The organism is Deinococcus deserti VCD115, from assembly GCF_000020685.1.
Lineage (GTDB): Bacteria > Deinococcota > Deinococci > Deinococcales > Deinococcaceae > Deinococcus > Deinococcus deserti.
Map to the genome: position 1 here is coordinate 1,613,869 of NC_012526.1, position 56,683 is coordinate 1,670,551.

54 protein-coding genes (1 of these 54 cut by a window edge) are annotated in these 56,683 nt (G+C 63.1%); 30 read left to right on the plus strand and 24 right to left on the minus strand.

The features are described from left to right. The first annotated feature begins 25 nt into the window (after window positions 1-25). From DEIDE_RS07680 to DEIDE_RS07690, 3 genes are all read left to right on the plus strand, one after another. On the plus strand, window positions 26-856 hold the full coding sequence (locus tag DEIDE_RS07680) for a phosphatidate cytidylyltransferase (protein ID WP_012693382.1): 831 nt from the start codon (window positions 26-28) through the stop codon (window positions 854-856). Between the two features lie 97 nt (window positions 857-953). Then, the gene (gene dxr / locus DEIDE_RS07685; RefSeq protein WP_012693383.1) at window positions 954-2,120 is read left to right on the plus strand and encodes a 1-deoxy-D-xylulose-5-phosphate reductoisomerase; all 1,167 of its coding nucleotides are present in this window, start codon (window positions 954-956) and stop codon (window positions 2,118-2,120) included. Beyond that, window positions 2,117-3,247: a M50 family metallopeptidase gene (locus tag DEIDE_RS07690; protein ID WP_012693384.1), complete on the plus strand. Its 1,131-nt coding sequence runs from the start codon at window positions 2,117-2,119 to the stop codon at window positions 3,245-3,247. The genes dxr and DEIDE_RS07690 overlap by 4 nt, the downstream gene beginning before the upstream one ends. A gap of 51 nt (window positions 3,248-3,298) precedes the next feature. Here DEIDE_RS07690 and alr read toward each other — a convergent pair whose 3' ends face one another. After that, complete coding sequence (alr, locus tag DEIDE_RS07695) at window positions 3,299-4,357, minus strand: alanine racemase (protein ID WP_041227493.1); 1,059 nt, start codon at window positions 4,355-4,357, stop codon at window positions 3,299-3,301. Window positions 4,358-4,419: 62 nt separating this feature from the next. Here alr and DEIDE_RS07700 point away from each other — a divergent pair, with 62 nt between their 5' ends. Then, on the plus strand, window positions 4,420-6,360 hold the full coding sequence (locus tag DEIDE_RS07700) for a hypothetical protein (RefSeq protein ID WP_012693386.1): 1,941 nt from the start codon (window positions 4,420-4,422) through the stop codon (window positions 6,358-6,360). 67 nt (window positions 6,361-6,427) lie between these two features. Beyond that, entirely contained in the window at window positions 6,428-6,880 is a 453-nt protein-coding gene (locus tag DEIDE_RS07705) for a hypothetical protein (protein WP_012693387.1), read from the plus strand. Window positions 6,881-6,963: 83 nt separating this feature from the next. Here the strand turns inward: DEIDE_RS07705 and DEIDE_RS07710 are convergent, their stop codons facing one another. Together DEIDE_RS07710 and DEIDE_RS07715 are read right to left on the minus strand one after the other, a co-directional pair. After that, on the minus strand, window positions 6,964-7,647 hold the full coding sequence (locus DEIDE_RS07710) for an ABC transporter ATP-binding protein (protein ID WP_012693388.1): 684 nt from the start codon (window positions 7,645-7,647) through the stop codon (window positions 6,964-6,966). After that, complete coding sequence (locus DEIDE_RS07715; protein ID WP_012693389.1) at window positions 7,647-8,807, minus strand: ABC transporter permease; 1,161 nt, start codon at window positions 8,805-8,807, stop codon at window positions 7,647-7,649. The genes DEIDE_RS07710 and DEIDE_RS07715 overlap by 1 nt, the downstream gene beginning before the upstream one ends. Before the next feature lie 248 nt (window positions 8,808-9,055). Here DEIDE_RS07715 and DEIDE_RS07720 point away from each other — a divergent pair, with 248 nt between their 5' ends. Beyond that, window positions 9,056-10,321 carry a DUF4127 family protein gene (locus DEIDE_RS07720; RefSeq protein ID WP_012693390.1) on the plus strand — a complete coding sequence of 422 codons (1,266 nt, stop codon included), beginning with the start codon at window positions 9,056-9,058 and terminating at the stop codon, window positions 10,319-10,321. Between the two features lie 38 nt (window positions 10,322-10,359). Here DEIDE_RS07720 and DEIDE_RS07725 read toward each other — a convergent pair whose 3' ends face one another. The 4 genes from DEIDE_RS07725 to DEIDE_RS07740 form a co-directional block, all read right to left on the minus strand. Further along, window positions 10,360-11,259 carry a DMT family transporter gene (locus DEIDE_RS07725; protein ID WP_012693391.1) on the minus strand — a complete coding sequence of 300 codons (900 nt, stop codon included), beginning with the start codon at window positions 11,257-11,259 and terminating at the stop codon, window positions 10,360-10,362. Next, the gene (locus tag DEIDE_RS07730; protein ID WP_242402887.1) at window positions 11,256-12,035 is read right to left on the minus strand and encodes a glucodextranase DOMON-like domain-containing protein; all 780 of its coding nucleotides are present in this window, start codon (window positions 12,033-12,035) and stop codon (window positions 11,256-11,258) included. The genes DEIDE_RS07725 and DEIDE_RS07730 overlap by 4 nt, the downstream gene beginning before the upstream one ends. 47 nt (window positions 12,036-12,082) lie before the next feature. After that, window positions 12,083-13,174, minus strand: coding sequence for a glutamate 5-kinase (gene proB / locus DEIDE_RS07735; protein ID WP_041227495.1), 1,092 nt, complete (start codon window positions 13,172-13,174; stop codon window positions 12,083-12,085). Between the two features lie 136 nt (window positions 13,175-13,310). Next, window positions 13,311-14,999 carry a bifunctional metallophosphatase/5'-nucleotidase gene (locus DEIDE_RS07740; RefSeq protein WP_012693394.1) on the minus strand — a complete coding sequence of 563 codons (1,689 nt, stop codon included), beginning with the start codon at window positions 14,997-14,999 and terminating at the stop codon, window positions 13,311-13,313. 112 nt (window positions 15,000-15,111) lie between these two features. Between DEIDE_RS07740 and DEIDE_RS07745 the strand changes: the two genes are divergently transcribed. Beyond that, a complete protein-coding gene (locus DEIDE_RS07745) occupies window positions 15,112-15,777 on the plus strand; it encodes a hypothetical protein (RefSeq protein ID WP_162485420.1) in 666 nt (221 codons plus the stop codon). Between the two features lie 23 nt (window positions 15,778-15,800). Here the strand turns inward: DEIDE_RS07745 and DEIDE_RS07750 are convergent, their stop codons facing one another. Beyond that, on the minus strand, window positions 15,801-17,039 hold the full coding sequence (locus DEIDE_RS07750; RefSeq protein WP_012693396.1) for an alanine--tRNA ligase-related protein: 1,239 nt from the start codon (window positions 17,037-17,039) through the stop codon (window positions 15,801-15,803). Window positions 17,040-17,201: 162 nt separating this feature from the next. Between DEIDE_RS07750 and DEIDE_RS07755 the strand changes: the two genes are divergently transcribed. Continuing rightward, the gene (locus DEIDE_RS07755; protein WP_012693397.1) at window positions 17,202-17,984 is read left to right on the plus strand and encodes an SDR family oxidoreductase; all 783 of its coding nucleotides are present in this window, start codon (window positions 17,202-17,204) and stop codon (window positions 17,982-17,984) included. Between the two features lie 141 nt (window positions 17,985-18,125). Here DEIDE_RS07755 and DEIDE_RS07760 read toward each other — a convergent pair whose 3' ends face one another. Together DEIDE_RS07760 and DEIDE_RS07765 are read right to left on the minus strand one after the other, a co-directional pair. After that, window positions 18,126-19,553 carry a molybdopterin-dependent oxidoreductase gene (locus tag DEIDE_RS07760; RefSeq protein WP_012693398.1) on the minus strand — a complete coding sequence of 476 codons (1,428 nt, stop codon included), beginning with the start codon at window positions 19,551-19,553 and terminating at the stop codon, window positions 18,126-18,128. A gap of 272 nt (window positions 19,554-19,825) precedes the next feature. Next, window positions 19,826-20,509, minus strand: coding sequence for a DUF4397 domain-containing protein (locus tag DEIDE_RS07765; RefSeq protein ID WP_012693399.1), 684 nt, complete (start codon window positions 20,507-20,509; stop codon window positions 19,826-19,828). A gap of 1,171 nt (window positions 20,510-21,680) precedes the next feature. Between DEIDE_RS07765 and DEIDE_RS07770 the strand changes: the two genes are divergently transcribed. Further along, entirely contained in the window at window positions 21,681-22,559 is an 879-nt protein-coding gene (locus DEIDE_RS07770) for a cupredoxin domain-containing protein (RefSeq protein WP_012693401.1), read from the plus strand. A gap of 41 nt (window positions 22,560-22,600) precedes the next feature. Then, window positions 22,601-23,914, plus strand: coding sequence for a multicopper oxidase domain-containing protein (locus DEIDE_RS07775; protein ID WP_012693402.1), 1,314 nt, complete (start codon window positions 22,601-22,603; stop codon window positions 23,912-23,914). A gap of 130 nt (window positions 23,915-24,044) precedes the next feature. Here DEIDE_RS07775 and DEIDE_RS07780 read toward each other — a convergent pair whose 3' ends face one another. From DEIDE_RS07780 to DEIDE_RS07810, 7 genes are all read right to left on the minus strand, one after another. Continuing rightward, window positions 24,045-26,150 (minus strand): DHA2 family efflux MFS transporter permease subunit, encoded by a 2,106-nt coding sequence (locus DEIDE_RS07780; protein WP_012693403.1) that lies wholly within the window; start codon window positions 26,148-26,150, stop codon window positions 24,045-24,047. Next, window positions 26,147-26,671, minus strand: a complete 525-nt coding sequence (locus DEIDE_RS17990) for a MarR family winged helix-turn-helix transcriptional regulator (RefSeq protein WP_012693404.1) — start codon at window positions 26,669-26,671, stop codon at window positions 26,147-26,149. Before DEIDE_RS17990 ends, DEIDE_RS07780 begins: the two co-directional genes overlap by 4 nt. Before the next feature lie 259 nt (window positions 26,672-26,930). Continuing rightward, window positions 26,931-27,797, minus strand: a complete 867-nt coding sequence (gene lysX / locus DEIDE_RS07790) for a lysine biosynthesis protein LysX (RefSeq protein WP_012693405.1) — start codon at window positions 27,795-27,797, stop codon at window positions 26,931-26,933. An 83-nt stretch (window positions 27,798-27,880) separates the two neighbouring features. Continuing rightward, window positions 27,881-28,054 carry a lysine biosynthesis protein LysW gene (gene lysW, locus DEIDE_RS07795; protein ID WP_012693406.1) on the minus strand — a complete coding sequence of 58 codons (174 nt, stop codon included), beginning with the start codon at window positions 28,052-28,054 and terminating at the stop codon, window positions 27,881-27,883. A 56-nt stretch (window positions 28,055-28,110) separates the two neighbouring features. After that, window positions 28,111-28,452, minus strand: a complete 342-nt coding sequence (locus DEIDE_RS07800; protein ID WP_012693407.1) for a zinc finger motif protein — start codon at window positions 28,450-28,452, stop codon at window positions 28,111-28,113. Between the two features lie 28 nt (window positions 28,453-28,480). After that, window positions 28,481-29,008 (minus strand): LeuD/DmdB family oxidoreductase small subunit, encoded by a 528-nt coding sequence (locus DEIDE_RS07805; RefSeq protein WP_012693408.1) that lies wholly within the window; start codon window positions 29,006-29,008, stop codon window positions 28,481-28,483. After that, window positions 29,008-30,285 (minus strand): homoaconitate hydratase family protein, encoded by a 1,278-nt coding sequence (locus tag DEIDE_RS07810; RefSeq protein WP_012693409.1) that lies wholly within the window; start codon window positions 30,283-30,285, stop codon window positions 29,008-29,010. Before DEIDE_RS07810 ends, DEIDE_RS07805 begins: the two co-directional genes overlap by 1 nt. Window positions 30,286-30,446: 161 nt before the next feature. Between DEIDE_RS07810 and DEIDE_RS07815 the strand changes: the two genes are divergently transcribed. From DEIDE_RS07815 to DEIDE_RS07825, 3 genes are all read left to right on the plus strand, one after another. Continuing rightward, window positions 30,447-30,941, plus strand: a complete 495-nt coding sequence (locus tag DEIDE_RS07815; RefSeq protein WP_012693410.1) for a cation:proton antiporter regulatory subunit — start codon at window positions 30,447-30,449, stop codon at window positions 30,939-30,941. 76 nt (window positions 30,942-31,017) lie between these two features. Then, entirely contained in the window at window positions 31,018-32,184 is a 1,167-nt protein-coding gene (locus tag DEIDE_RS07820) for a cation:proton antiporter (RefSeq protein WP_012693411.1), read from the plus strand. Between the two features lie 329 nt (window positions 32,185-32,513). Next, window positions 32,514-32,999 carry a ferritin-like domain-containing protein gene (locus DEIDE_RS07825; protein ID WP_242402888.1) on the plus strand — a complete coding sequence of 162 codons (486 nt, stop codon included), beginning with the start codon at window positions 32,514-32,516 and terminating at the stop codon, window positions 32,997-32,999. A gap of 130 nt (window positions 33,000-33,129) precedes the next feature. On the opposite strand, the gene DEIDE_RS07830 is transcribed toward DEIDE_RS07825, so the two are convergent. From DEIDE_RS07830 to DEIDE_RS19520, 5 genes are all read right to left on the minus strand, one after another. Beyond that, complete coding sequence (locus DEIDE_RS07830; protein ID WP_012693413.1) at window positions 33,130-34,446, minus strand: ammonium transporter; 1,317 nt, start codon at window positions 34,444-34,446, stop codon at window positions 33,130-33,132. Beyond that, the gene (locus DEIDE_RS07835; protein ID WP_012693414.1) at window positions 34,443-34,823 is read right to left on the minus strand and encodes a P-II family nitrogen regulator; all 381 of its coding nucleotides are present in this window, start codon (window positions 34,821-34,823) and stop codon (window positions 34,443-34,445) included. The genes DEIDE_RS07830 and DEIDE_RS07835 overlap by 4 nt, the downstream gene beginning before the upstream one ends. 515 nt (window positions 34,824-35,338) lie before the next feature. Beyond that, window positions 35,339-36,871 carry a B12-binding domain-containing radical SAM protein gene (locus DEIDE_RS07840; protein ID WP_012693415.1) on the minus strand — a complete coding sequence of 511 codons (1,533 nt, stop codon included), beginning with the start codon at window positions 36,869-36,871 and terminating at the stop codon, window positions 35,339-35,341. Window positions 36,872-36,994: 123 nt separating this feature from the next. Then, window positions 36,995-37,753, minus strand: coding sequence for a class I SAM-dependent methyltransferase (locus DEIDE_RS07845; protein WP_012693416.1), 759 nt, complete (start codon window positions 37,751-37,753; stop codon window positions 36,995-36,997). Beyond that, window positions 37,750-38,151, minus strand: a complete 402-nt coding sequence (locus DEIDE_RS19520; protein WP_012693417.1) for a hypothetical protein — start codon at window positions 38,149-38,151, stop codon at window positions 37,750-37,752. The genes DEIDE_RS07845 and DEIDE_RS19520 overlap by 4 nt, the downstream gene beginning before the upstream one ends. A gap of 58 nt (window positions 38,152-38,209) precedes the next feature. On the opposite strand from DEIDE_RS19520, the gene DEIDE_RS07855 reads away from it, so the two are divergent. The 3 genes from DEIDE_RS07855 to nadA are packed head-to-tail and all read left to right on the plus strand — an operon-like array spanning window position 38,210 to window position 41,632. After that, window positions 38,210-39,751 carry an L-aspartate oxidase gene (locus tag DEIDE_RS07855; RefSeq protein WP_012693418.1) on the plus strand — a complete coding sequence of 514 codons (1,542 nt, stop codon included), beginning with the start codon at window positions 38,210-38,212 and terminating at the stop codon, window positions 39,749-39,751. Between the two features lie 31 nt (window positions 39,752-39,782). After that, a complete protein-coding gene (gene nadC / locus DEIDE_RS07860; protein WP_012693419.1) occupies window positions 39,783-40,634 on the plus strand; it encodes a carboxylating nicotinate-nucleotide diphosphorylase in 852 nt (283 codons plus the stop codon). After that, the gene (gene nadA / locus DEIDE_RS07865) at window positions 40,631-41,632 is read left to right on the plus strand and encodes a quinolinate synthase NadA (protein ID WP_012693420.1); all 1,002 of its coding nucleotides are present in this window, start codon (window positions 40,631-40,633) and stop codon (window positions 41,630-41,632) included. The genes nadC and nadA overlap by 4 nt, the downstream gene beginning before the upstream one ends. Window positions 41,633-41,688: 56 nt before the next feature. Here nadA and icd read toward each other — a convergent pair whose 3' ends face one another. Next, window positions 41,689-42,939 (minus strand): NADP-dependent isocitrate dehydrogenase, encoded by a 1,251-nt coding sequence (gene icd / locus DEIDE_RS07870; protein ID WP_012693421.1) that lies wholly within the window; start codon window positions 42,937-42,939, stop codon window positions 41,689-41,691. A 236-nt stretch (window positions 42,940-43,175) separates the two neighbouring features. On the opposite strand from icd, the gene DEIDE_RS07875 reads away from it, so the two are divergent. The 12 genes from DEIDE_RS07875 (at window position 43,176) to DEIDE_RS07930 (ending at window position 54,647) form a co-directional block, all read left to right on the plus strand. Continuing rightward, window positions 43,176-43,409: a hypothetical protein gene (locus DEIDE_RS07875; protein ID WP_162485421.1), complete on the plus strand. Its 234-nt coding sequence runs from the start codon at window positions 43,176-43,178 to the stop codon at window positions 43,407-43,409. Between the two features lie 81 nt (window positions 43,410-43,490). After that, window positions 43,491-44,426 carry a carbohydrate ABC transporter permease gene (locus tag DEIDE_RS07880; protein WP_041227177.1) on the plus strand — a complete coding sequence of 312 codons (936 nt, stop codon included), beginning with the start codon at window positions 43,491-43,493 and terminating at the stop codon, window positions 44,424-44,426. Continuing rightward, a complete protein-coding gene (locus tag DEIDE_RS07885) occupies window positions 44,419-45,360 on the plus strand; it encodes a carbohydrate ABC transporter permease (protein WP_012693424.1) in 942 nt (313 codons plus the stop codon). Before DEIDE_RS07880 ends, DEIDE_RS07885 begins: the two co-directional genes overlap by 8 nt. Further along, a complete protein-coding gene (locus tag DEIDE_RS07890; RefSeq protein ID WP_012693425.1) occupies window positions 45,360-45,767 on the plus strand; it encodes an NUDIX hydrolase in 408 nt (135 codons plus the stop codon). The genes DEIDE_RS07885 and DEIDE_RS07890 overlap by 1 nt, the downstream gene beginning before the upstream one ends. Further along, complete coding sequence (locus tag DEIDE_RS07895; protein WP_012693426.1) at window positions 45,764-47,137, plus strand: FAD-dependent oxidoreductase; 1,374 nt, start codon at window positions 45,764-45,766, stop codon at window positions 47,135-47,137. Before DEIDE_RS07890 ends, DEIDE_RS07895 begins: the two co-directional genes overlap by 4 nt. Further along, window positions 47,134-47,904: an alpha/beta hydrolase family protein gene (locus DEIDE_RS07900; RefSeq protein ID WP_012693427.1), complete on the plus strand. Its 771-nt coding sequence runs from the start codon at window positions 47,134-47,136 to the stop codon at window positions 47,902-47,904. Before DEIDE_RS07895 ends, DEIDE_RS07900 begins: the two co-directional genes overlap by 4 nt. 4 nt (window positions 47,905-47,908) lie before the next feature. Next, window positions 47,909-49,483 (plus strand): DUF4127 family protein, encoded by a 1,575-nt coding sequence (locus tag DEIDE_RS07905; RefSeq protein ID WP_012693428.1) that lies wholly within the window; start codon window positions 47,909-47,911, stop codon window positions 49,481-49,483. Window positions 49,484-49,493: 10 nt separating this feature from the next. Then, on the plus strand, window positions 49,494-50,408 hold the full coding sequence (locus DEIDE_RS07910; protein WP_012693429.1) for an ROK family protein: 915 nt from the start codon (window positions 49,494-49,496) through the stop codon (window positions 50,406-50,408). 121 nt (window positions 50,409-50,529) lie between these two features. Beyond that, complete coding sequence (locus DEIDE_RS07915) at window positions 50,530-52,107, plus strand: L-glutamate gamma-semialdehyde dehydrogenase (RefSeq protein WP_012693430.1); 1,578 nt, start codon at window positions 50,530-50,532, stop codon at window positions 52,105-52,107. A gap of 99 nt (window positions 52,108-52,206) precedes the next feature. After that, window positions 52,207-52,716 carry a DinB family protein gene (locus DEIDE_RS07920; protein ID WP_012693431.1) on the plus strand — a complete coding sequence of 170 codons (510 nt, stop codon included), beginning with the start codon at window positions 52,207-52,209 and terminating at the stop codon, window positions 52,714-52,716. Continuing rightward, entirely contained in the window at window positions 52,710-53,180 is a 471-nt protein-coding gene (locus DEIDE_RS07925) for a DinB family protein (protein ID WP_012693432.1), read from the plus strand. Before DEIDE_RS07920 ends, DEIDE_RS07925 begins: the two co-directional genes overlap by 7 nt. 177 nt (window positions 53,181-53,357) lie before the next feature. Next, the gene (locus tag DEIDE_RS07930; protein WP_012693433.1) at window positions 53,358-54,647 is read left to right on the plus strand and encodes an aminotransferase family protein; all 1,290 of its coding nucleotides are present in this window, start codon (window positions 53,358-53,360) and stop codon (window positions 54,645-54,647) included. Between the two features lie 19 nt (window positions 54,648-54,666). Here the strand turns inward: DEIDE_RS07930 and DEIDE_RS07935 are convergent, their stop codons facing one another. Continuing rightward, window positions 54,667-55,431, minus strand: a complete 765-nt coding sequence (locus DEIDE_RS07935) for a WecB/TagA/CpsF family glycosyltransferase (protein WP_012693434.1) — start codon at window positions 55,429-55,431, stop codon at window positions 54,667-54,669. A gap of 97 nt (window positions 55,432-55,528) precedes the next feature. On the opposite strand from DEIDE_RS07935, the gene DEIDE_RS07940 reads away from it, so the two are divergent. Further along, a complete protein-coding gene (locus tag DEIDE_RS07940; RefSeq protein ID WP_012693435.1) occupies window positions 55,529-56,203 on the plus strand; it encodes a Crp/Fnr family transcriptional regulator in 675 nt (224 codons plus the stop codon). A 147-nt stretch (window positions 56,204-56,350) separates the two neighbouring features. Beyond that, window positions 56,351-56,683, plus strand: partial view of a bacillithiol biosynthesis cysteine-adding enzyme BshC gene (bshC, locus tag DEIDE_RS07945; protein ID WP_012693436.1) — the 5' end (the start) only. It continues 1,224 nt past the right edge of the window; 333 of the gene's 1,557 nt are visible here — the first part of the coding sequence; it begins with the start codon at window positions 56,351-56,353; its stop codon lies off the right edge, out of view.

The window sequence follows — 56,683 nt, forward strand, 5'->3', positions numbered from 1 at the left end:
TTCCTTGTTCTTCCGGGAGTGCTGCATGGAGACGCTGAGCACCCGTGTCCTGACGGCCGTCGTTGGCTTCGGGATTCTCAGCGTCATTGTCTGGATCGGTGCCTGGGCCATGGTACCGGCGCTGCTGATCCTGAGCGCCATGGGTCTGTACGAGTACGTGCGGATGCTCGACCGCAACGACATCGACGTGCGGCGTGTCTCCCTGGCTGTCTTCAGCATGGCGCTGATCTTCGCGAGCCTGCCGATGTGGCCCCAGACCCCGTGGGCCGACGGTTCCTGGCGTGAGGCGGTACTGACCGTGGCCCTGGGGTACATGCTGGTCATGGAAGTGATCCGGCCCGGCGAACGGCCGCTGGAACGGGTGGTCTATTCCATGTTCGGCCTGCTGTATGTTCCGTGGCTGCTGGGGTATTTCCTGATGCTGCGCTACACGCCCAACGCCGACGCCGGGCTGCTGTACTTTGCCCTGCCGCTGTTGGCGACCTTCGCCGCTGATATCGGTGGATTCTTCGGCGGCCATTATTTCGGGCGCCGCAAGCTGGCCCCGGAAGTCAGCCCCGGAAAAACTGTAGAGGGCGCGGTCGGGGGGCTGCTGTTCAGCTTCCTGACGGTGCTGATCATGACCCAGGTGGCGCAGATCTGGTCTCCCTTGGACGCGCTGCTGTACAGCATTCTGGTCGCCAGCGCCAGCCAGCTGGGGGACCTGTCGGAAAGCCTGATCAAACGGGCGCTGCGCACCAAGGACAGTGGCCGCAGCCTGCCGGGCCACGGCGGCTTTCTCGACCGGCTGGACAGCCTGCTGTTTGCAGTGCCGGCAACCTACCTGTTTTTACACATCAGCGTATTCGCGCGCTGAGAACCGATCAGGCACCGCCGCGGGATCAGAAGCAACCTTCTGATCCCGCGGTGCATTCCACACTCGCCCCGGCCCGGCTGAGGCATGCTGTAGCAACATGAAGGTTACGGTTCTGGGAAGCACAGGGAGTATCGGCACGCAGGCGCTGGATGTGGTGCGTGAACGTGGGTGGACGGTCAGCGTCCTGGCTGCCGGGCGCAATCTGGACCTGCTGGAAGCACAGGCGCGCGAGTTTTCCCCGGAATTGATCAGTGTGGACCTGTCGGTCTATGCGGAGGCCAGAGAGCGTTTCAGCACAGTCAAGGTCATCGCCGATCCCGGTGAAGCTGCTGCCCAGCCGGCAGACGTAGTCGTAAATGCCATGAGCGGGTTGCCAGGTCTGTCTCCGACCCGTGCGGCGCTCGAAGCTGGTCAGGCTGTGGCTCTGGCGACCAAGGAGGCCATGGTGACGGCCGCCGGGCTGATCTGGGCCGCCGCCGCACAGGGAGGCGGACGACTGGTGCCGGTGGATTCGGAACATACCGGCATCTACCAGTGTCTGACCGGCGAGCACCTTGAAGACGTCGCCGAACTGATTCTGACGGCCAGCGGTGGCCCCTTCCGGGATGGCCCGGCAGATCTCAGTCGGGTGACGCCGGCGCAGGCCCTCAAGCACCCTTCCTGGAGTATGGGCCAGAAAATCACCATTGATTCGGCGACCCTCATGAACAAGGGGCTGGAAGTGATGGAGTGCGCCAGCCTGTACGGACTGCCCCTGTCACAGGTGGGGGTGGTTGTCCATCCACAGAGTGTGGTTCATGCCGCGGTACGCTTCCGGGACGGCAGCCTCAAGGCACAGTTTGGCCCGACCGACATGCGCCTGCCGATTGCCTATGCCATGGACGCCGCGCCGAGCGGCATGCAGCGTCCGGGGGATGTGCGCGGCGCCCGGCGGGGAACCGAAGTGGCTGGGCATCTGGGCTGGCCGCTGGACGGAAGCTGGGAGTTCCGCAAGCCCGACATCACCCGGTTCCCTGCGTTGGGGCTGGCCTACCGGGCAGGTGAAGCAGGCGGTCTGCTGCCGACAGCACTGAATGCCGCCGACGAAGTGGCGGTACCGGCTTTTCTGGCCGGGGAGATTGGGTTCATGGAGATTCCAAAGCTGATTGAACGCGTGCTGGACGAGACGCCGCACGACACTCTGACCTGGGACAGTCTGGAACAGACCAGCGCCTGGGCCACTCAGCGCGCACGAGAACTGGTGCAAAGCGGGGTGCAGGCATGAGTGTCATTCAAGGCATTGCGGCTGCCCTGACGCCCCTGGGGCTGATCTGGACGGCCGTTCTGCTCAGCGTCGCCACCTTCCTGCATGAACTCGCGCACTACGCGTTGGCCAGGGCGCAGGGGGTACCGGTCAAATCTTTCAGTGTTGGCATGGGACCGGTGCTGCTTCGGCGCAGCTGGCGCGGCACCGAGTGGCGCCTGAGCCTGCTGCCGATCGGGGGCTACGTGGAGATTGACGGCATGGCCCCTGAGGAGGGCCCAGGCGGACAGTTGCGTTCCCCCACCCGGGGCTTTGCCGCGCTGCCTGCCCTGGGCAAAATTGCCGTCCTCCTTGCAGGCCCGCTGATGAATCTGATCCTGGCACTGGGACTGATGACCGCTCTGTTTTCCACGCAGGGCATGCCAGCCCCGGACCGGGCGCGCATTGAATCGGTCAATGCCGGTTCACGCGCTGAAGCCCTGGGCCTGAAAGCCGGGGACGTCATTACGGCCATCAACGGCCAGGACATCCCCGATATCGTCAGCACAGACGGACAGACCCGGGCCGGCTGGGAAACTCTGCGTACCACCCTGGCCCGCCCGGGACCCCATGTATTCACGGTGCGCTCTACACAGGGGGGTGCTGTACGAACCCGCGAGGTTCGGTTCGACTGGCAGCCGACCGTCAACGGTCAGCGCCAGTTGCTGGGCATCCGCTACGGCCCCGACATACAGCCGGTGAGTGTTCCCGCCGCGTTCGCAGCCTCGGTGACCACCACCGTGGAGGTCGTTCCGCAGGTGTTGCGCGCCTTCGGTTCCTTGTTTGCACGCTTTGTCACTCTGGACATTTCACGCGACGAAAACGTCAGCGGGCCCATCGGCACGGCCGAGATCGTCAGTCGCGCCGCGGAGCTGAGTCCGTGGGCGCTGGTTCAGGTGGCGATTATGCTTAACCTGTCACTGGCGTTTTTCAATCTGATTCCTATTCCGGGTCTGGACGGCGGGCGAATTCTACTTGTCCTTCTGGGCGCTCTCAAAGGCCGCCCGCTGACCTTTGCCCAGGAGCAGGCCATCAATATTGCTGGCTTTGCCTTCGTCATGATGCTGATGCTGTTCGTCGTCGTGCGTGACGTGAGCCGTTTTTTCTGAGACTTGCGAAGCTGATCCAGGGACGCAGCCAACCGAGTCGTCCACGCCGGTTTACGGAACGGCCACCCGCTCAACGCGCTCCCCCAATCCGGTCAGCACCTCGTACTCGATGGTGTCTCCCCAGCCCGCGACCTCACTGACTGTCAGGTCGCCGCTGCCCCAGCACTCCACCTGATCACCCGCGCGGACCTCCAGCCCGGTGACGTCCACCATGCACTGGTCCATACAGATCCGGCCGACCACTGGCCTACGCTCACCACGCACCAGAACATGGGCCCGCAGGGTGGCGTTGCGGGGATAGCCGTCGGCGTATCCAAAGCCGATTGTGGCAAGGGTGGTATCCCGCGGAGCCTGCCAAAGCCCGCCATAACTCACGCTCTCTCCGGCAAATGCCTTGTGGACCTGGGTTACGGTGGCGCGCAGGGTCATGACCGGGGTGAGGGGAACCACACGCTGCAGGTGGGCCGGCGCAAATCCGTACGACGCCAATCCTGGCCGGGAAAGCCCCATATCCCCCAGGTGTCCCAGACTCAGGATCCCGCCCCCGTTGGCACAGTGGGCCAGCACCGGAGGCAGGGCAGCGATCACGCTGCGAAATCGGCGAAGCTGCTCATGCGCAAAACTCAGGTCCTCTTCGTCGGTGGTGGCGAAGTGGGTATAGGCTCCTTCCAGAACGCCACGCTCGGCCAGCCTCTGTCCGATCCGGATGGCCTCGTCCGGGCGGGCACCCAGGCGGTTCATGCCGGTATCAACCTTCAGGTGCGCCCGGGCATGGACAGGCAAAGCCTCAGCCTCCTCCAGGGACGACACCGGCAGGCGCACGCCCAGGTCAGCCAGCGGCACCACCTCGTCCGGAGTCGGCGGAGTCAACAGCACCACCGGCCTGCCCAGGTTCAGGAGCGCAACAGCCTGCGCCTCTCGCGGAGTCGCCACGGCCAGTCCCCACACATCCGGGTGAGCGGCAGCCTGCCGGGCGATCAGCTCCAGGCCATGACCGTAAGCATTGGCCTTGACCGGCAGCAACAGGCGAGTACCGGCGCGGGCAGACAGGCCACTGAGGTTGTGGTGCAGGGCAGCTTCAGAGATCAAGGCGTAGGCACGGGACTGCATGCAGGCCATGCTACCCCTCTCCGGTTTGCCCGGCTCCGGGCGCGTGTATGCTTTTTTCAGTGATGCCACAACTCTCCTCCCGCCGCGCCCTCTCCTTCTCTTTGCTGCTCGGGAGCATGCTGCTGAGCGCTGCGCCAGCCCACGCACAGACTGGAGGTATCCTGCCGCTGGTATCGGTTGGTCAGAAATGGCCACAGGCTCAGGAAACCTATGTGATTCAGGTCTCGCCCCAGGACGCCGGCAAACCCCTGAACCTGGAAGTGTTTTCTCCTACCCTCAACCTGGCGGACTATGCCGACGGTCGCCGTGGTGAGGGCTATTTCGGAGATGAGCTGTACAAAACCAACGAGCCTTTCGAGAGCATCTTCACGCTCAGCGGGCCCGGCGGTCTGGTGGCGGAGAGGCGCTACGCGGCCAACCGTGCGCATACCTGGGAAAGCCTGTTTGCCGGTGGCCTGAATGCCGGCACCTACACGCTGAAGGTCAGCAGCAAGGGAGACGGAAAAAACTCCTTCGCACTCCGCGTGAGTGCGCCTTTCAGCCTCGAAACCAGCGATTTCAGTGTCAACGCCCGCGACACCGAGCAGACTCCCCTGCTGGCCGCCCGGCTGAACGTGCCTGCTTCCTGGGTGGGGAAAACCTTCAGTGTGCTGAATTACGACCTGGACGGCCCCCGTGAGGCTGAGACCTGGCTGGTCCGGCCGGGTGGAGCGCGGGTGGATCTGGCGCCCAGCGACAACGGCAAAACAGCCACCGACCGGGTGACTGTCACGGCAGACATGGTGGGCGAGTGGCAATTGTTTATCCGCGTGCTTCCGACCACGAGGCAGTACAGCAATGCGGTGCGCTACTCGTTCCGTCTGGGGGACCAGCCCACACCTGCCAGGGTCGGCGGCTTTACTCCTCCCGCCGACCTGAAGATCTCCAATCAGCTGCTTGTCGACGTGGTGGACCCGCAGGGCCGTCCGGTGCCCGGCGCGAGCTACGCCCTGATCGGCGAAACGGTCGTGCGTCCGGTGTTGCCCCCAGGCTACGTGCCGGTCAGCAGCAGCATCATTCAGGGCACCGGCAACATCGTCTCCCCCAGCGAGGTCCGCTACCAGACGGGCTTCAACAAGATCCGTTTCGTGGTCCGTCCTCCTGAGGGCCAGCTCACGGTGGACGCCGTAGCGATCTACGGTGACCAGCGTCTGCCGCTGACCGGCGTGCCCTTCGAGGTGGCGGGCCGGACCCTGACGACTCCAGCTACCCTGCCGCTGGCCCCAGGAGACTATCCGGTGAAACCAGGCGCCCTGCCGGGCAGCACCTTCGTGCAGCCTCTGCCGGGGCGCGTACCCGATGCAGGCACCGGCCGCGTGACCCTGGAGTACCGGGTGCAGACTGAACTGACCCTGATCACTTCGCCGGATCTTCTGAACGCCTGCGACGTTACACAGTTGACTGCCATAGCGAAGACGGCGTTCCCCTTCCGGTTGCCCAGCCGCCTGAAGCTCAACCTGCCTGCCGGCTGGACCAGCGACTACCCTCTGGAGATACCAGGCGAATTCACGCACGACCAGCCCCTGCGCCTGAAGGTCCCGGTGCGCGTCTGCCGGAGCGATACGGCCGAGGCCGTCCTTGACCCGGCCGGGCTGCGGACCACCGGTCAGACACGGGTCCGCAACCCAGGGGGTGCCAACGTCACCCGTAGTGTGCAGGGCGGGGCACGGGCTACCCTGGCAAAAAGTGTCGAAGCCGGACCACAGGGCTACGTTGTCACCCTGGTGCTGACTGTGGACAGCACGCTGGAAAACGTGCGCCTGATTGATCCCCTGCCGGGCACATCAGCCATACGGGGCACTCTTGGTGTCCAGGGACCCAGCCTCGCCAACCTGAACGCCCGGGTGGACGGCAACATCATTGTCCTGAGCCGGGTGATTCCAGGAACCTACACCCTGACGTACCCGCTGACCACTGACGTCCCTGCAGACCAGGTTGTGACGGTCCCGGATCTGAACTGGTGAGCAAAACGTGCAGGACCTGACTGTGGTTCCACGTTATTTCTTCATTCAGGGCAACTAAACTGAGTTCATGACGCGAGCCGCATCCTTTGTTCTGACCACAGCTGTGGTTGGCCTTGTGGGATGCGGCTCGCTGGGCAGCGGACCTGCTCCCCTGGCCGGTGACCTGCTCAGCGCTCCGACTGCACTGAACTTTAAAGGTCAGCTTCTGCGGCTGGAGGCCACGCCACGCCTCAACGGAGAAACCTTTGGTGTCAAGGTGCGGTTACATACCAGCCGCGCGCCGACGCCTCGCGTGACGCCGCTGAACGTATATGTCGTGACTGGCGGCGGCGTGTGGGACGCACCCTACCGCAGAGACCCGGCACCCAGTTGTGGCCAGACAGCCTGCGTGTCGGGTCTGGCGCGGGGCAGCGGCGACGGAGTCCAGAATGGAGAAGCGGTGCAGGTCGTCGTCCAGCTTAAGGACGAGCGGGGCCGGCTGTTCTGGCTGCGCGACTCCTACGCCCGCGTAAAACGCTGAACGGGAAGAGTCGTGGAGACATGACAGCTGGGCAGGCGGTAGGAGCCGGAGAGGATCCCCACCGCCTGCTCCCGCTTTCGCGTTCAGGCAGGCGTGACGACACCGTCCAGCACACTGAGATGATGATCCGCACGGGCGGCAATCTCGCGGTCGTGGGTGATCAGCACCACCGTGCGGCCGCTCCCGGCCGCGCCCTGCAACAGGCTCAGGACCCGCTCTCCAGTCCGGCTGTCGAGGTTCCCGGTGGGTTCGTCTGCCAGCAGGATGGGGGGGTTGCACGCAAGGGCACGGGCAATGGCCACCCGCTGGGCTTCCCCACCCGACAGCTGGGACGGCAGATGGCTGCCGCGCTTGTCCAGTCCCACCTGAGCCAGCAGGTCGCGGGCGCGCGCCTGACGCTCCCGGCGTCCCATACCGGCCAGCGTCAGTGGAAACTCCACATTTTCCTGGGCTGTCAGAATGCCCACCAGATTGTGGCTCTGAAATACAAACCCGTAGTGGGCCAGCCGGAAGTCGGCGCGCTGAGCTTCCGTCAGGTCGGTCAGGTCGGTCTCCCCCACCAGGACATGCCCGGTCGTGGGCCGGTCGAAGCCCGCCAGCAGATTCAGCAGGGTGCTCTTGCCACTCCCTGATGGACCGACCACCGCTGTCAGGCCCGCTGGAAAGGTGTACGTCAGTGGGGCCAGGGCCAGCACCCGGTCCTCTCCACTGGGGTACTCGCGGGACAGATTCTCCGCGCACAGCTGAACTTGTGACGGCGCGGTCATTACAGCCGCCCCAGCGCGTCGGTGATATTCAGGCGACTGGCACTGCGTGCAGGCAGCAGGCCCGAAAGCAGGCCCAGCAGCAGGCTGATGGTCAGGGCCAGCAGGGTCAGGCGCGGCGTGAGCGCTGCGGCCTCTACGCCCGCCAGTTGCTGGGTATAGAAATTGACCACCCCGATTCCGGCCAGGCCCAGCAGCAGTCCGCCAACGCCTCCCGCCAGCGACAGCAGCAGGGATTCAGTCAAGACTAGGGCCTGCACAAATCCTGGACGCGCCCCGATGGCGCGCAGGGTGCCGAATTCACGGGTGCGCTCGAATACGCCCATCATCACCGTGTTGGCAACCGCCAGTCCACCGACGATCACGGCAATCATGGAAATCCCAAACCGCACGGCGTCGCCGATGCGCAGGGCCCTCTCCAGAAAGTTCAGGAAGTCAGACTGGGTCTGGGCTTCAAGCTTCAGCCGGCTGGAAAGCGCGCCGGCCACTTCCCGGGCACGCGCAGGGTCCTGGAGCTTGACGGCCACCAGCGACACGCGGTTCTGCGCGCCCTCTGCGGCCTGCAAAGTGGACAGAGGCAGGAACAGAAAGCTGTCCACCAGCCCGGACTCAGGCTGCAGCACGCCCACCACCCGCACGGAGCTTCGCCGGTTGAGATTGAGCTGGCTGCCAATTTTCAGTCCCAGGTTCTGGGCGGCCTTGGCGCCGACGACCGCCACATTGCTGTTTTCGTCGCTGGCGCTCAGCAGCCTTCCCTGCGCCGCCGACACCTTGGGAAAAACCGCGTGGATTCCCGGCTGAGCGGGCAGACCATACAGCACCGCACTTCGGGAGGGATCAAAACCACCACGGACTGTCATCACTACTGGGGTTACGGACGCGATTCCGAGCTCGGGAGCCAGCCGCTGGATATCGGAGGCGACGCTCTGAGGCAGGTTGGGCTGCGGCGAGAAGCCCTGTGACAGGCCGTTCAGGCTGACTTGAATGTCGGGCCCGATGCTGCCCAGCTCTGCGCTGAAGACCTTACGAATCCCCTCACCCAGCGAGAGAAAAACCACCATGCTGGCCACTGCAACCGTGATTCCCAGCGCAGTCAGCAGCGTACGGACCTTGCGGCGGGTCAGTCCACGCCAGGCGAGTCTCCACAGGTCGGTCAGCTTCATGCGATGAGGCTACGACGTGGAAGGCGGGCCTTGTGCCTTAAGTTGCCTGGAGGTCAGCAGGCGCCCGGCTGCAGCAAAATCGCCCATACCGCCTTGCCCTCTTCACCCCAGTCCTGTTCACAGTTCCACCTGCTGATACCAGGCCGAGGCCTCACCTCTGACCGGTCGGATACGTTTCTCAGGTCCTGCGCAGTATTCACCCATGATTCTGTGGGTCTTCGCTCACGCTTTCCCCCTAGCCTGCCTGCATGCCACTGCGTTTTACACTTCCTCTCCTTGGAGCTGCGCTGACGGGTCTGGCCAGTGCACAGACGTTGATTCCTCTGGATTCCCGGCCGGCGACACGTGTCCTGCCGGCCCTGATCGCTTCCCTGGCAGGCGGCTCGCCTCAGGTTCCGCAGGCAGCGCTGCTTGGCGACGCCAAGCGCGGCGCTGATCCCGAAGCCCTGATGTCGTGGCTAAACTCCCGGCCTGCCAGCAGTGATCCGCTGATCGTGGCGCTGGACGCTCTGGCCTATGGTGGACTGGTGCAGTCGCGCACCAGCGAACTGACGGCGGCTCAGGCTGTGGCCCGCCTTGAACCCCTGCGCGCGTGGCAGGCCCGTACCGGGCAGCCGGTATATGCCTTTATCACCCTGCCCCGTGAACCTGACGCCACCAACCGGGCACGCAACCTGGAGGTTGTCCGGACCATGCTGGAGTGGGCCAGAGCCGGAGTCTTCAAGGAGCTTCATGTGACCTGGGACGATGCGCTGGCCAACAGCCCGGCTGTGCGCGAGGGCGCAGCACTGCAGCGCCAGGCTCCAGAGAACGTGCGCATCTATCCCGGTGCTGACGAGGTGCTGTCCATGCTGACTGCACGTGCGCTGACCCGCCAGGAAGCGACGGTCCGCGTGGAGTACAGCGTCCCTCAAGCTGCCCGGCAGGTTATCCGCTACGAGGGCATCACCCTGACCCAGAGCGCGGAAAACCATGCAAAAGCCAGTGGTTTCCAGGTGGTCGAGGGACCCGCGGACCTGACACTGTATGTCTTCAACGGCGGCGACCCGAGGCGTGCGGCCGTGCGGATCAGCACCCTGCTGCGCCAGGGACCGATAGCTGTGGCCGACGTGGAAAAGGTCAACCTGGGCAATACCCGGCTGTGGCGCGACCTGCAGACGCTGCGTCAGCATGCCAACCTGAGGGCGCTGGCAGCCTGGGGAACCCCGGGGAACAACCTGGGGAGCGCGCTGGCACATGCCAGAGTCAGTCTGGGCCCGGTAGACCCCGTGCGTCAGGACGCGCTGCTGGCCCGTGAGTTTGCCAATGACGTGATCTACAGCTCCAGGGTGCGCGCCGCTCTCCGGGCGTCTCTTCCGGAAGATCAGCTCAATACCGCGGCCGGTCAGGCCACGCTGCTCCGGTTGGCCCAGGAATACTTTCCGCTCCGGGTGGGACAGGAATACACCCTGAAGGATGCGGCCTTGCCCTGGGGCCGGTCCTACGAGTGGGACTTCAACCTGCAGCCTCGCTGAACATCACGCCAGGACCCTGTGCCCATCCGCCGGAGGCGCTACTCGCCGGCTGGATGGGCAGTCTTTTTCTCCACGCTGAGGATCAGCGCTGCGCCGATGACCAGGGCAGCCCCCAGCAGGGCCAGTGCCGAGAGCTGTTCTGCAAACAGGACCGCTGCCAGCAGCGCCGCAACGACCGGCTCCAGACTGGCAATCACACTGGCGCGGGTGGCTGGGAGACGGCGCAGGCCCGCACTGTATGCCAGATAGGCCAGATAGGTGGACAGCACAGCCATGGCGCCCAGGCTGCTCCACGCAGCTCCCGTTTTGGGGGCCCATTCTACGAAAGGCACCAGTCCCAGCGCGCCTACTGGCAGCGCCACGGCGTACAGTGCGGTCGGAGCATATCGGTCGAAATAGGCCTTGCCGTACAGGTAATACAGGCTGTAGGTCAGTCCCGAAAGCAATCCGAAGGCCAGCGCCGCAGCGGTAACGTTCACGCCCTGGCCGCCGCCCAGACTGATCAGGGTGATGCCTCCCAGGGTTCCGGCCACCGCTACGCCCTCACGGCGGCCCAGGCGCTCACGCAGCAGAGCCCAGCCCAGCAGCGCGACAAATGCCGGCGCGGTGTACAGCAGCACGGACGCCAGACTTGCTCCTCCAGCCTGAACGGCCAACTGGTAAGCCGCGTAGAACACGCTGACGCCAACCACACCGAATCCCACCGTGACCAGCAGGTCGCGTCCGCGGGGCAGCGGGCTGCGGGTCAGGGCCGCATGCAGGGCGAACAGTCCGCCCCCCAGCGCCGCGCGCCAGAACGCCACTTCCAGGGCTCCGACACCCGCGGCCTGGGCCTGCTTGCCCAGAATGCCCAACAGTCCCCACAACACCGCTGCCGCCAGGATCAGCAGCGGGGCGGGCACACGGGATGTCGCCCCGGTAGCGACCGCACCACTCATTGCCCTGTCCTCATCAGGCTGGCTGGCCGCCGCCAGACCTGCACCGTGGCCCAGATGGTCAGCAGCAGGCCCGCCAGGCCCAGACCGACCAGGGTCAGCGTCTGACGGTCGCGGGTCTCGCCTACGGGCGCCAGCGTTCCTGTGGTGAATGCCTGCGCGTCGTCTGCCGACGCCAGCACGTCTACAGGCGTAGGTCCACTGGCGCGGGCTGCCTGCAGCGCCAGCGGACTGGTGCTCTCAGACGGCCGCATGACACCTCCCGGCGACAGCGGCGAGAACACGCTGCTGGTTACCCAGTAGGCATAGCGCCCGGCCGGGATGGCCGTATCGATGACCAGATTGGTTCCTTCGACACGCACGCTGGGGGCCTCCAGCAGCGTTGCGGCGCCTCCCGGTTCGGTCGGGGCAGCATGCAGGGTGCTGCCGAAGCCAGTCACGCGCACGTGGTAGTGCCACCCACCTGATCCACGCACCTGCAGCCCGGTATCACCGAGCGTCCGGATTCCACCGACACTTGTACGTACGAAAATATCGCTTACGTTGGCTGAGAAACCCGAGGGCGCCTGCCATGGGTTGCCGATTTCACCCAGGCCAACGATCAGCCGCATGGTGCGGGGGCCGGATTGGGTCACAGTCTGTACGCTGAAGCTTCGCAGATCCAGCATGGACTCGGTCAGCGCAGGACGCTGCGGAAGGATGTAGCCACCGTCGCCACGCGCGTCACCCGCCGGGTCCTGGAAAGTCATAAGAGCAGCCGTGAGCAGGGGCAGGAGCACGTAGGGCAGTATAGGGACCACACCGGAACCTGCCGCCCAGCCCATCACTACAACCGGATCAGATCGTCCCGGTGTACCGCCTCGGGGCCATAGGTAAAGCCCAGCAGGCCCTCGATCTCGCGTGAGTGGTGCCCCGCGATGCGCGCCAGATCCACAGAGGCATACCGGCTCAGTCCACGGCCCACCTCGGAGCCGTCCGGCGCGAGCAGACTGATCGTCTGTCCCCGGCCGAAGGTGCCGTCTACCCGGTGGATACCAGCCGGCAGCAGACTGCCCCCACGCTCCCGCACAGCCTGCGCCGCCCCGTCGTCGAGGTGCACGCGCCCGGTAGTGATTTCGGCCAGGATCCAGCGCTTCCGGGCTTCCAGTCGGCTTCCGGAGGCGTGAAAGCGGGTGCCCAGGGCCTCACCGGCCACCACGCGGCTCAGGGCGTCGGGAGCGTCACCCGGGGCAATCACCACAGGCGTACCAGCGCGCGTCGCGATCTCGGCGGCCTGAATCTTGGTGTGCATTCCCCCGGTGCCGCGGTGGCTGCCGGCGCCGCCGGCCAGGGCCCAGATTTCTGGCGTGACACGGGCGACCTCAGGGATCAGGGTCGCGTGCGGGTCCAGACGGGGGTCTGCCGTGTACAGCCCCGGTGCGTCGGTCAGGATCACCAGCAGGTCCGCTTCCACCAGATTGGCCACGAAGGCTGACAGCGTGTCGTTGTCTCCCACTTTGATCTGCTCGACGGCCACCGCGTCGTTCTCGTTGATGATGGGCAGCACCCCGCGTGAAAGGCATCCTTCCAGGGTGGTGCGGGCGTTGAGATACCGGGTCCGGTTACGGAAATCGTCGGCGGTCAGCAGCACCTGCGCCACGTTCATGCCGTACAGGTCAGCCAGTTGCGCATAGGTGTGCATCAGCCGGCTCTGGCCGACGGCGGCCAGCACCTGTTTCTCGGCAACGGTCCGGTCCCGCGGCGGAAAGCCCAGTGTCTCCCAGCCGGCCAGCACGGCGCCGCTGGAGACCAGCACCGCCTCATGTCCCGCCTCCCGGACGGCGGCCAGACCCCGGATCAGGTCCACCAGCCGGGGACGATGCAGGCGGTCAGTGCCTGCGGTGAGCACACTGGTTCCCAGTTTCAGCACGACGCGCATGACGCCCAGCATAGGCCAGGCGGCGCTGCTCTCCTGCGGCGCCGTTCAGACACGCCGAAACACGTTAGGCGCGCCGTGGCTTTCTACAGAAGCGGGGTGCCCAAATGGGCACCCCGCTCCTGGGTGACTGTCCGCCTCAGTTCAGGCGCTTGATGCGCTCGGTGGTATCGGGGGTCACGGTGGACGCTTTCAGGAAGTTCTGGAAGGCGTCCAGGTCCAGGTCACCGCCCAGACGGTCTGTACCCTGCGCGAATACAGTGAAGTTGTCGCCGCCGTCAGCCAGAAAGCTGTTCAGGGCCACACGGTACCTGGCGTTCATGTCCAGCGGCTGCCCGTTGAGCATGATGCCACTTACCTTCTCGCCTTTGGGCTTGGCGTTGTCCCAGGTGTAGGTAAAGCCCTTGCTGACCTGCAGAATACGGTTCTGGCCCGCAGCGGGGTTGTCGAACTGCTGCTCCAGGACAGCCTTGATCTGCGCGCCGGTCAGGGTGATGACCTGCAGAATGTTGCCGAAGGGCTGCACGGCAAACACGTCGCCGTAGGTCACGGTGCGGTTGGGGTTGGGCACGTTGACCGGCAGATCAGCGCGGATGCCGCCGGGGTTCATGAAGGCCACCACGGCGCCGCCCTTGTTTGCGGGGCTGGTCGCGGCCAGCTGGCTGTCGGCAATCAGGCGGCCCAGCGCACTTTCACCGTTGGGGGTAGCGGTCCGGGTAATCTGCTCGACTCCCAGGGTCGCCACCACTCGCTGCGCGAGGGGATCGGTCATGCCTTTGGCCTTCTGGACCAGGGCCGTCATGGCGGCGTCCTTGGGCTGCTTAGCGGCGTCCACGACCACGTTGCTGGTTTTAATGCTCACCAGACGGTGCAGGCGGGTGTCGACCGTCAGGTCGAGACGCTGCAGCAGGTGGCCGTAAGCGTCACCCTGAATCACGGGGCGCTCCACCCCGGTGGGTCCGGCAACCAGGCAGTTGTAGCCGCGGTGGGTATGGCCGGTCATGATGGCGCCGACCGCGGGGTCAATACCTCCAGCAATCTTGACGATGTCGCCGGTCAGGGTCTTGCAATTGATGGTGTCGAACGTATCGCGACTGGCTCCACCCTGGTGAACCAGGGCAATGATGGCGTCGGGACGCTGACGGCGGATCTCGGGCATGACCCGGTTGATGGAAGCGGCCTCGTCTTCGAAGCGCAGTCCCGCCACACCGCTGGGGGTGACCACGGAGGGGGTGTCCTTGAGCACAGCACCCACGAACGCAATGCGCGCCTTCCCGACGTTGACCATCTTGTAGGCCGGGAATACCCGCTGGCCAGTCGTGCTGTCGAAAACGTTGGCAGCGATGTAGGTAAACGCGGCGCCCTTGAAGGCAGGATCGAACTTACAGGCAATCTCGGGGGCATTGCTGTCACAGCCGCCACGCTGGTAGCGCTGCAGTTCCTTGAGGCCGTAGTCAAACTCGTGGTTGCCCAGCACGTTGACCTGCATGCCCAGCGCGTTGAGTGCCTGAATGGTGGGCTCGTCACGCAGCAGGGCGCTGATCAGCGGGCTGGCACCGGTCATATCGCCCACTCCCACGAACACAGTGTTGGGGTTGGCCGCGCGCGCCTGCGCGAGCACGCCGCCGATGGCTTCCACGCCACCCGCCTGGACGGTCAGGGTCTTGGTGCGGTCGGCAGGGTCAGGCACACGGAAGCTGGTAGGCAGCAGATTGCCGTGCAGGTCGTTCACACCAATAATGGTGACGTCCTGGGTCGTAGGGCCAGAAACCATAGAGCAGCTGCTGAGCGTGAGGGCTGCACCGATCAGGGTAAGGTGGCGTTTCATGTTCGCCTCAGCATACTTCGCAGATCGTCGGCGAGAGGTCAGCTGACCGCCAGCGGGAGCCCTCCGGGACAGCCTGACCGGGCAGGAGCCTGGGCCCGTTTACACTGATCCAGTGCAACGAAGCCATGTGCTGATGTTGGTGCTGGGCACAGGCTGGACTGCCAGCCAGGCGCAGACGACCACCCCCACCCCCCAGGTCCTGGACGCTGTGCGCCAGGCAATAGCTGCTCTGCCGCTGGTACCAGCCGAAGGCTCGCTGCTGGCCTGGGCCCGCCAGGAGAGGCTCAGCTGGAGCGCCACGCAGAACCTGTTCGAGATGCAGCTGATTGATCCTGCCAACCAGTTTCTGGAATGGCGTGGCCTACGGGCAGAGTCCGGGATCTTTACAACAGTGCGTGCAGCGCTGTACGTCAAGACCAGCCAGGCAGGCCTGCTGGTGCTGAACCGTGAGTGGTGCCGCCTGGACCGCTGCACGGCACGCACGACCTTCGGCTGGGCCGGGCCGCAGGGATGGCGCGCCGTGACAGAGGCTGCAGTGATCCCGCTGCTGCGCGACGCCGACTTTTTTCCCGGGCCTGTCCCCGCCTGTCTGAAGGGCGTCAGTCTGGGCGTCAGCTATCTGCCGGCCCGCTTTGGTTCAGGGCTGACGGCTGTGCCCCATGCCCCCACCGCGGCTCTGAATGCCTGCCGGGCAGCTGGGGTCGACCCTTCTGTGGTCACCCGTCCGATGCAGCTGAGCTGGCACGCCAGTGCGGGCAAGTTTCGCAGGCTTCCCTAACTCCACGCCTCCAGGACCCGGCCTCAGTCTGCTGGGGACTCAACGAGGTCGTGTTCACTCCGCCCGAGTCCGGTCAGCACTTCCCGCACCGTCTGTCCGAAAACGGACGCATTGCTGGTGCTTCCCTGAGCAAGTTCGGCCCGGCCTCCTCCCTTACCCCCGGCGCGGCCCAGAGCTGCCCGCAGTAGCTCGCCAGCGTGGATATTCCTGACGGCGCTGCCCACCCCACAGCGCCCACCCGCCGTGAGTACAACCACTACGGTGCCTTGGGGCACCCGCATCAGGAGAGGGGCCAGCAGCTCCGGGTCATCAAGCTGAATCTCTCTGAGCGGCACGCCACCGACGGTCTGCAGGGGCTGGGCCTCCAGCAGGGCCGCGGCCAGTTTTTCCCGCAACGTCTCCATTGCCGCTCGCAGGGCGTCGCGCTCGCCAGCCAATGCGGCCACCCGGTCAGCCAGTCCGTCGACAGGCACGCTGAACCCCTGGGCCAGGGTGCGGGCCGAGTGATACACCCCGCTCAGGTACCTGGTCGCCTCTTCTCCGGCCATAAACACCACGCGCGTGAGACCGGCCTTCTGCCGCTCGGTACGCAGAATCACCACCGGAGCAGCCAGACTGGCACGAGGAACATGGGTTCCTCCGCAGGCACTGACGTCAAACGGCGCCCCGCCCGGCTCCTGAAAAATCACCAGCCGGACCTGCCCACGCACCTTCGTTTCCCGGCGCAGCGAATAGGTGCCCAGCTGGTCTTCCGGGACGATGGGGGTGTGGAGTTCCAGATCACGCCGTCCCAGCGTTTCCCGCAACAGAGCCTCGGCGGCACGCACGTGGGACTCGGCCGGGTCACCACGCAGGTCCAGGGTGCACTCGGGGCTGCGCATACTGACAGCCGCCACCTGAAACACAGGATTGATCCGTGCAAAAGCCTGAGCCAGCAGATGCTCACCGCTGTGCCGTTGGGCATGCCGCCAACGGACATCCTGATCCACCTCGCCGGTGATGCGGGTGCCGGGGGGCGGCAGGTCGCCAGCCAGGGCATGCCAGATCACCCCCGTGGACTTGTCCTTGCGGGCAGCGGTCATGCGGGCTTCCGACCCTGTCCAGCGCACCCTGCCTGTATCGGTGTTCTGTCCGCCTCCTTCGGGGTAGAAGGCCGTCGCGTCCAGAGCGATTTCCTGTGCCTGAACGTCCAGGACCGTCGCAGCAAACGTCAACTGGGCCGGGTCATCGTGGTACAGGGGGCGGGTAGGAGGCAGAGTCATTCCAGACAGGTTAGGTGAATGCCCGCATGGAGGTACCGGATCAGGGCGTCAAGAGAAACACAAGGAATCTCTGAATCAGTTTCCACCTTCCCGGCGTAGCGTGCGACTGTCTGCAGAACAGCGGAGACACCGCCCGGATGGTGCGGGCACGGGAGGAATGACATGGGCATGTTGACTGGCAAGGTGGCATTTATAACGGGCGGTGCAAGCGGCATCGGGGCAGGCACGGCACGGCGGTTTGCTGAGGAAGGCGCCAAAATTGCGCTGGCCGACGTGCAGGATGAGGAAGGCCAGCGCCTGCGCGACGAAATCCGTGGCCAGGGCGCCGAGGCCCTGTACGTGAACTGCGACGTGAGTGATCCGGAGTCAGTCCGCAAGGCCATCGAAGCCACGGTCAGTGAGTTCGGTCAGCTGGATATCGTGTTCGCGAACGCGGGCATCAACGGAGTCTGGACCCCCATTGAAGAACTACAGCCCGAGGAATGGGACAAGACCCTCGACATCAACCTCAAAGGCACCTATCTGACGGTTCACTATGCCGTACCGCATCTCAAGCGGGCAGGTGGCGGCAGCATCATCATCACCAGCAGCGTGAACGGTAACCGCACCTTCTCCAGCCCTGGTGCCAGTGCCTACAGCACGTCAAAGGCCGGGCAGGTCGCGTTTATGAAGATGATTGCCCTGGAACTCGGCCGTGACAATATCCGCTGTAACGCGGTCTGCCCTGGCCTGATCCATACCAACATTCAGGAGCGCACTGAGCAGCGGCACACTGAAGAGATCGGCATTGAAGTCGAACTACCGCAGGGAAGCCCCGCACTGAACGAGGGCGAAGGCGAACCGGTCAATGTGGCCGACACATGCCTGTTTCTCGCTTCGGACCTGGGGCGCCATGTGTCGGGCGTAGAGATTTATGTGGACGGGGGAGCTTCTCTGCTGCGCTGAGCGTGCCAGCCTGCGTTCTGGATCCGTTCGCAGCCCAGTGCGCCTCACTCACGCTCTTGATCCAGGGTTTCGTCAGAGTAACTGGCCACTAAGGTCAGAAATACCGGTTGCTGACGGGTCAGTGCGGCGCACCAGTTCTGGTCACGACACGTTGACAATGAAGTGGTGGTAGCCGGTGGCCCCTTCTGGCAAGGCGTCTTTTTCCTCTGGTTTCTGGGCAATCGTGCCACTCCAGGCACGCACAGCAACCTCATAGGCGCCCGGGGTGGGGGACCAGTCGAAAGTCCAGGGGGTCCAGGCATGTTTTGACCTGGGAGGAATAAGCTTCGCTTCTTTCCAGGTCTTCTGACCGTCTGTGCTGACCTCAACCCTGGTAACAGGCCGGCTGCCGAAAAAAGAGATGCCCCTCATCCGGGTGTCGCCATCCGCGCGCAGAACAGGCGTGGTCTCGGCCGGATAATCTATTCGGCTGGTCAACTCGACCAACGCCGTCTTGGACCAGTCACGTTTGACCCAGTAGCCGGGCTTGTCGGTGGCTGACAGGCGGATACGGGTGATCCAGCGGGGCTGTTTCATTCCATAGCGGCCAGGAATCAGCACCCGCAGCGGAAAGCCGTGCCTGGGGCTCAGCGGTTCACCGTTAAGATGCGTAACCAGCAGAACGTCGCGCTCCAGAGCCTGCCCCAGAGGCAAAGACTCGGTATAGCCGTCTGCCGCTTCCCACAACACATACCGGGCCTGTCGGTCAAGGCCCACGTCAGCCAGCAGATCAGCCAGCCTGAAACCCTGCCATATGCCGTTGGACATCAGAGGGCCACCCACCGGGTTACTGATACAGCTCAGGGTCAGTTCTTCCGTCACCTGCTCAAACTTCTGAAGTTCAGGCAGGGTGTAGGACCGTTCGCGCCGCACAAGACCGTCCACCTGCAACTTCCAGCTCTCAGCCTTGATTTTTGGATCAAAGGCTTCCAGATTTTTGGACACGTAGTACCACTCAGACACTGGAGTCACACCGCCCGGCAGCGGACTGCCTGGCTTGAGGCCAACTGCCGCAGTGCGGCTCTGACTTCCTCCACGGTACAGGGTGGCCAGGCCGCCTGAAGCGACAGCAACACTGCCGAGAGCCAGCCATCCGGTGGCGGCCCTGCGGCTGTGATCCGTGGCCCCGTGATGCGTTCTCCGAGCTTCACGGGGCGCCAGCAGATGGGTCAGCGCTGCAAGCAGCCCCCCGTACACTACCCCGTAAAGGACGCCAGGCCAGTTGCGGGTGAGAAGGACCACGATGACTGCTGTGACCAGACCTGCCACCTGCGGTTTCAGCGCCCCTCCAAGCAGGCTCAGGCCCCCCAGCCACAGCAGCACCACGCCTGTGAAAGCGAAAATCTTGCCTCCCTGACCCAGACCAAACAGCGAGTGTACAAACTGGAAAATAACGGGGAGACCCAACAGCTGGGTCAGCTTGCCAAATACGATCAGTGGTGGATAACCCAGCCCGGGAAATGTGAGATAGGCAAGGTAACCCAACAAACTTAGAGCTACTGCAGCGATAAAAGCACGTAGAAATCGCACGATCAGGCCTCCGGAATCATGGCAGGAACAAAGAATATGAAAGCTTGAGTCCTTCTTTTTCCTCTTCTGTTGAAAGTGAAGGACGCGCCAGCATTCAGCGGCGCGCCCTGTCGGACCGTATGGGGGTAGTACACCAATAGGCACGTGTTCCGGTTTGATTCGTATGCAAGGCAAAGAGACACCAGGGCGAACAATTCACGTTCCGCATTCCTCGCCTTGTTACGGCGGTCCGACTCAACCCCCAAACGAGCGGGGGTTGATCCGAATCCGAATTACTTCTTCATCATGGAATCGGCAACCAGCTTATCTTCGGTGGCGACCAGGTCAAACGTCTTGCCGCCCAGAGTTCCGACCGCAAAGACGCTGTAGCTCTTGCCACCAGCCACGTTGATACCACTCAGGTTTTTCACCACAGGAGTCGTCTTCCCAAATGGCACGATATCCAGATTGACGCCCATAGGATTGACATTGACCGTGGCCTTATTGCCGTACGCCACACCCATCGGCAGAACTCCTGCGTTGTTCATATCCACTGCCAAAGCCTGCACACGGGGACCATCAGGAGCAAGGTGATAGACGTTGACCTGGGCCTTGCCCTTGTCCATGTTCATGCTTGTGGCCGTAAAGATCTTGGGCTTGATATTCTTGAGATAACCGACGGCTGCCACGGTGTAGTAAGTTCCTGCGGTCAGATCGACGTCGCCTTTGAAGACCACAGCATTCTTATTCCCTGCAGCGGTAATGACAACATTGTGTTTACCAGCTGGAACATTTCCGTACGTGGTTACAGCTTTGAACGGCGCATTTGCAACCGTCCGCGTGCCATCTACATAGACATCAACGTTGGGTGCATCGGATACAGCATGGACAACACGAACATAGGCGGTGCCTTGCGCACTGGCAGTCGAAATGAGGGCGGCGGTCAGGCTCATGGCAGCAATAGCAACTTTTTTCATATTAGGCCTCTGTCTTTTGAATGAGATGGCGTAGATTTCCCGATGAAATCTTTTCCGGACTTGCGTCTATTGACTTGTATGCCAACTAATAGAAATTGGATGTCGCTCCTGGTAACATTAAGACTGAATGAAGGCGTCTTCGACAGGGACACCCCTGTGCGTGCGCGAGCAGTCAATGCCGGAAACCGCTGAGCATCAGCTCTGCCCCTTGTTTGCATCATGGCGTGTGGTGGACTCTGGATATTCCCATGCTCAGAGTGACCAGCCCCGGGATCCGGTCCAGCCTGTCCATTGCGTGGAAGGTTTCGTCCTGGAATCCAGCGTGAATCAGGGGATCTACAGTCACCTGTTGACTGAAATCTTTAAGTCGAAAGGAAAGCAGAGGTTCCCTGGTATCTCTCCTGGGCCCTGGCAAAGGCTTTCTTCTGGCCAGGTAACCAGAAGAAATAAGCCCCAGCCAGATCTATGGGCTTCAGACAACCCTGTCGACCATCAAACGTTCTGTGCTCTCTGAGGCTGAGCTTGTCTGCTGGATATCCAGGAGATCAGTCAAAGACGACCATGCTGTTGCAGCACCATGGTTAATGGAATATGAGCAAGAAAGCCCCACGGCACCTATAAGGCTCTTATGAAAAAGCACATAATGAATTAATTTATATTTCTTTACTCATCTGATCAGACGCAAGGCTCGATGACCTATTTAACATCCAAATTTTTGAGGAGCTGTACTGGTGGATCTCGTGCTTCTCAGACATGACCAGCTTGGTTTAGTCTCACTATAAAAGTTCTGGGGCTATGCTCGTTCAAATTCATGTTCGACTGGAAGGAAATCAAGGTATGCCCCTGTTCCAAAGCCGGTGACAAAGACGCTGGGGGAGCAAGAGTCTTCACTCACTGTGACGGCATAAATCTGCAAGGCTGCGCCCCGCCGAAGCGATCTCGCACGTCGAGACATTCGTACAGGAGCCCCCGCCAATCACCAGACGTTGTTTTCATGGCGGCTTGACCTGTCCTAACAATCAGCTTGTGCCGCAGGACCGACCCTCCGAGCCACAGCAGGTGCCGCCAGTCCGGCACCGGAGCAGGCCCGGCATACGATCCAAAGGAGGAGCGTAATCAAAACAGATGCCGCAGTCGGTTGACGCCTCATCAGCACTTCAAGGGGATCATCATGAGTCAAGTCCGTCTTGTCCTGTTAGCCCTGACACTCGGCAGCCTGACGCACGCTACCGCGCAGCGGCCTCCTTCAGTAGAGATCACGGCAACCCAGCAGGGCTACACCGCGCCTGCCCAGCTCCCGTCAGGATTCGTGCAGCTGAATTTCAGAAATACCGGGTCCGCACCCGCAGAGATGCAGCTCTTCAAGTTGAAGAGTGGCGTGAGCGCTGATGCCCTGAAGCGTGCGATCAGCGCGTTTGCCATGGGCATGCAGACGCACCAGGGGGATAGTGCAGCGCTGGAGGCTGCCCTGATCAATGCCTCAGAGCTGTACGGCGGGCCACCGATGCTGGGGCCAAAAGCGACTTTCAGCCTCACAGTGAATCTGGAGCCCGGCACCTACGCCATTTCGAACGTCAGCACGAACAACGACGAGAAAAACCCACAGGCGTTGGCCAATACAGGATTCTTCAAAACGTTCACCGTCGTGAGGGGCAACAACATGGCCACTGCACCCAAAGCGGCCTACATGGTTCAGCTCGCCGACTTCGCCCTGGCGCTCCCGCCCATGCAGGTAGCAGCTGGCACTCACATGTGGGAAATCGTCAACCATGGCCGCCAGCCTCACTTCATGATGATTGCCCCGCTCAAGGCCGGTAAGACTGCCGACGATGTCATGAAATTCATGGCCGCTGGTGAACAGGCGCAGGGCGAGCCGCCGGTGAACTTCGAGCTGGCGACCGGAATCGGCGTGCTTTCTCCCGGCAAAGCCAACTACGCAAACCTGACCCTCAAGCCTGGAACGTACTTCACTGCGTGCTTCGTGACAGATCCCGCCACCCATAAACCTCATGCTCTCCTGGGTATGACGCGCTTCATTACCGTGCGCTGAGCAGGCCCTGTTTACATCGTGCATATCCACCCGGAGGCCCCGTGACCCGGCTTGCTGTCCTGATTGCCGTTCTGGCCGTTCTGATTGGCTCTACCGTTGCGGGTCCTCCGTCTGACCCAGGGCGCCGGGGCCTGATTGACCGCTTCCTGCGTCAGCCGGTGGGTACGGTGCCAGTTCACCGCTTCACCGGCGAGGTGCGTAATTTCACTCTGGAGGTGCACCGCATTCAGGCAGAGATCGCACCAGGCGTCAACGTTGAGCAATGGGCCTTCGGGTTTCCCGGGCATAAACCCCGGGTCCCAGGCCCGGAGATCCGCGTCAGGCAGGGTGACCTGGTGCGGCTGACGCTGCGCAATACCTTCGATCAGCCGCACACTATTCATCCGCACGGCATCATTTCCGTGGCCCAACGCATGGACGGCCTCGACGAGGTGCTACCGGGCCAGAGCTTTACCTATGAATTTGTGGCGACCGAAGCCGGAACCTTCGCGTACCACTGTCACTTTCAGACCAACCTTCACCTGAATATGGGGATGTACGGGGCACTGATCGTTGAACCTGCTGACCGGCAGGCCAGGATGTGGAAAACCGAGCACACGCTGATTCTTGATGACTGGGACAGCCGCCAGAACCCGGACAACCCGGTGCACAAGCCTCAGGCCAACTACTTTCTGGTCAACGGGAAAGCCTCACCCCTGATCCCCGACCTGCCGATCCCCCCTGGCGACGTCAGCCTGCTGCGGCTGATCAATATGGGTTACGCACAACATGCCATGCACCTGCACGGCGTAACTTTTCTGGTGATGGCTAAAGATGGTCATGATCTGCCGCTGCCTTACGAAGCCGATACCCTGCTGATCGCTCCTGGCGAGCGTTATGACCTGCTGGTCAAGGGCCGTGATGGCCGCTTCGTCTTCCATGATCATGTGGGCCCCCATGCCACCAACGACGGGGTATACCCGGGGGGCATTCACTTTATGGTCAAGGGCGCAGAGGCATTAGATCAGCACGGCCGTCCCGACAAGCAGGCCGGTCAGGGCAACGCCCACAGCCACGGAGCACCTCCCAGCAGTGCAGACCTGCCCCTGCTGGATGACCGGAACGCTCCGGCTATACGCGCCGCCGGTTTCAAGTTCACACCGGCAGTCCTGCGCGTAAAACAGGGCACGAAGGTCAGCTGGACCAATGCAGACTTTGTTGCGCATGGTCTGGTACTGCGTGCTCCAGACGGCACCGAAACTACACGCGCCCTTTCCAGAGGAGGAAACATAAGCTCCGTGCTCGACCAGAAAGGCACGTATACCTACCGCTGTCTCCCCCACCCATTCATGACCGGAAGCATCAGGGTAGAGTGACGTTTCCGGTGGCCTGGGCCCTGATCTGGCCATACGGTGACCTGCCTGAGCATCAATGTCTGACAGACCACCCATATGGAAAAGAGGGGAACGATCTTGCTGTCGTTCCCCTTTCTCTAAGCGGCATGTGTCAGATTTCCACGTGCGCGGGAACTGCCTTCTCGCCTGTCTGGCGTCCTGGGATCGGCAGGTTGGGCATCATCAGCGTGGCCAGCATCGCCAGAAACGCCGCGAAGATGCAGTACAGATAGATATGAGCCACCGACTCGGCGAACGCGACCTTGGCGGCACGGGCACTGGCCAGAGCAATTTTTTCGCCGTCATCCAGTTCCTTGAGAGCCCGGCTCAGAGCCTGCTGCTCAGCCTGCCGAGCGGCCGTGGTTTTTACGGCGTCCAGGTCCTGCCGCAACCTCCCAAGCAACTGGTCACGAGTCGCCGAATTTTGAAGAGCTGACGCGGGCACAGCACCAAGCCGCTCGCGCAGAACAGCAGGCAGCTGTGGGTTGGCTGCTACCACCTTCACGCGGGCCAAATCACCGCTGCGCACGGCAGCGGCAACAGCTGCGTAGCCCCGGTCAAATTCACTTCTCACACCAGCAGCAACGCCGCCTACCGGAATCTGCGCAAACTGCGTCCTGGTTTCCCGGGGTAATTCCGCGTCCCTGCGGAGGGCAATCATGGCCACTCTGTCACCCGTCTGCACTGCACTGGTGATGTTCTGCCGCAGCCTGGAAAAGCGCGCCGTGATCTCTTCGTTGCTGGGCGGAGCAGCATTTCGGTCCACCTGGCCATCAGATTCTCCATGGGCTATCTGAGCACTGATCCGCTGCAGGGTCGTGGCCACTGCTCCGGTGTTGGCGCTCGCCTGGGCAGCGAACGAGGCGCTGAGGTTGTCGGTCAGGCCGGTCGTGAGTAGAGCACCGAAAATGGCCGTGCCGATGGTGCTGCCCATCTGCTGGAAAAACTGACCGGCACTGGTCGCCACGCCGATCTCCCAGGGTTTGACCGAAAGCTGGAGGGCCGTGGTGTACAGCGGCATGGCCGGCCCTATCCCCAGGCCCAGCAGCACCATGCGCAGAATTACGCTGTTGTAGCTGGTATCGGCGTTCAGGGTGGACAGAGAGTAGAAACCCAGCATCATCAGGCTCAGGCCGATCAGCATCAGGGGCTTGTAACGGCCCATACGGCTGGCGACCTGTCCACTCACGATGGCTCCGAAAATCAGACCAAAGGTCAGCGGAATGGTTGCGGTCCCCGCTGCGGTTGCGCTGACTCCCTGCACCTGCACCAGGTAAAGGCTCAGAAACAGAATGGCCCCGAAGAACGCCGCTCCGAACAGGAAGCGGGCCAGCGAGCCCCAGGCGAAGGTGGGGTTGCGAAACAGGTGAAGCGGAATGATAGGACTGTCCACGCGGCTTTCTACGTACAGAAATGCCAGCAGGCTTGCCGCACTGATTCCAAACAGCCCCAGAACCGTAGGGCTGCTCCAGGCGTAGTTGCCATCAGCTCCCCAGGTCAGGGCCAGCAGCAGCGGCACCGCGAACACCAGGATCAGGAACGCGCCCTGCCAGTCCACCTTGGCTTTGAGCCCGCTTTGCAGCCGGGGCATCTTGAACCATAGAAAGGTCAGGGCCAGCAGGCCCAACGGAAGGTTGACGTAAAACACCCAGCGCCACGACACGTAGTCAGTCAGCCAGCCGCCCAGCAGGGGTCCGATCACGCTGCTCAGGCCAAAGACCGCGCCGAATAGCCCCTGGTATTTGGGCCGTTCGGCCGGCTCGAACAGGTCGGCGATGATGGCAAAGGCCACTGCACCCAGCGCTGCGCCTCCCGCCCCCTGCAGCCCCCGGAACACCACCAGCTGCATCATGCCGCCGCCAAACAGGTGGCCCATGAAGGGCTCGCCTGCCATGCCGCACAGCATCGAACCGATCAGGAACACCACAATGCCGAACATCAGGATCGGCTTGCGGCCATAGATGTCTGAAAGCTTGCCGTAGATAGGCACCAGCGCTGTGTTGGCCAGCAGGTAAGCGGTGGTGACCCAGGAATAGAGGTTCAGACCGTTGAGCTCACTGATAATCCGGGGCATGGCGGTACCGACGATGGTCTGGTCCAGTGCGCTGAGAAACAGCCCCAGCAGGACGCCAAACAGAATCAGCCGCTTGGTGGGCAGGTCCAGCGCCGTGATGTAATCGATGTGCCCTTCCGGCGCCGCCTGAGCAGACCGGGTCATGGAACTTCCTTGCAGGCGCGGACCTCGCTGCTCTGGGTTTCGAGTTCATCAAGCAGGGCCTGAATGTGCTGAGCGGCCGCCTGAATGGCTTCCGGCTGCAACCGGGCGAAGGTGCTGACGTACGCGGCCCTGAAGTTGCGGTCCATCTTGCCCAGCACGTCCAGACCGGCTGCAGTCAGGGTCACGACCTTCTCGCGGCGGTTGCCCGGGTTCTCTGTTCTCGCAGCGAGGCCGCGCTGAACCAGACGCTCTACGAGGTGACTGGCTGCCGGTACACTCAGTCGGGTGCGGGCCGCGAGTTCGGTGACGGTCGATTCCCCCCCAGCACGCAGCTGATGCAGCGCCGTCATCTGCGAGAAGGACAGGTCCAGCTCAACAAGTTCGGCCTGCATGCCGTGCATGACCTGACTGCTGATATGCCGGTGCAACTGCTTCATGACGTTGCCCAGGGCGCAGGCGGCCTCACGGTTCGCCGCTGGCACCTCTGGCTGATCCTCGGGAGGGGGATGCGAAGGGTTCATACTTGCAACCTTGAAACAGTCTTACTCATAAGACTGTATGGTGCGCTTCACCGTTTCACTCGTCAAGGTACGCCGGATGGCGTAGGAAGACCGCAAAAGCCTGTTTCGTTGCGATAAACCGGTGTGCACTGCCAGATGCTGGCCCATTTTCAGAGCAGTAACGAAGGTTGACGGAAGTAAAATCTTCGTAGATTCAGCAGTGCTCAAATGCAAAAACAACGACCCCTACACATCGCAGGGGTCGTCACGTTTAAGTGCTTTAAGCCAGTGCCCGCTCTTTCAGCAGGCTGATGGCGTACTCGCCCATCCTGCGGGGAATATTCACACCTGTCGTCGAAACACTGTTCTTGAACTCCATGGTGTGGTTGATCTCGATGACCAGCAGGCCACGCTCCGGGTCCTCGACCAGATCGATGGCCACAATCTGACCGTCGACCGCGCGGGCCGAACGCAGTGCCAGATCAGCAATCTCAGGGGTCACCGGGCAGTTGCTGGCCTTGGCGCCACGCGCGGTATTGGTAATCCAGTGCTCGCTGGTGCGGTAGATCGCACCGATGCACTCACCACCGACGACGAACGCCCGGATGTCGCGCTCGGGCTTGTCGATCAGTTCCTGCACGTAAAAGACGCCATGCTGCGGCCCGCCCAGCACTTCCTTATGCTCAATGACGGCCTCGGCGGCGTCGCGGTCGTTCAGGCGGCTGACCATACGGCCCCAGGACCCCACGGTCGGCTTCAGGACCACCGGGTAGCCCAGGCTTTCGATCAGCTGCAGGGCACTTTCGCCGTCGAATGCCACGCCGGTCCGCGGGGTCGCGATCCCGGCAGCATGCAGACGCGAATTGGTAGCCAGCTTGTCACCGCACAGCTCAATGACGTGCGAGGGGTTGATGACCTGCACTCCAAAGGCCTCCAGGGCCCGGGTGACGGCGTGCCCCCGCGTCTGGCTCACGCAGCGCTCGATAGCCACTTTCCAGGGAATCCGCGCAGTTCCTTCCTGATCGAAGGTCACGGTCAGCTGCGGGGCATAGACCTTGTCGTAGGAGACTCCAAGGTCGTCGAGCGCCTCGAAGAGCATTTTCTCGTCAGGGCGGATGCGGTCGTAGATCACGGCAAGGTCGGCCATAAGCGGTCTCGGGGCAAGGCTCAAGGGCGGCGCGGTCAGGTGCAGCCCAAGGGCTCTGCCTGACCGCGCCGGGCCCGTGAAACTTACTCGCCCCAGTCCTCCGCTTCCTGCGGAGCAGCTTCCAGGCGGGGTGGGTCGACAGACACGACTTCGTATTCCACGCCGGTTTCGTCGTCAATGACCAGTTCACCGAGTTCGGGGTCGGTCAGTTCGATCGTGGCGCCAGTGTCGGGGTTTTCAAATTGAATTACAGGCATACTTACTCCTTACGACTGATAGGTTAAAGCAGGTTTTGATTTCCAAATGTTATTGTCTAGACGGGTTCAACGGGTTCTTCGAACTCCAGTTCTATGCGGGCGCGGCAATGCGGGCATTCGACCACGCTGACGGTAGCTCCATCGCTGCTTTCGATCACGGGCGCGGCATCGATCATCTCGTCGGTCACATCGAATTCCTCGCCGCAACTGGGGCACAGGGTCAGAACCCCCAGAAGTTCAAGTTCAAAGTCATCTCCGGGAGCGTTGCGGGTCACTTCCATCTCGGCGTTACAGGAGTCACAGACAATTACGTCCCCCACCTGCAGGTCGGCGCGGTCAGCGTCGGTCAGCTCCAGCACTTCCGCACACACGGGACAGTCAATTTCCAGAGTCGGCATGCCCTCAGTGTAGGACGTGCCTCCGCTTTCAGCCTGACCCATTCTCGGATACGCGCTCGCCAGGGAAGCGACCATACTTCTTGAAAAACGCCAGGATACTGCCCTCCGCCAGCGCTTCCCGCAGGAATTCCGGTGGAGGTGGCAGTTGCACCGTTCCACTGCGGCCGTCCTCACCGGAATAGACCAGGAGACCGGTATTGATATCCAGTGAAACCTGGTCACCATCCTGCAGCACGCCAGTCAGGTCATGCTCAAAAGCCGGGATGCCAAGGTTCAGCAGGTTGCGGTAGTGAATGCGCGCAAAACTTGGAGCCACGATGCCGCCGATCTGCAGCTTCTTCAGGGCCTGTGGAGCATACTCGCGGCTGGACCCCAGACCCCAGTTACGCCCGCCGATCAGCAGATCCCCAGGCTGCACCTGTGCGGCAAATTCAGGGCGGATGTAATGGAAGGCGAAAGTCTGAAAGACGTCCTCTCCGGCCATAAACGGCGCGAACTTCCCAGGCAGGATGTCATCCGTATTGACGCTGTCGCCGAACTTCCAGACGCGCGGCATCAGGCCACCGCCTCAGGCAGATCAGCAGGCAGGGCAATCTGACCCATCACGGCTGTGGCCGCAGCGACCGCAGGGCTGGCCAGATAGATCTTGGCGTCCTTGTCACCCATCCGCCCGATGAAGTTGCGGTTGGACGTGCTGACGCACACCTCGCCCGGCGCCAGGACCCCCTGATGCCTCCCCATGCACGGGCCGCATCCGGGCGTTCCCAGAACGGCACCGGCCCGTTGCAGGGTCAGGAGGGTGCCGTCCACCATCGCCTCTTCCATCACCTGACTGCTGGCCGGAATCACCAGCAGGCGGGTCTGCGGATTGACCCGCCGGTCCCGCAGCACGTCGGCAGCTGCATGCAAGTCCTCAATACGCCCGTTCGTGCAGGTTCCGATAAAGACCTGATCGACCTTGAGGCCACGAAGCTCGGCAACGTCATGCACGTTGTCCACTTCACTGGGGGCACTCATGCGTGGATTCAGGGCCGTCAGGTCCACGGTGATCTCCCGGACATAGGTAGCGCCCTCGTCGGGATACACCCACTCGGGCACGTCGTACCCGTAACTGGTCAGGATCTCGCCGCCCGGCACCACCAGGCCAGCCTTGGCTCCGGCTTCCACGCACAGGTTGGCCAGGGTCATGCGTTCCCCGCGGGTAAAGCGGTCACCGGCGTGCATTTCGATGCTCTGGTAGGTCGCGCCGTCGGCCCCCAGGACCCGGATCATCTCCAGGGCCACGTCCTTGGCCGTCACACCGGGCCGCAGTTCCCCTGTGAAGCTGACCTTGACGCTTTCAGGTACCTTCAGCCAGGTTTTCCCGCTGGCGGCCGCCAGGGCAATGTCGGTGGCGCCCATTCCAGAGCCGAATGCGGCGACCGCGCCGTAGGTGGTGGAGTGGCTGTCGGAGCCCAGCACGATCCAGCCGGGCCGGGCCAGGTTCTCCTCGACCAGCACCTGATGGCAGATCCCGCGGCCGACGTCGAAGAGCCGCACGCCCGTCTGGGCAGCATATTCACGGGCTTCCTTCTGCGCCTGTGCCACCGACACGGTGCTGGCTGGCGCCACATGGTCAATCACGATACTGACGCGCTCGGGGTACTTGGGAACAGCATTCAGGTCACGCTGCATGCGCTCGATGAAGCTCTGGGCAATGGAGTCCACGACCATGACCTGATCGACATCGACTACCGCGAGGTCGCCGGCGTAGACGGTCTGATCGCCACGTCTGGACAGAATCTTTTCCGCCATGGTCTGGGGGCGGGAGGTAAGGACGGTCATACCGCGCATTCTGCCGTGTTTCCATAATGTCAGCGTAAGATCGACTGGAATTCACGACCTAAGACTGTCATTTGCAAAGAAACAGATCTTTTGAAGGACTCCGGGGACCTCCTTGCTGCATGGTGCACCCTGCCCGGTGAGGGTCATCACGCGCCGCTATGCTGAAAGCTATGGTGAAGCTCGACGAAACCGCCCTCCCCGGAGTGGGTGTCCGCTATGACTTTGACGGGCGGTATGGCAAGCGCGTAGGTGTGATTACTCACCGGGACGGCCGCCGCGAAATCTTTGTGTCCCGCCGTGACGACCCGGATGCGTGCGCCATGAGTATTGTGCTGGCTGATGACGAGTCCGAAGCTGTGGCCGACCTGCTCGGGGGCAGCGCCGTCACTCGCCGGATGAGCCAGAGCATGCAGGATATCGAGGGTCTGGCGATGGACTGGCTGCCTTTTGAACCCAGCAGTCCCTACGCGGGCCGTCCCCTGGGCGAAACCATGATGCGCACCCGTACCGGAGCCAGCATCGTGGCCATCATGCGTGACGGACACGCCATTCCGGCGCCGGGGCCGGATTTCCCGCTTCAGGCGGGCGATACGGTCGTTGTCGTGGGGACGCCCAATGGCGTCACACGGGCCGCCCAGCTTCTCAACGGTACATTTTCTGGTTAATCACATCACTTCTGCAAACGTTTTTGTCGCTGCACGCCGATGACCGGCCTGCCTCTTCTTTCACTGGAGGTCCGACGTGCCCTTAGGACAACTTTTTCTCGAACTTGGTGCTGTCATTCTGGCACTCGCCCTGGTCGGTCGCGCGGCAGGGCGCCTGGGAATCACGCCGATACCGCTGTACCTGCTGGCGGGCATTGGTCTGGGCGCCTTGTTTCATCTCGGTGACGCACCCGAGGAGTTCATTCATACTGGCGCTGAAATTGGCGCAGTGCTGCTGCTGTTTACCCTGGGCCTGGAATACACCTCTCAGGAGTTGCGTGACAACCTGCATGCCCACCGCCGCATGGGCCTGCTGGATCTGGCCCTCAATTTCACCCCGGGGCTGATCGCTGGCGTGCTGCTGGGATTTACACCCCTGGCCGCCGTCCTGCTGGGCGGCGTGACCTACCTGACCAGCAGCGGTATTGCCAGTAAGATCCTGGCCGACCTGGGCCGGCTCGGGAACCGCGAAACGCCTGTCATCCTGGCCGTGTGCGTGATTGAAGATGTGGTGATGGCTGCCTACCTGCCGGTGGTCGCTGCACTGTTGATCGGCGGCACCCTTGTCGCCATTGGTGTAAACCTGATGGTCGCGCTGGGTGCTTTCGCCCTGGCGTTTTTTCTGGCACTGAGATACGGGCATGTGCTCAGCCGTGTAATGAACGTCGAAAGCGATGAGGCCCTGTTGCTGGGCGTCCTCGGGTTGGTCCTGCTGGTGGCTGGAATCGCTGATCTGCTTAAGGTCAGCGCAGCTATCGGGGCCTTTCTGGTGGGCATTGCTCTGTCGGGGGAAGTTGCAGACCGCGCACGTCATCAGATCGAACCACTGCGCAATCTGTTTGCCGCAGTGTTTTTCGTATTTTTCGGCCTTCAGCTGAACTTGGCCAGTGTGCCTGACGTTTTGCTGCCCGCCACCCTGCTGGCCCTGGTGACCAGCGTGACCAAATTCATCGTTGGATGGCGCGGTGCAGCCCGGGCTGGGGTTCAGGCCCGGGGCCGATTTCGCGCCGGCACCACGCTGATTCCACGGGGCGAGTTCAGCATCCTGATTGCCGGGCTAGGACTGGGTATCGCCCCGAGCCTTGGACCGCTGGCCGCTGTTTATGTACTCCTGACCGCCATGATCGGCCCGGTCCTCACACGCTTTGATGCTCAACTCGTGCCACTTCTTGAACGGAAGAAACAGCAGGCTCCTGCCGGATAAGGTCGGGGCAGACAGCACAGGCGGGCCTGGGTTCTGTGGGTTGGAATGAGCCTCGTCCTGATCCACGGCTCCATGCTGTACCAAAGGCACCTCAGCTCGTCTGGGATGGCCTTTTTAGAGCACCAAGACGTCGTGACAACATGCAACGCTGCCCCCTTCCGGTTCAAAGGCGCTCCTGAAGGAACGACTCGACCACGCAGTCAGGTTCAGATCAGCTCATGAAGCCCGGCCTAAAGCTTCACCTTCATTTTCTTGACCAAGGTGACAGGCTGCACAGAGAGATTCACATAGACAATGCGCGGTGAGGTGAATGGAATATGCAGATGCAAATGCGAGATCTGACCGACCTTTACGTCCTCAAGCTCCAGGAGATCTACAGCGCCGAACAGCAGGGCCTCCAGGCCATGCAGCAGGGCTGCGACATGGTGCAGACGTCAGAGCTGAAACAGGGCCTGACCATGCATATCGAACAGACGCAGCAGCAGATTCAGCGCCTGGAACAACTGCTCCAGAAAATGGGAGCGCAACCAGCCAGCGACACCAACCTCGCCATGAAGGGCCTGGTCCAGGAATTGCAGCGGCTGATGCAGCAGGACGCGTCTCCTGAAGTGCTGGAAGCCGGCCTGATTGCCTGCCAGCAGGCCATGGAGCACTATGAGATTGCTGGCTACGGCACAGCGCGCACCTACGCACAGCTTCTTGGAGACGACGAAGCCGTTCAGATGCTGGAACGGACACTCGACGAAGAGAAAATGACCGACGAGAAGCTCAGCATGATCGCTCAGCAGATCAATGTTCAGGCGATGAACGCCTGATCTGTTCAGAACATTTGTTCAGAAACATAGCAGCCATTCCGCTGTGTACGTTCGAGCAGCGGTGGGCCGCACCATAAGCAATAACAGAAGGACGTGATCCCAAGCAACGGTCACGTCCTTCCTGGTTGATTCAGTCCCCCGCGATAAACACCGGAGCTCCCAGAGGACTCTCGGTTTCGTAACCCTCCTCCTGATGAGAGGACAGGTCCACGCCGCCTATTTCCTCTTTCTCTGTCATCCGTAGTGGCATGACGAGACCAACAATCTTCAGGCTCAGGAAGGTCCCGCCGGCTGCGAGTGCGGCTGCACCAAGGATGCCGATCATCTGCACGATGACCTGATGGGGGTTACCAGCTATCAGGCCGTTCCCGAGGGGGTTGACCAGGGGCGTCGCGAGGATCCCGGTCAGCAACGTACCGACAATGCCGGCCACCCCATGACAGGCGAAAACGTCCAGAGCGTCATCAGGGAACAGCCGGTGCTTATTGGCCACCAGGAAATACGACACGGTGCTCGCAACTGCGCCGATCAGCAAAGCAGCGCCGGGAGTGACAAAGCCGCAGCCCGGCGTGATAGCGACCAGACCGACGACAGCCCCTGTTGCGGCGCCCACAGCTGTAGGTTTACCCGTCCGCACAGTTTCCCACAGCATCCACACCAGAAGAGCGGCAGCAGCAGCGGCGTTGGTATTCAGCAGAGAAATCGCAGCAATCCCGTTGGCCGCCAGCGCACTCCCGGCATTGAACCCCAGCCAGCCAAACCAGAGCAGACCCGTACCGAGCAGCACCAGGGGCACATTGTGCGGAATACTCACGTACCGGGGAAAACCGAAACGTGGTCCAAGCACCAGCGCGGCAACCAGTCCGCTCACGCCGCTGGCAACCTCGACAACGGTGCCGCCGGCAAAATCCAGCAGTCCGAGTTTAAAGAGCCATCCATCTGTGCTCCAGACCCAGTGGGCAAGAGGCGCATAGACCACGAGAACCCAGATGGTGCCGAACAAGACAAATGCAGGAAAGCGCATGCGCTCAACCACACTTCCACTGACGACTGCGAGAGTAATGACTGCAAAAAGAAGCTGGAAAATAACGAACAGGGGCGTAGGCAGCGTACCTGTCACTCCGCTTAAAGTCCCCGCCAGACCGGCTTGCGAGAGCCCGCCGATCAGGGCGTTGCCCCCTGGGCCAAAGGCCAGGCTGTAACCCACAGCGATCCAGGCGACCGCTGCGATGCCCATGGCCGCGAAGCTCATCATCATGGTATTGAGGACGCTGCTGGCCCGGACCAGACCGCCATAAAAGATTGCCAGGCCAGGAGCCATCAACATTACCAGTGCCGCGGCAACCAGCATAAAAGCAGTGTCACCCGTATCGATCCGTGCCGTCTGCCCCCCTGTCTGCGCAAAAGCAGATCCGGACAGAAAAACGGCGAGCCACCATCGACTCATTGTCCACCTTCTGGATTCAAGCGTGTCTCGTTCACAGGAGTCAGGGCCGCGTGCCCTTCCTCGGCGGTCCGAATGCGCACTACCCGCTCCAGCGGTTGCACGAAAATCTTGCCGTCCCCGACTTCTCCAGTGCGTGCGCCCCGCACAATGGCGTCGACAGCCAGCTGAACGAAGGGTTCAGAAACAGCCATCCGGAACTCCACCTTGTCCCGGAACTCGACCATAACGCGTGTGCCCCGGTAGTGCTCAACAATTTCCTGTTCTCCACCATGACCGGACACCCGGCTGAGTGTGATCCCACTGATACCCGCCTGAAACAGGGCTTCTTTCACCTGTTGCACCCGTTCAGGACGGACCACCGCTGTCACCAATTTCATGGATCGACGCTAGCACTTTGTCAACCCCAAATGATGCATTTGTACAATAGTTTAGACACAGAATGCACTTCTTACTCGAAAAGCTAAGAAATTCTTCCAAAGATCCGTCATTTGTACCTAATTTTGCTGATGACCGTCAAACGTATCTGAAGATGACTACATCGTTCCATCTGCACGGCGCACCCAAAGGTGAGAGGAGCAGGCGGCACTGCAAAGTGCTTCTTGTCCTGCCTTTCGCAACAACACCCCTCGCGGTTCGCTTTGTGTGCCCTCAGAGACTCAGCCAATGATTCATTCCGTCATGGCTGAAATTTCCACACGACGGCCAACACACTCTTTTTGAGGACAAAAGAAATCAGGATGACGAGGCCGAACCTCGTCATCCTGAACATTCTCAAAGGGTGCTCTCTACACCACTCTCAAAGCAGCTGGCCTCCTCGACACCCGACCACCCTGCTCTTCTACCTGTTGCGTGGAATGAACCGTGTCATGCAGCGATTCATCTGGAACTTTTATCAGACGGCGAGTCCCTGTGCGTGGGCACTGACATCGCCGCTCTCATACTGCCCAGGGGGCAGATCGATGGCTGGAGTATTGCTCTCGAACTCATCGCTCCAGCCCACTTCCTCCAGAGCCTTCTTCCAGGCGCCGATGCTCTCGTTCCGGTAGATCTGGTACGCCGCCATGCCAACCTCAGGGCCACCACGTGCGATCACGCTTTCCACCCAGGCCCATTTGGCAGATACGTTGCGCAGTTCAGCAGTGGTCCGCAGTTCCTTCTGAATGCGCTTGAGGCGCTTTTCAATGGTCTGCACGCCGGCGAAAGGGTCAGCGAAGTGGGGCGTGTGCCGCTTGGGGACAAACGGGCTGATGCCCAGGGCAATCCGGTTGATGCCTGCCAGTTCCTTGGTAAAGGAAATCAGCTCTGTAATGTCGTCGTCGTTCTCTGGACCCAGACCGATCATCATGTACACCTTCAGACCGCTGAAATTCAGGTCCCGGCTGATCTGTGCCGTCTTGAGCAGGTCCTCGGTCGTAATGCCTTTCTTGAGCCACCGGCGCAGGCGCTCGCTGGGGGCATCGCTGGCCACCGTGAAGGTGCGCAGGCCACCGGCCTTGAGAATTTCGGCCAGTTCCGCATCGACGGTATCGGCACGAATGGAACTGACGCCCAGCTTGACGCCGCGGTCGGTCAGGGTGCGGCCCACAAACTTGGTATGCGGGAAATCACTCAGGGCCGCGCCGACCAGCCCGACCTTCTCTGCCCAGTCGGGAATGACATCCAGCAGTTCCTGAGCCTGGTTGTTGCGGTTCGGGCCGTACATGGTCCGGGCCAGGCAGAAGGTACAGGGACGCGGGCAACCGCGCTGCGCTTCAACCAGGAACATGTTGCTCAGCTCACTGTGCGGCGTGACGATCTGGCTGTAGGCCGGCAGGAGCTCCTTGGGCGCCGTGGCCCACTTGGGCTCGTGGGTATGCCGGGAGGGCAGGAAAATACCGGGCATGCCATCCACGAGGTCGTAGAAGTCCTCCCGGGTCTGCGACTCCCGCAGCGCCTCGCTGATCACCGGAACAATCTGCTCACCGTCACCGATGATGATCACGTCGGCAAAGGGGGTCAGCGGGTAGGGGTTGGAACTGGTGAAAGGCCCACCGATCATAACCACCGGATCGCTGTCATCGCGCTCTTCACGCAGAGGGCGCATGCCCGCCACAGCCAGGGTGCGGATGATGTTGGTCAGGTCCAGCTCGAAGCTGACGCTCAGGGCGAACAGTTCACAGTCTCCCGCGTCACGCCCGGATTCCACGGTAGGCAGGGCCTGTCCGGTCCGTTCGAAAGCCTCGACATCGTCCGGAAGAAAAGCGCGTTCGCAGGCGACCCCTTCTTCCTGGTTGAACATGCGGTAGATCACCTGATAGCCCAGCGAGGCCATGCCTACGCTGTAGCGGTTGGGAAACGCGAGCGTGACGCGAATAGGAGCCTGCTTGAACAGGGTGCCTGTTTCCGCGTCGAGCATCGGTTTAAGTTCATTGCGCCAGTACGACAAAAGTCCTCCGGAGTGCGCGGAAGACCTCAGGAGTGGTTCAGGAGGTCTGGCGCGTCACAGCCGATTATTGTACCGTTTTTTGTTGCCTCAACTGAAGCGCGGCTCACTTCGGCCGCCGCAGTCTCAATCCAGGCGGCCCAGAAAGGCGTGGGTGCGGTACGTCAGCGTGACCAGACCTTCGTGCTCGTGGGCATCGAACGCACGGTCAAGGTCCTGATACAGCGCCACAGAGCGCGGGTCTCCAGGGGCCGGCAGGTAGCTCACACTGCCGGCCAGGGCACGCAGCCGCTCACGGGACGCTTCAAGCGGGTTATCGAAGATCCGGTGTTCCCATCCTCCCGGCATAAAACGGGGCAACTCTGACTCGGGCACCCGGGTCGCCAGCTCCGGAGTTCCAGCGTCCTGGTGGCTTGCTACCACAGCACCATACGCACGGTTAAACGGAGCATCGACACCACGCCAGTCGTTCCAGACAAACAGCACCCGGCCCTCCGGGCGAAGGATCCGCCGGAGCTCACGTAAGGTCGCTTCAGGCTCAAACCAGTGAGCAGCTTGAGCGGCAGTGACCAGCCTGACTGAGCTGACCGCCAGTCCGGTCGTTTCGGAGGTGCCGGCCTGTACAGCAAGCTGTCCGGACTGGATATGCGTCTCCAACCCGGCTGGAAGCTGCGCACGCATCTCGGGGTTGGGCTCCACCGCGATTACCTGGGCACCGTGGGCCAGCAACAGGCGAGTAAACAGGCCTGTACCTGCGCCCAGGTCTGCCACGAGTCCAGCCAGGAGGTTCTGCGATGCCAGCCACTCGCCCAGCGCGTCCGGGTAGCCGGGCCGGGCGGCGGCATACACGTCTGCACGGCCGAGAAAACGGTCAGGGTTGCTCAAGTGTCACTCCGGGCTGGCGCCCCCGATGAAGTTTCCCGATCAGGCGAAGTGGCATCTCCTGGCGTGGCAGAAACCACCAGCTGCCGCGTCAGCGCTGGATTCCTGTCCTGCGGGGTCACGGGGCTGCCCAGTTCCAGGTCCCGGGCCCCGGCCGTTCCGAAGGGGCGCGCCGCCGGAGCAGGAGGGCCGCTGGGACGCCACGCACTGGCCACAAAAAACACCAGCCCACCCAGTACCGTGGCCATCACCAGAAACCACAGCAGACGCCAGAGCACGGTCGAGGCACCGACGATAAAGGCGCCCAGTCCAGAAAGCAGCTGCCCGGCCAGCCACACGGCCGCCAGAGCCGTGACCGCCAGCAGCACCACGCCCGCCAGGGCAATCAGGACGCGCGTCATGGACGCAGTCTACCAGTCTGCCCGGACACGGCCGAATGCTTGCCGTACCCTGCTGAACGTGAAGGTTGTGGACACGGAACTCCTGGTAATTGGCGGCGGCGTGGCCGGTGCGTATGCGGCCCTGACCGCCCGCACCTTCGGAGCAGATGTCGTGCTGGCCTGCAAGACACCGTTGACGGGCGGCTCGACGCGCTGGGCGCAGGGGGGTATTGCGGCGCCCGCCGGGCCAGGAGATGAAGCAGCACACGGGGAGGACACCCTGCGCGCCGGGCGGGGCCTGTGCGAGCCGGAAACAGTGGCCCGCTTTGTGGCCGAGGCCCGCGCGCACGTCGAGACGCTGCGCGATCTGGGTGTGGCCTTCTCCCCTATCCATACCCTGGAAGGGGGGCACAGCTGCCCCCGTATCCGCCACACCGGTGACGCCACCGGCCATGCCATCAGCGAGGCTCTGGCCCGCGCACTGGAAGCCACCCAGGGGGCTGGGCTCCGCCTGCTGGAAGGGGCTTTTGCCAGCAACCTGCGGCTGCACGCCGGCCAGGTGGTGGGCGCCGACCTGATCACGCCGCAGGGACCTGTGCACGTGCGTGCCGGAGCGGTCCTGCTGGCGACCGGAGGCTTCGGGCAGCTGTTTCCCGTCACCACCGCTCCTCCTGAAGGCACCGGAGATGGCTTGGCGCTGGCCTACCGGGCCGGGGCGGCGCTGCGCGACCTGGAATTCGTGCAGTTTCATCCGACTGCAGTAGTGATAGGGGGCAAGGCACATCTGGTGACGGAAGCCGCGCGCGGAGAAGGAGGCGTGTTGCGCAATGCCCATGGTGAGCGCTTCATGACCCGTTACGATCCGCAACTGGAACTTGCCCCCCGCGACACGGTCGCCCGGGCCATCGCCGCAGAAATTTCCCGGACTGGCCGGGTTGACCTGGACCTGCGCCACCTGGGAGAAGCCTTTGTGCACGCGCGTTTTCCAACCGTCAGCCAAACGCTTGCTGGCCTGGGCCTGAATATGGGGCGCGATCTTATTGCGGTGCAGCCTGCGGTGCACTACACGATGGGCGGCGTACAGACTGACACTTACGGCCGCACGACCATTCCTGGGCTCTACGCTGCGGGCGAGGTGGCCTCTTCCGGACTGCACGGCGCCAACCGGCTGGCCAGCAACAGCCTTTCGGAGGGTCTGGTGTTCGGAGCGCGGGCAGCGCGGGAAGCGCTGGCTGTAGGAAGCCTGCCGCTCCATGACGGGGAAGCTGTCCCAGCTCCCGGCGCGGACACGGCGGGTTTACCCGCCCTCCGTGCCCGGGTTGCTGGTGCGGCCGGTCTCCTTCGCAGTGGAGCCGGGTTGCGTGCGGTGCTGGATGCTCAGCCCCTCCCAGCCAGTCCCACCTTGTCCCGCGCAGCGCTGGAAGCTGCAAACCTCGAGCTGCTGGCCGGACTGCTGATCCGCGCCGCCCTGTCGCGCGAGGAGTCAAGAGGGGGTCATGCCCGGCAGGACTTTCCATGTGAGGCGCCCCAGGCCGTTCATACAGTCCAGACATACGAAGGCACGGTAGCCACACTTACGGCTGTTCCAGTACGGCAGAGCGTGCTAAGGTTCAGCGCGTGATTTCTCTCACAATACGATCTTGGAGACTGTCGTGCTGAGCCTTGATGACCGGCTCCGTGCCGCGCTGGCTGAGGATATCGGGCGTGGTGACGCGACCACTCTGGCCACCATTCCGGCGTCGCAGACAGCCCGGGCAGAGGTCCTGATGAAAGAAAGCGGGGTACTCAGTGGCCTGGACGTCGCCGCGCGGGTGTTTACTCTGATGGACCCGAGGCTGACCGTCCGGTGGAGTGCCGTGGACGGCGAGCAACGCGAGCGGGGCCCGATTGGCGTGATTGAAGGTCCGGCCCGCAGCCTGCTGAGCGCCGAGCGTCTCGCCCTGAACCTGCTGCAGCGGCTGTCCGGCGTGGCCACGCAGACGCGGCGCCACGTGGACGCCCTGGGCTCCGGTCATACGCAACTGCTCGACACCCGCAAAACCACACCTCTGTGGCGTGATCTGGAAAAGCAGGCCGTACGCCATGGTGGGGGGCTGAACCACCGCGCCGGTCTGGACGACGGCATCCTGATCAAGGACAACCATGTGGCGGCGGCCGGGGGCGTGACCGAGGCGATCTGCCGTGCGCGCACTCACGCCTACCTGCTGAAGGTGGAATGTGAGGTCTCGGACCTAGCCGGTCTCCGTGAGGCCCTGCGCGCCGGGGCAGACCGGGTGCTGCTGGACAACATGAACGACGACCTGCTGGCCGAGGCGGTTGCCGTGCGCAATGAACTCGCTCCGCACGTCACCCTGGAAGCCAGCGGCAACATGACCCTGGAGCGTCTGCCGAAGGTCGCGACCAGCGGCGTGGACTACGTCAGCGTGGGGGCGCTGACGCATTCCGCTCCGGCGCTGGACATCAGCCTGAATTTTCTATCCTCCCGCACCGAGACCCAAGCATGACCGACCGTCCCGTCACTCCCGTCATCCCCCGCCCCCAGACGCCGCACCGTGATCTGCTGCAACTGGAGGTGCTGCCGGACGAGGCCCAGATGCGGGCTGACATCGAGCAGCTGCGCCAGGAGAAAAACGCTGTCATTCTGGCGCACAACTATCAGCGCCCGGAAGTCCAGGTCATCGCGGATTTTGTAGGTGACTCGCTGGGCCTGTCGCGGCAGGCTGCCCGGACAGACGCCGAAGTTATCGTGTTTGCCGGGGTGCACTTCATGGCCGAAACCGCAGCGATTCTCAACCCGCACAAAACCGTGCTGCTGCCTGACCTGCGCGCCGGCTGTTCGCTGGCCGATACCGTCACGGCGCAGGGCGTCCGCGACTGGAAGGCATCGAACCCAGGCGGTCTGGTCGTGACGTACGTGAATACCACAGCGGACGTCAAGGCCGAGTCGGATTACTGCTGCACCAGCGGCAACGCTGTGCAGGTCGTGCAGAGCCTGCCTCAGGACGTACCTGTCCTGTTTGCACCCGACCGCTTCCTGGCGGCCCATGTTATCCGCGAGACGGGGCGGGCCATGGACGTCTGGGACGGAGCGTGTCATGTTCACGAGGCCATCCGCCCCGAGGACGTGCAGAGCCAGCAGGCGGCTTACCCAGACGCCGAGCTGCTGATTCACCCGGAGTGCGGCTGCTCCAGCCGTATTCTGTCGGCCATTCCTGAACTGCAGCTGTATTCCACCGAGGGCATGATCCACCGGGCGCAGGCCAGCGCCGCGCAGGAATTCATCGTGGTCACTGAAACTGGCATGGTAACCCGCTTGCAGCACGACGTGCCCGGCAAGACCTTTATTCCGGTCAGCCGCACGGCCTGCTGCGAGTACATGAAGATGATCACGCTGGGCAACATCCTGGAGAGCCTGCAAAACCTTCAGCCGCGCGTGACGGTTCCTGAGGAGATCCGCACGCGGGCGCTGCTGCCCATCGAGCGCATGCTGGCGATTGGTTGAAGAAGGCAACAGGAAAGGGCGGAAGGAACTGACCTTCCGCCCTTTGACCTGCCGGATTACATCTGGTTGATCTTCTCGATGATGTGATCGGCGAACGCGCTGGTCTTGACTTCCTGCGCGCCCTCCATGGAACGGGCGAAGTCGTAGGTCACCGTCTTCTGCTGAATGGTCTGGTCCAGGCCCTTGAGGATCAGGTCAGCGGCCTCGGTCCAGCCCATGTAGCGCAGCATCATTTCGCCGCTCAGGATCACCGAGCTGGGGTTGATGACGTCCTTGCCGGCGTACTTGGGCGCAGTGCCGTGCGTGGCCTCGAAGATGGCGTGGCCAGTCACGTAGTTGATGTTGGCGCCCGGAGCGATACCGATCCCACCGACCTGTGCGGCCAGCGCGTCGCTGATGTAGTCGCCGTTGAGGTTCAGGGTGGCGATCACGTCATAGTCGGTGGGGCGCAGCAGGATCTGCTGCAGGAAGTTATCCGCGATCACGTCCTTGATCACGATGCCGTTGGGCAACTGCAGCCAGGGACCGCCGTCGAGCTCCACGCCGCCGAACTCGCGCTTGGCCAGTTCATAGCCCCAGTCGCGGAAGCCACCTTCGGTGAACTTCATGATGTTGCCCTTGTGAACCAGCGAAACGCTCTTGCGGCCGTTGTCGATGGCAAACTGAATCGCGGCGCGGACCAGACGCTCGGTACCTTCGCGGGACACCGGCTTGATGCCGAAGGAGCTCGTCTCCGGGAAGCGGATCTTGGTGACCTTCATTTCACGGGTCAGGAAGCCGCGCACCTTGTCGGCCTCGTCGGTGCCAGCGCGGTATTCGATGCCGGCGTAAATGTCTTCGGTGTTTTCACGGAAGATCACCATGTCGACGTCCTGGGGACGCTTGACAGGGCTGGGCACGCCGTCGAAGTACTGCACGGGACGCACGCAGGCGTACAGGTCCAGTTCCTGACGCAGGGCGACGTTGATGCTGCGGATGCCAGTGCCCACTGGGGTGGTCAGCGGGCCCTTGATCCCGAACAGGTACTCGTTGAACGCGTTGATGGTGCTCTGGGGCAGCCACTCGTTTTCACCGTAGACCTGCAGGCTCTTCTCGCCGGCATAGACTTCCATCCACTCGATCTTGCGCTCGTCGCCGTAGGCTTTCTGCACGGCAGCGTCAAACACCCGCACCGAGGCACGCCAGATATCCGGGCCGGTGCCGTCGCCTTCTACGAAGGGAATGATGGGGTGGTTGGGAACCACCAGTTTGCCGTTCTGCATCGAGATCTTCTCGCCCTGCGCGGGCACTTTGATGTACTTATCCATGACCTGACCACTTTACTCCCAGGGAACGGTCAGGTGGCTTTGTGTAGGTGTTACCCGAATGGTGTACACGCAGTCCAAAAATTTTGAGCTGTCTGTGAGCTCCATCGGTAAACCACCTTAAACATATGACCTGCAAACTTACAGGCGCTTGAATCCCCTGCTCATCTGCCCAGCCGTCGCAAGGAGCGATGTTAAAGGAGTCCCCTTTGGACAATTCAATCAGCAGGAGGTCCACTATGTCCGATAAGTCAACCGCGGAAAATATGCTCGATGCGGCCGCAGCCAAGGTAAATGAGACGGCAGACCGGGCCCGCGAGGCCGGGCACAATGTGGCCCATGCCGTGACCGGAGACGCACATCACAAGGCTGAAGCGCTGGAGGACCGGGGCAAGGCCGAGTTGCATAACCGCGAGGCAAATGCCGAGTTTCACGAAGGCAAACACGAAGCCACGGACGGTGACGGTCACTAAGTCCCGCCCATTGTGGTGAACCTCCCCTGAGCGGGAGGTTTTTTCATGCCAGAAGCGTGAACATTGCGTAAACTTGCGCGCATGACCACAACTCCCCGGCGTGTCTCACGCCGTGAACAGCAGCGTCAGGGCGGCACCGGTGCGAAGGTAACCATTCGCACAACCCTGATCGCCTATGCGTTCATGCTGCCGTTTCTGGCCCTGCTGGTGCTGTATCACACCTGGCCGGTGTTTTTCGGCACGTACCTGGCGTTTACGAAATACAACATCATCAGTCCGCCCCAGTGGGTAGGCCTGGAGAACTTCCAGACGCTGCTGAAAGACGAACAGTTCTGGTCGGGGCTGCGCAACAGCCTGAAATACATCCTGGTAGTGCCGGTGATTCAGATTCTGAGCATCCTTCTAGCACTGCTGGTCAACCGGCCGCTGAAAGGCATTGGGTTTTTCCGCACGGCCTACTACGTGCCGGTCGTCACCAGTTTCGCGGTGGTCGGACTGATCTGGACCTGGATGTACCAGCAGGGCGGGCCGGTCAACGCCGTTCTGATGACCCTGGGACTGATGAATGAGGACCGCAGCCTGCTGAACAACCCAGCCACTGCCCTGACAGCCGTGATGTTCGTGACGCTGTGGAAGGGAGTCGGGTACTACATGGTGCTGTACCTGGCTGGCCTGCAGAGTATTGCGCCGGAGCTGGAAGAAGCGGCCATGATCGACGGCGCCACCAGAATGCAGGTGTTCTGGAACATTACCCTGCCGGGGCTGCGGCCCACCATCCTGGTATGCAGCCTGCTCTCCACCATCAGTGCCATCAAGGTCTTTGAGGAAATTTACGTGATGACCCAGGGTGGTCCGGCGGGCAGCACCTACTCGGCGCTGTTCTTCACATATTCGCGGGCCTTCGTGGACTTCCAGTACGGTCTGGCCGCCGCCGCAGGGCTAATTATCGCCGTGATCAGCATTATTTTCGGGCTGATCAACTTCAAGCTCACCCGTGGAGGCAAGACCGATGCCTGAGATGACCGTCACCCAAGCATCCACCCACGAAAGCGCCATGCTGGAGCATGCGCGGGTCGCCGCAGCGCTCAAGGCGCGCCGGCAACGGAACACCCGGCTGACCAACGTGGTCGCCTACAGCGTCCTAATCGTGATCGCGCTGATTATGCTCTATCCGTTCTACTGGACGCTGATTACCTCGTTTGAACCCACCGGCAACATCTATGAGGCCAAGCTGCTGCCCAAAGGCTTCAGCCTGCGCAACTACGCCGAGATCTTCTCGGGCACGACCGTGCCGTTCTGGCGCCTGATCGTCAACAGTCTGGTGATCTGCACGCTTGGCGTCACACTGACCGTCACACTGGCCGCGCTGGCCGCCTACCCGCTGTCCAAGATGCACTTCCCCGGCCGGGATCTGATTTTCTACGCAATCCTGGTGCTGATGGTCCTGCCCAACGAGTCCGGGCTGATCGTCAACTACATCACGACCATCAAACTGGGGCTGCTGCAACAGACCAACCCGGTGGTGGACGCCATCCGCCAGTACATGGCGGTGGTGCTGCCGGGACTGGCCAGCATCGTGGGGCTGTTTCTCCTGCGGCAGGCCTACCTGAGCGTGCCGCAGGAACTGATCGAGGCCGCGCGTATTGACGGCGCCCCCGAACTGACCATCTGGAGGCGGGTGCTGCTGCCGCTGGCGCTGCCCACCATTGTGGCGTTCTCGATCCTCGAATTCGTCGCGTACTGGAACAGCTTTCTCTGGGCGCGCATCATGCTTCCCGACAAGAACATGATGCCGCTGTCGGCCGGGCTGCTGGAACTGTCGGGGACCTTTTCCACCAACAGCCGCGCGGTCATGGCCGGCGCGGTGATCACAATCATCCCGATCCTGATCGTATTCATGCTGGGCCAGAAGTACTTTATGAAGGGCCTGGAAGGCGCGGTCAAAGGCTGATGTTCCGCAGAAAACAGACGTTTTATGTCAACGCGCGGGCCATCATCGAGGGAGAGGCAAAAAAGCTGAGGTTCCCGGGCAGACACCCCAAAGCGTTCGACAGCATTCCCGGTGACCTGCGGCGCGAAGTCTACGAAGAGACCGGCCTGACGGTCACCCGCTTTCTGAGCCCCGTGAACGAAACGCGAGGCAGCACACCGGAAGGCGACGTCGGATGCCTGCACTCCTCTTTCGTGTATCAGACGCTTTGGGGCCGGATTGACGGCATCGGTTCTTTCCGCGTGCATGCCGAGCGGCACAAATGGATTGGTCTTCGCCAGCGTTTTGAGCAGCGACCGGATTACTTCAGCGGGCGCATGCATGAAACGATGACACATGACTCGCGCCTCCAGGAAGTCAGGATATGAGTCTTCCCTACCGAACGCTGGAACGCAGATGGGACGTCATCGTGGCTGGGGGCGGCACGGCAGGAGCGGTGGCTGGCATCGCTGCGGCCCGGACCGGCGCGCGTGTGCTGGTGGTCGAAGCGCAGGGCAGCCTGGGCGGCACCGGCACGAATGCCTGGGTGACGCCACTGATGCGCAATGTGTCCGGGGGACAGAACCTGAACCGCGGTCTGACCGAGGAGATCAAAGCCCGTCTGCGCGAGAGGGGTGACGGAGCCATTGATCCGGGCGGCAACGACAACTGGTTCAATCCCGAAGGCCTGAAATTCGTACTGGACGACCTGTTGCATGAGGCGGGGGCGGAAGTCCTGTTTCATACCCAGGTGGTGGCGCCGCTGCTGGACAAGGAACAGATCACCTCTCTGGTGGTGCACAACAAGGGAGGGCTGCAGGCCCTGAACGCCAGTGTGTTTATAGACGCCACCGGAGACGCGGACATAGCGGCTGGTGCCGGTGTCCCCTGCCACGGGGGTGACGAGCAGGGCCTGCATCAGGCCATGAGTCTGCGTTTCACGCTGGCCGGTGTGGACACGGCGCGCCTGTGCGCCTTTCTGAAAGCCCATGGACAGCCTCAGGCCTCGGCTGAGTTCCTGCACTTCTGGATGGTGTGGGACCGTAACTCCAGTCTCGAACCCCTGTTCCGCCGGGCTGTGGAGCAGGGCGTGCTGCTGGAGCGCGACGGGGACTACTTCCAGGCCTTCAGCGTGCCGGGCCGCCCCGGTGAGCTGTCGTTCAACTGCCCACGCATCCGCCCGGATCTGCACGACGGCACTGACCCATGGCAGCTCAGCGAGGCCCAGGTGGACGGGCGACAGGCCATCACCCGCCTGACCGCTTTTTGCCAGGTCTTTCTTCCAGGGTGCGAAGACGCCTTTGTCGGTGTGGTCGCCCCAATGGTCGGCGTGCGCGAGACAAGACGTATTCAGGGTGACTACACCCTGAGCGTGACGGACATCCTGGACTGCGCCAGGTTCGAGGACTCGATCTGTCGCAACCACTATCCGGTGGACATTCACAGCGTCAAGGGAGGCGCAAAACTGCTGCACGAGCGTGAAGGGCAGGCCCCATACTTTGCTCCCGACGCCTGGCATGAGATTCCATACCGCTGCATCGTGCCTCAGGGCGTGCAGAACCTGCTGGTGCCGGGGCGCGCTGCAAGCAGCACTTTCGAGGCACAGTCCAGCATCCGGGTGCAGCAGAACTGCCACAGCATGGGCGAGGCGGCGGGCATAGCGGCGGCCTGGGCGGCATACGATCACCACGGCCGGGTGCGCGACGTGAATGTCCGCGTTCTGCAGGACGAAATACGCCGGCGCGGTGGTGTGGTGTGACGCGCATCTTCAATCCGGCCGATCCGCACGCCACACCCATGGTCAACGGCGTACCCTACCGGATCGTCCGCCGCGTGCTTGGAGGGGTGCCGTGCCTGCTGGAGTTGCCGCCGGAAGGCGGTCCAGTCCGGGCGGTGTGTCTGGTGTTCCACGGGGCCTGGGCCGCCAAGGAAGGCAAACTGGGCGTGTACTCGATGCTGGCGGCACAGGGCGTCGCGGTCGTCATCCCGGACGCGCCGCTGCACGGTGAACGTGAGGCGGACACCCCGGCTGGCCTGAACGCCCGCGAATACGTATGGGAGAGCGTGAGGCGCAGTGTGGCCGAAGTCCCGGCCTTGCTGCAGGCCCTGGACGATACCTTCGGTGTTCTGCCGCTGTGGGTCACAGGCAGCAGCATGGGCGGATACGTCACCCTGGCTCTTCTTCAGTCACAGTCCCGTGTGCAGCGGGCCGCCGCGCTGATCACCTCGGGGGTGTGGCATGAGCCTCAGGTGCGTACTCCAGAACTTCATGCCTTTCTGGATCAGTACCGGCCCCTGACCAATGCCGGAGCCTGTTCGCCGACGCCACTGCTGCTGGCCAGTGGGGAGGTGGACCCGGCCTTTCCACTGGACCGTCACCATGTGCCCACCGCCGACGCCATGCGCAGGGCCTACGCCGCAGCTGGAGCCCCCACCCACTTTCAGGAAGCCGTCTTCCCCGGCGTGGGCCACTACACCAGTCAGCGCATGAGGGACCTGACCGTGCGCTTCCTGCTGGCAGAATGACGCGGTGACGGATCAGCGCGCCGACCACCCCTCTGACACACCTCATATTCTTCTGGTGCCGCCTGACACCCGGCCTCCAACTCTGGATCTGCCGGCAGGATTGGGGCGCATGGTCGGCGCACGGGTCAACGTGCCTCCCGCTGAGGCCCTGCCGAACTTCTTTTCTCCTGGAGACACCACGGCCCTGCACAGGTGGGTGCTTCAGCAGGCACCGAGGGCAGATGCGCTGGTCATCTGCCTGGAAACTCTCTGCCTGGGCGGCATGATTCCGGCCCGGCGGGTACCTGACACCCTGGACGCGGCCATGGAACGGCTGGAGACGCTTCGGGAGATCAAACGGCTGAACGCTGGATTACGCATCTACGCTTTCGGCGTGGTTGTGCGGGTGGCCCACGACAACGATCCGCACGAGGAAAAGCCCTACTACGGCGAATGGGGCCGCGAACTGCGCGCCTACAGCACGGCGTTTGACCGTCATGCGCGGCACGGCGAGCCTGAACGTGCGGCCCTGGTGCAGGCACGCGCTGCGGTCCCGTCCGATGTCCTTGAAGACTGGCTGGCAACCCGGGAGCGTAACCGCGCCCTGCATCTGGCGGCCATGGACCTGCTGCACGCAGGGGTTCTGGAGCATCTGTGCCTGACGCTCGACGACACCAGTGAATACGGTCTGGCCGCGTTCGATCGCCGCCTGCTCGAAGCGCGCGCCGACGAACTGATGCTGTGGGAACGCTTCGATACCTACCCTGGTGCCGACGAGGTGCCCTGCGCCCTGATGACACGTGCCCTACGGCATGGGCGCCCGCCGGCACAGGCCTGGGTCCGATACAGCGGGACCCTGGGGGCTGCCACCGGAATGATCTACGAGGACCGGCCCGCGGGCGAACTGGTACAGGCCCACCTGCGGGCTGCGGGGTGCGTTCTGGCCGAAAGCCCTCAGGAGGCTGACTTCGTGCTGGCTGTCAATACGCCGGGACGGCGGCAGGCCAACCTGCAGCCGGACCTGGCCACGGTGGATACACCCGACCGACATCTTCCAGCTTTTGTAGATGAGCTGAGGTCAGACCTGCACAAAGGGCGCCCGGTGAGCCTGGCCGACATTGCCTATCCCAACGGCGCTGAGCGCCGGCTGTGGACCCTGCTTCACGGGGCGCCGCTGTCACAGCTGGCCGGGTACAGTGCGTGGAATACGGCCGGGAACACCCTGGGCTCAGCGGTCGCCTTCGGAGCGCTGGCTCCACTGGTTCAGGACCGCGCCGCACAGATAGAAATGGTCTTCACCCGCATGGTGGACGACTCGCTGTATCAGGCCTGGACCCGCCCCGAAGTCCGCGCGGCGCTATCCTCTCCCAGTCCCTTTGATCTGGGCGGGCAGCGGGCTGAAGCGGAAGCTGCCCTGCAGCGCATCATCACACCCCGTATCCATGCTCTCTGGAACACCCACTTTGCTGGCACAGGTCTGTCGCTGCACCTGGGTGAAGCCCACCTGGCCTGGCCACGGCTGTTCACCGGGGTCTTCCCTCTGCGCGTTGCGCACGCATCCGGTCCACTCTCCCCTGCGGCAACCGCAGGCGAGCAGTAACAATAAGCTCATGAATTCCGGTGACGCTTTCCCATCTCCACTGCTGGCCCTGGACATCGGCGGCACTTCCATTCGTGCAGCGCTGGTTCAGGGCAGCCAGGTCCTGGAACGGCAGGAATCCGCCACGCCCAAACCAGCCACACCGGACGCCGTCATAGCCGCAGCCCTGGAGCTGGCGCTGCCTCTGTCCAGCCACGCACGAGCGGTCGGCGTGGCCTGCGCTGGAGCCGTGGCCCGTGGTCGCGTGACGGCCACTGCGGCCCATACCTTTCCAGGCTGGACCGACATTCCCCTGGCTGATGAGCTGGCCCGGAAGCTCGGGCTCCCCTGCGCCGCCCTCAACGACGCCCGGGCCGCCGCCTGGGGCGAGTACGTGGCTGGAGCAGGCCAGGGCAGCACCGAGTTCATGTTTGTCACAGTCAGTACGGGGGTGGGAGCCGGGCTGATTCTGGGCGGGCAGCTCCATCTGGCAGCAAACGGACTGGACGCCGAGATCGGCTTTGTGAGTGTGCCTGCCCAGTGGGGGCCCGGCGTCAACATTCCGCCGCTGGGACATCTTGGTCCCCTCGAATTTGAAACCAGCGGTACAGCACTCGGCGCGCGGGCACAGGTGTTGGGATTTTCCAGCGCCCGGGCCCTGTGTGACGCCGCCGAAGCAGGAGATCCCCGTGCCGAGGCCGAATACCAGCGTTCAGCCGCTCTCCTGGCCTGGAAACTCGCGGATGTGGCCGCTCTGCTGGGAATTACCCGGGTTGCACTGGGTGGCAGCGTAGGTCTGCGCTCCGGCTACCTGGACCGGGTTCGCGCCAGCCTGAGCCACTTTCCGGAGCGGTATCAGCCGGAAGTGGTGCATGCCCGGCAGGGGGCGGACGCCGGGCTCCTGGGCGCAGCGCTGTGGGCCGGACAGACAGGCTTGCAATTGTAAAGTGAAGACCAGATCCCGCCCTGTTGCCGCCACCTGTTTGAGGGAACTTTTGATCGTCTGACAGCGTGTTTACGCCGCTGTCGCGGGCGTGTTAGCCTCCCCATACCTGTAAGGAGGCAACATGACCAGCACGCTGATGGAGGGCTTCCTCCCGTTCGAACACGAGCCGTACTTCGCCTTTGGAGACGCGGCCGTGGCACAGCAGCAACGCGACGCTTACCGCCGCGTGCGTGAGCAGTACGTCGGGCAGTCCTTTCCGATGATTCTGAATGGAGAGCGCGTGAACGGCGCCGAGACCTTCGAGGTCCGCAATCCCGCCGATACCCGTGAGGTCGTCTGGCGCTTTCCAAAGGCGACTCCTGCCCAGCTGGAGCAGGCCATCGAGGGGGCCAGGGCCGCCTTCGATGAGTGGCGCTTCAGTGAACCGTTCCAGCGCGCCAGCATTTTCAAGCGCGCGGCCGAATTGATGCGCAGGCGCCGCATGGAGTTCAACGCCGTGATGGGTCTGGAAAACGGCAAGAACTGGGCCGAGGCCGACGGAGAAATCGCCGAATGCGTGGATCACTTTGAGGTCTTCGCCCGAGAAGCGCTGCGCTGGGGCCAGGGCAAGCCGGTCTACCCCATGCCCGACGAGCACGTCACCATGGTCTACGAGCCCATCGGTGTGGTCGCGGTCATCAGCCCCTGGAACTTTCCGGCGGCCATTCCCCTGGGCATGGCGCTTGGTGCCATCGCCGCAGGCAACACGGTGGTCTGGAAACCGGCCAGCGAGACCCCACTGAGCAGCCTGCTGCTGGTCGAACTTCTCTTCGAGGCCGGGCTGCCACGCGGAGTGATCCAGTTCATCACCGGCACCGACGACGTGCTGGGCGACCCGCTGGTGGACCACAAGGACATCCGCATGATCGCCTTTACCGGCAGCAAGGAAATCGGCTGCCGCATCATGGAGCGCGCCGCCAAGGTGCAGCCCGGCCAGCGCTGGCTCAAGCGCGTCATGGCTGAAATGGGCGGCAAGGACCCCACAGTGGTGTGCGCCGACGCCGATCTGGACGCAGCCGCAGCCGGCATTGTGCAGGCCGCGTTCGGGTACGCCGGACAGAAGTGCAGTGCCTGCAGCCGCGTGATTGCAGAAGACAGCGTCTATGACGAGCTGCTCGAGCGGGTCGTGCAGCTGGCCAAAGACCTCAAGGTCGGCTCGCCTGAGGACAACGCGGTGCTTGGCCCGGTTATTCACGAGGGCAGCGCCCAGCGCATCATGGGATATATCGAACGCGGTCAGCAGAGCGCACGTCTGGTCCTGGGCGGCGGGCGGGCGGGCTGTGGAGACCGTGAAGGCGGCTACGTGCAGCCCACGATTTTCGCGGATGTGGACCCCAAGGATCCCCTGTTTCAGGAGGAGATTTTCGGGCCCGTCCTGGCCTTTACCCGGGCCACTGACTGGCACCACGCCATCGAGCTGGCCAACGACTCCGAGTACGGCCTGACCGCCGCCTTCTACAGCCGCGATCCGCGCAAGATCGACGAGGCCCGCCGCCGCATTCAGGTTGGCAACCTCTACATCAACCGTAAGTGCACGGGCGCGCTGTCGGGCACGCATGCCTTCGGGGGCTACGGCATGAGCGGCACCAACGCCAAGGTCGGCGGCCCGGACTACCTGTTCTGGTTCCTGCAGACCAAGACCATCGCACAGAAGTACTGACCCGACGCCCTCACATCAGGCCATGCGGGGGCAACCGATGTCAGGCGCTTCCCGCCGCCTTTTTTGACCCCTGCGCCTCTGCGCCGGAGAATGGCACCTATGACAACAGACCCCCACGACGAACGTGCCAGCCGGGCGCACCTTGCTTTTGCCCGCCTCCTGCCCAAGCTGTTCAGGGGTGGGCAGGCCTTTGTAGGCGTAGAAGCCTCGCTGAGTGGCCTCAGTGCCGGACTGGCAGTGACGCGCCCGGCCGGTCTGCCGCACAGCGTGGCTGAGCTGGTCGCCCACATCAACTACTGGCACCGCTGGATGCTGGACATCATCGAGTCCGGTCAGGCCACGCCCTATCCCCGCCACGCTGCAGAGACCTGGCCGGAAGTCGGCGAGGAAGACTGGAACCGGGTGCGTCAGGAATTCTACGAACTGCTGGCCCGCATTGACCCGCATGCCGCCCGGCCTGACCTGGCCAGCCCCGTCAACCACGACGAAACCATCGGAGAGCTGCTGGCCGACATGGCCATGCACACCGCCCACCATTTCGGGCAGATCGTAACCGTGCGCCAGGCGCTGGGTGCCTGGCCTCCCCCTGGCGGCGGCGACACGTGGTAAGCGACGTCTTCGGCAAGGCCGTGGGCAACCTCTACCGCGGAGGCCCCGCCAACGTGTCCTGGGCTCAGGCCCTGGACGGGCTTGACGCCGGGCAGGCGTTCCAGGTGCCCGCTGGTCTGCCTCACAGCGTGGCCCAGGTCGTCGCGCACGTCCAGTTCTGGCAGGAACATCTGCTCCGTCTGCTTGCAGGCGAACATCCTGCTGCCCCGGCGCAGGCGGCCGGGGGATGGCCTGAGCCCGGCGAGTGGGAAGCCTTGAAGGCGGCCTTTCTGCGAGACACCGAGGTCCTGCGGGAGCGTGCACGTAACGAGGAGTTTGCGCAGGCCCTGGATTCCAACGGCCGGCCCCACGGCGTGATCCTGACCAATTTTGCCGGCCATGGCCTGTACCACCTCGGTCAGGTCGTGACCATCCGGCAGGTGCTGGGGCTGTGGCCCCCGCCGGGCGGGGGTGACACCTGGTAGAGCCTTCAGGTCGGCAGGAGAGGACCACGGGCCGTACCGAACAGGTGGGCCAAGGTCTGTCCCTGCCGCACATCAGGACCTCAGCTGCCCCGATGTCGGCGCTGCCGAATCCAAGCCGCTGCACTTCATCAGACCGCTTTGTCTTGCCGCTTCTTTGCCCAGTCAGGAGTTCTGCGCATGTCCAACGTCTTCTACCGCTCCAGCAAGCCCTACCCCGTCGCCGTGCGGGGTAAGGGCGTGTACGTCTATGACCGTGACGGCCGCCGGTATCTGGACGGCTCGTCAGGCGCCCTCGTCGCCAACATCGGCCATGGCAGAACGCAGGTAGCCGACGCCATGGCCCGGCAGGCACGGGAACTGGCTTTCGTGCATGGCTCCCAGTTTTCCAGCGATGTTCTCGAGGAGTACGCTGCGCGCCTGTGCACGTTCCTTGATCTGCCGGACTTCCGGTTCTGGGCAGTCTCCGGCGGCTCGGAAGCCAACGAAAGCGCGATCAAACTGGCGCGGCAGTATCACGTCGAGCGGGGCGAGCCAGGACGGTTCAAGGTCATTACGCGCGTGCCCAGCTATCACGGTGCGTCACTGGGTGCCCTGGCCGCTTCCGGAATGGGCGCCCGCCGGGCGCTGTATGCCCCGCTGATGAACGAAGATGCCTGGCCCAAGATGCCCAAGCCTGACCCTTCACTGTCCGGCGAAAACGACGCAGAGCGCCTGCGCGAGGTTCTGGAAGCTTCAGGACCGGAGACGGTCGCTGCTTTTCTGTGCGAGCCGGTTGTCGGGGCCTCCGACGCAGCACTTGCGCCCAATCCGGGCTATCACGTCCGCATTGCTGAAATCTGCCGGGAATACGGCGTGCTGTTCGTGGCCGACGAGGTAATGGCCGGCATGGGCCGGTGCGGCGCCCCCCTGGCCTCCCGCCTGGGTGGAGCGGTCACGCCCGACATCGTGGTCCTGGGCAAGGGGCTGGCCGCCGGCTACGCGCCGCTGGCAGGGCTGGCCGCCAGTCCCACGATCTACCGCACGGTCATGTCAGGCAGCGGCGCGTTCAAGCATGGCTTTACCTACGCGGGGCACCCTGTCAGTGTGGCGGCAGGGCTGAGCGTGCTCAACATTGTGGAAGGCGAGCATCTGACGCACTGCGCCGTGACCCGGGGAAAAAAGCTGCTGGAAGGTCTCCAGATGCTGGCCGCGCGTCACCCGGTGGTGCTGAAGGCACGTGGACACGGCCTGCTCCTGGGCCTGATTCTGGGCGACCCGGAGACCGGAGAGGCATTTCAGACCCCAGGCATCGCCGAGCGGGTCGCCGCTTGCGCGCGGGAGCACGGCCTGCTGACCTATCCGGGCAGTGGCGCGGTCGATGGGGTCCGTGGTGACCATCTGCTGCTGGGACCGCCCCTGAGCATTTCGGACGCGGAAATCAGCGAGATGCTTGACGCTCTGAATCAGGCGCTGGGCAGCTGTGCCTGACCCCAGGGTGCACTAGGGGTCAGGGGCGGCTGGCTTTCAGGCGCTTTTTCTCGGCCCGCACCATCTGCACAAAGCGGGCCAGCCGTGGCGCGCGGTTCCAGCGTTTCGGGTCCAGGCCCACCCGCCAGATAAACTCCACGCCCAGCTTGCGGGTCCAGGCCGGCGCCAGATCAGCGGTCCCGGCCAGCACATCAATGACGCCGCCGCAGCCGATGGTGACCGGCGTGTTCAGAACCTGGCGCCAGTACTGGTTGAACACCTCCTGACGGCCAGCACCCATGGCCGTCAGCAGCAGGTGTGCGCCGCTGTCCCGGACCAGTTCGGCAACGCGCTGGTCTTCGTCAGTCTTGAAATAGCCGTGGTGAATGCCTGCCACCTGAATCCCGAAATCACGGTGGGCGTTCTGGGCCGCCTGCTCGGCGACGCCGGGCTTGGCGCCCAGAAAGAACACCCGCAGTTCAGGACCGTGCCGGGCCATCAGGCCCCGCACGATGTCGAAGCCCGGCGCGCGCGGCACCTGCGTCTGACACAACTCCCGGGCAGCGTACACAATGCCCACGCCGTCAGCCGTGACCAGATCAGCAGCCTGCATGGCCTGGGCGAATTCATCCGAGGTGCGCGACTGCACGATGAACTCGGGATTCAGGGTCACGACGGTATGCCCGGTGCGGGGTGTGGCGAACATCCAGTGGCTGAGCACATCCAGTGTCTCGGGCAAAGAAATCACGTCCAGCGGCAGATCAAACAGCTCAATGCGCTGGCCGGGGGGAGAAGTGACGGTCATGCTGGCGGTGATTGTAACGTCTCTCTGCGCAACACACCCGGCGCCCCTGCCCCAAGGTGCGGTGCGGCAGCGCCGACTGTGCGGCATACTGCGGGACATGTTGCCCGGTGCTTTTGGTGCGTTGCCTACAGAAACCCAGGCGCACCTTCTTTCGGCGGGCCGCCTGGGGCGCTGGGGACGCGCGGACCTGTTGTTCCATCCCGAGGACCCGGCGGAGACCCTTTTTCTACTGACCCGCGGCTCGGTCAGGCTATACCGCCTGGGAACAGGCGCCCGCGAGGTCACGCTTGATGTTCACGGTCCAGGCGCCCTGCTGGGCATCTCGGCCCTGACCCCGGGAGCCTCGTACGGCATGTATGCCGAGGCAATGGACGATACCGAAGCCCTTCAGCTGGGCTGCGGCAACCTGAACCGGGTGCTGCAGGCCCACCCGGCCGTGGGTGTGGCCCTGACCGAGCAGATGACCCAGCAGACGCGCGGGGTGCAGGAGCGGCTCTCGGGACTGGTGTTCCTGGAGGTTTCGCAGCGTCTGGCCCTGGCCCTGCTGGGTCTGGCCGAGCGGGAGGGCCCCTGGCCCGAAGAGGGGTCTCTGGCCTTGAGGGACCGCGTTTCGCATCAGGATCTCGCTCACCTGGTGGGAAGTACCCGTGAAACCATCACAAAGCTGCTGGGAGACTTCCGCATGCGCGGCCTGCTGGACCTGGGTTACCGCCGCATCATCCTGACTGACCGCCCGGGTCTGCAGCGGGCAGTTCGCGAGCCCCTGCGCTAGCTGGTCGTACCGGCAGGACAACCCTGCCACCTCAGCACACACTGATCTGCGCAAAATGCTTTAACGTGGAGCCTCGTGCGGACCGCCACAGCGGCAGTCCGGGCAGGTCCAGTAGCCCGCAGTCGGGGCAGGGAAAGGCGGGCAAGGATGGCGCGGAATGTGGCAGCGGAATACCAGCAGGGCGGGGCAGCGGAGTTTATCCGGCTGCCGTATGGTGCCCTGGAGCAGGCACAGGCTGAGGGCCGGCCAGACGTGGACCGGGCCGCGCTGGTTCAGGCTCTGCGCGCCTACCACCGGGATCTGGGGACCCTGGACCAGGATGTAGAGGCAACGCTGGCGAAGCTGGCTCATCCATTATCCCGGGTGGTGGTGACAGGCCAGCAGGCTGGAGCGCTGACTGGCCCCGCCTACAGTGTGCACAAGGGCGCAGACGCCGCCCTGCTGGCCCGCAAACTGTCTCGCGAGGAGGCGCCGGTGGTC

Bases quoted from the DNA above. Each gene is read 5' to 3' on its own strand.
- DEIDE_RS07710 (WP_012693388.1), bottom strand. From the start codon at position 7,647: ATGACCGCGCCGTCACAAGTTCAGCTGTGCGCGGAGAATCTGTCCCGC.
- proB (WP_041227495.1), bottom strand. From the start codon at position 13,174: ATGCGCGTCGTGCTGAAACTGGGAACCAGTGTGCTCACCGCAGGCACT.
- DEIDE_RS07690 (WP_012693384.1), top strand. From the start codon at position 2,117: ATGAGTGTCATTCAAGGCATTGCGGCTGCCCTGACGCCCCTGGGGCTG.
- DEIDE_RS07740 (WP_012693394.1), bottom strand. From the start codon at position 14,999: ATGAAACGCCACCTTACCCTGATCGGTGCAGCCCTCACGCTCAGCAGC.
- DEIDE_RS07815 (WP_012693410.1), top strand. From the start codon at position 30,447: ATGGTGAAGCTCGACGAAACCGCCCTCCCCGGAGTGGGTGTCCGCTAT.
- DEIDE_RS07895 (WP_012693426.1), top strand. From the start codon at position 45,764: ATGAGTCTTCCCTACCGAACGCTGGAACGCAGATGGGACGTCATCGTG.
- DEIDE_RS07825 (WP_242402888.1), top strand. From the start codon at position 32,514: ATGCGAGATCTGACCGACCTTTACGTCCTCAAGCTCCAGGAGATCTAC.
- DEIDE_RS07680 (WP_012693382.1), top strand. From the start codon at position 26: ATGGAGACGCTGAGCACCCGTGTCCTGACGGCCGTCGTTGGCTTCGGG.
- DEIDE_RS07725 (WP_012693391.1), bottom strand. From the start codon at position 11,259: ATGAGTGGTGCGGTCGCTACCGGGGCGACATCCCGTGTGCCCGCCCCG.
- DEIDE_RS07940 (WP_012693435.1), top strand. From the start codon at position 55,529: ATGTTGCCCGGTGCTTTTGGTGCGTTGCCTACAGAAACCCAGGCGCAC.
- lysW (WP_012693406.1), bottom strand. From the start codon at position 28,054: ATGCCTGTAATTCAATTTGAAAACCCCGACACTGGCGCCACGATCGAA.
- alr (WP_041227493.1), bottom strand. From the start codon at position 4,357: ATGCAGTCCCGTGCCTACGCCTTGATCTCTGAAGCTGCCCTGCACCAC.
- DEIDE_RS07890 (WP_012693425.1), top strand. From the start codon at position 45,360: ATGTTCCGCAGAAAACAGACGTTTTATGTCAACGCGCGGGCCATCATC.
- DEIDE_RS07835 (WP_012693414.1), bottom strand. From the start codon at position 34,823: ATGAAATTGGTGACAGCGGTGGTCCGTCCTGAACGGGTGCAACAGGTG.
- DEIDE_RS07780 (WP_012693403.1), bottom strand. From the start codon at position 26,150: ATGACCCGGTCTGCTCAGGCGGCGCCGGAAGGGCACATCGATTACATC.
- nadA (WP_012693420.1), top strand. From the start codon at position 40,631: ATGACCGACCGTCCCGTCACTCCCGTCATCCCCCGCCCCCAGACGCCG.
- DEIDE_RS07720 (WP_012693390.1), top strand. From the start codon at position 9,056: ATGCCACTGCGTTTTACACTTCCTCTCCTTGGAGCTGCGCTGACGGGT.
- DEIDE_RS07715 (WP_012693389.1), bottom strand. From the start codon at position 8,807: ATGAAGCTGACCGACCTGTGGAGACTCGCCTGGCGTGGACTGACCCGC.
- DEIDE_RS07750 (WP_012693396.1), bottom strand. From the start codon at position 17,039: ATGACTCTGCCTCCTACCCGCCCCCTGTACCACGATGACCCGGCCCAG.
- DEIDE_RS07755 (WP_012693397.1), top strand. From the start codon at position 17,202: ATGGGCATGTTGACTGGCAAGGTGGCATTTATAACGGGCGGTGCAAGC.
- dxr (WP_012693383.1), top strand. From the start codon at position 954: ATGAAGGTTACGGTTCTGGGAAGCACAGGGAGTATCGGCACGCAGGCG.
- DEIDE_RS07885 (WP_012693424.1), top strand. From the start codon at position 44,419: ATGCCTGAGATGACCGTCACCCAAGCATCCACCCACGAAAGCGCCATG.
- DEIDE_RS07915 (WP_012693430.1), top strand. From the start codon at position 50,530: ATGACCAGCACGCTGATGGAGGGCTTCCTCCCGTTCGAACACGAGCCG.
- DEIDE_RS17990 (WP_012693404.1), bottom strand. From the start codon at position 26,671: ATGAACCCTTCGCATCCCCCTCCCGAGGATCAGCCAGAGGTGCCAGCG.
- DEIDE_RS07705 (WP_012693387.1), top strand. From the start codon at position 6,428: ATGACGCGAGCCGCATCCTTTGTTCTGACCACAGCTGTGGTTGGCCTT.
- DEIDE_RS07800 (WP_012693407.1), bottom strand. From the start codon at position 28,452: ATGCCGACTCTGGAAATTGACTGTCCCGTGTGTGCGGAAGTGCTGGAG.
- DEIDE_RS07930 (WP_012693433.1), top strand. From the start codon at position 53,358: ATGTCCAACGTCTTCTACCGCTCCAGCAAGCCCTACCCCGTCGCCGTG.
- DEIDE_RS07935 (WP_012693434.1), bottom strand. From the start codon at position 55,431: ATGACCGTCACTTCTCCCCCCGGCCAGCGCATTGAGCTGTTTGATCTG.
- lysX (WP_012693405.1), bottom strand. From the start codon at position 27,797: ATGGCCGACCTTGCCGTGATCTACGACCGCATCCGCCCTGACGAGAAA.
- DEIDE_RS07810 (WP_012693409.1), bottom strand. From the start codon at position 30,285: ATGCGCGGTATGACCGTCCTTACCTCCCGCCCCCAGACCATGGCGGAA.
- DEIDE_RS07830 (WP_012693413.1), bottom strand. From the start codon at position 34,446: ATGAGTCGATGGTGGCTCGCCGTTTTTCTGTCCGGATCTGCTTTTGCG.
- DEIDE_RS07765 (WP_012693399.1), bottom strand. From the start codon at position 20,509: ATGAAAAAAGTTGCTATTGCTGCCATGAGCCTGACCGCCGCCCTCATT.
- DEIDE_RS07875 (WP_162485421.1), top strand. From the start codon at position 43,176: ATGTCCGATAAGTCAACCGCGGAAAATATGCTCGATGCGGCCGCAGCC.
- DEIDE_RS07770 (WP_012693401.1), top strand. From the start codon at position 21,681: ATGAGTCAAGTCCGTCTTGTCCTGTTAGCCCTGACACTCGGCAGCCTG.
- DEIDE_RS07700 (WP_012693386.1), top strand. From the start codon at position 4,420: ATGCCACAACTCTCCTCCCGCCGCGCCCTCTCCTTCTCTTTGCTGCTC.
- DEIDE_RS07880 (WP_041227177.1), top strand. From the start codon at position 43,491: ATGACCACAACTCCCCGGCGTGTCTCACGCCGTGAACAGCAGCGTCAG.
- DEIDE_RS07910 (WP_012693429.1), top strand. From the start codon at position 49,494: ATGAATTCCGGTGACGCTTTCCCATCTCCACTGCTGGCCCTGGACATC.
- DEIDE_RS07920 (WP_012693431.1), top strand. From the start codon at position 52,207: ATGACAACAGACCCCCACGACGAACGTGCCAGCCGGGCGCACCTTGCT.
- DEIDE_RS07805 (WP_012693408.1), bottom strand. From the start codon at position 29,008: ATGCCGCGCGTCTGGAAGTTCGGCGACAGCGTCAATACGGATGACATC.
- icd (WP_012693421.1), bottom strand. From the start codon at position 42,939: ATGGATAAGTACATCAAAGTGCCCGCGCAGGGCGAGAAGATCTCGATG.
- DEIDE_RS19520 (WP_012693417.1), bottom strand. From the start codon at position 38,151: ATGACGCGCGTCCTGATTGCCCTGGCGGGCGTGGTGCTGCTGGCGGTC.